Source organism: Pseudomonas fluvialis, assembly GCF_014207935.1.
Taxonomy (GTDB): Bacteria; Pseudomonadota; Gammaproteobacteria; order Pseudomonadales; family Pseudomonadaceae; genus Aquipseudomonas; species Aquipseudomonas fluvialis_A.
The window spans coordinates 183582-239158 of the sequence record NZ_JACHLL010000003.1 but is presented as its reverse complement, the minus strand read 5'-3'; the positions used below and the strand labels follow the sequence as shown (position 1 = coordinate 239158).

Genomic DNA, 55577 nt, shown 5'->3' with positions numbered 1-55577 from the left:
CGAGGGGGCACCGCTGTGCACCAGTGGTAGCATCCGCAACGCCAAGCGTGATCGTCTGGCTTACTTCGTGCCTTACCTGCTGGTCACGCCGATGCAGCTGATTGTCCGTGCCGGCGAGCAGGAGCGCTTTCCCCGACGCGATGGCAAGGTCCTGCTGCCGCAGCTGTTTGCCGACCCGCAGCTGCGGGGAGCCTTCGCCACCTCGCGTATCTATCCACAACCTCTGGCGGCAACGCTGGAGCAGGCGCATCGTGCCGGCCAGCTGCAGGCACTGGGCGTGTGGACCGATCAGCTGTTGCTGATGCTCAGCCACGGCCGCTTCGACTACAGCTTTGAATTCATGGCGCCGGTTCGGGCCATTGCGCGCAATCCGCAGCTTGGCAAAGCGCTGACGACCCTGCCATTGGCCGATTTCGACGAGATGGCCGAAAGTGGTCTGTATTGCTCGCGCAGCGCCTGGGGTCGAGCCATGGCCGAACGACTGGATGGCGCCGTACGCGCACTGGCCGCCGAGCAGCAGCCGTTGCTCGAGTTCTATCGACGTCATCTGACGGCCGACAGCTATCGTGATTACGCCCCGGCGATTGCCGCGCATTACCGCCAGCGGGCGCAGGGCCCGAGTCGTTTCGAGTAGCGATCTGTTGTGCCGACTTGCCTGACAACTGTCTCTGCCAGGTTGCTGGCGGCCGAGTTATATCTAGCGTCTTATATGAACAGGGCGGCTACTCGGCGCCGATCGGGGAGAGAATACTATGGGCACTGCCTGGCGAACCGCCGGCTGGATTCTGCTGGGCGCATCGCTGATCCTCGCGTTGTCGCTGGGGATCCGGCATGGCTTCGGCCTGTTCCTGGCACCGATGAGCAACGACTACGGCTGGGGCCGCGAGGTGTTCGCCTTTGCCATCGCCCTGCAGAACCTGATCTGGGGCCTGGCCCAGCCGATCACCGGAGCGGTTGCCGACCGTTTCGGCGCCCGCCGGGTGATTGTGCTTGGCGGCCTGCTGTATGCCGCCGGCCTGGCGCTGATGGCCCTGAGCGATACGCCCTGGTCGCTGTCGCTGAGCGCCGGGGTGCTGATCGGTATCGGCCTGTCCGGTACTTCCTTTTCGGTGCTGCTGGGCGTGGTCGGGCGTGCCCTGCCGCCGGAGCAGCGCAGCCTGGGCATGGGCATCGCCGCGGCGGCCGGCTCGTTCGGCCAGTTCATCATGCTGCCCGGCTCGCTCGGGCTGATCAGCCTGCTTGGCTGGTCGGCGGCCCTGCTGGCGCTGGGGCTGCTGGTGGCGCTGATCGCGCCGCTGGCGTTGCTGGTGCGCGACCGGCCGCAGCCGGCGCCCAGTGGCAGTGAGCAGAGCCTGGGCGAGGCGCTGCGCGAGGCGGCCGGGCACTCGGGGTTCTGGCTGTTGGCACTAGGCTTTTTCGTCTGCGGCTTCCAGGTGGTGTTCATCGGCGTGCACCTGCCGTCTTATCTGGTCGATCAGGGTCTGCCGGCCGGAGTGGGCACCACGGTGCTGGCGCTTGTGGGGCTGTTCAACGTGTTCGGTACCTATGCTGCCGGCTGGCTGGGTGGACGCTTGTCCAAGCCACGCCTGCTGACCGCGCTCTATCTGGCCCGCACGGTGGTGATCGTGCTGTTCATCAGCTTGCCGCTGAGCAGCGCCAGTGCCTATGCCTTCGGTATCGCCATGGGCCTGTTGTGGCTGTCCACGGTGCCTTTGACCAACGGCACGGTGGCGACCCTGTTCGGTGTGCGCAATCTGTCTATGCTCGGTGGCATCGTTTTCCTGTTCCACCAGATCGGCTCCTTCCTCGGTGGCTGGCTGGGCGGCTATCTGTACGACCATACCGGCAGCTACGACCTGGTCTGGCAGCTGTCGATCTTTTTCGGTCTGATGGCGGCGGCGCTCAATTGGCCTGTGCGTGAACAGCCGGTGGCGCGCCTGCGCCAGGCGCGCGCGGCATGAGGGCTTCTTCCTGGCTGGCCTGGCTGGTTGGCGTCTTGCTGCTCGGCTTGCTGGCGCTGGGATGGTGGGGGTGGCGTATGGGGGGCTTGCCGCTGTTGCAGCTGGGGATGCCGCTTTGCTGACGAGGGCGCTTCGAGCTATTGGGGGACGTCGTTGATTGATCTTGGCTCGGTGTTCGGCTGTTTTCTGTGCTGGCTGAAAGCCTAGGTTTCGCCCCTCCCGGGCGAGTTACTTTCTCTTGTCTGGCCAAGAGAAAGTAACCAAAGAGAAGGCCACCCCGACATCCGGCCCCGCCTGCGGCGGGGTTCCCTCCCTCCGGTGCCGCTCCGGGGGCCGGCATACACGGGACTTCCCTGTCCCGTTATGCCTCTCGCGGCCATCCGGGCCGCTCGTCCTCCTGCGCAACACCTCCACTCGGCCTCCTGACGGGGACCCGACTCCGAGTTGCCTGAAGATTTACTCCTTGGCTCTTCGGCTCCTAGATTTTTGCTTCTTTTGCACGGCCTTGCAGGCGACACCGAATGCCCCTTGAGGAGGGCGAACGGAATCGTTGCGGAGAGGGGCAAGCGGCCTGGATGGCCGCTTGAGGGGGAAAGGTCCAGGGATGGACCTTGTACGCCGACCCTCGGAGCGGCGATGGAGTGAGCGGACCCCGGCACAGCCGGGGCCGGATGAAGGGGGGGTGTTTCTTTGCTTACTTTCTTTGCACAAGCAAAGAAAGTGAGTCGCCCAAGAAGGGCGAAAACAGCTCCGTCAGCCAACGCGGAAATAGGCCAGGCACTGGCTACGAGCCGCCTTCCTGACCATCACTCGAACGCGAAGTGCGCCTGGTCCAGCTGCATGGTCGACTTGACCGGTTTGAGCATGGCGCTGGCATGGCCCTTGGCCCGCGGCAGCAGGCGCTGGAAGTAGAAGTCGCTGGTGGCCAGCTTGGCCTTGTAGAAGTCGGCCGACTCGCTGCCGCCCTCGCGCAGCTTGCGCCGCGCCACCGCCTCCTGCTGCGCCCAGGCCCAGGCCAGAGTGGCGTAGCCGGAGTACATCAGGAAGTCGTGGCAGGCAGTGCTGACGATGTCGCGCTGGCGGCTGGCGGCGAAGGCGAGGCGCAGGGTCAGGTAGTTCCACTGGGCGACGATCTTCAGCAGGGTCAGAGCGCGCAGGCGCATGGCCGGCTCGTTCTTGAGCAGCTCCAGGGCGAAGCGGGCGATCGGCTTGGTGAACTCGAACACCGCCTTGCCCTTGCTCATCATCAGCACCTTGCGCCCGAGCAGGTCGAGCGCCTGGATGCCGGTGGTGCCTTCGTACAGGGTGGAGATGCGCGCGTCGCGCACGATCTGCTCCATGCCGTGCTCCTGGATATAGCCGTGGCCGCCGAACACCTGCATGCCCAGGTTGGCCGCCTCCAGGCCCAGCTCGGTCAGGCAGCCCTTGAGGATGGGGGTGAGGAAGCCCAGCTGGTCGTCCCAGTGCTGGTACTGGCGATCATCGTTCTTCAATAGGCCTTCGATCATCTTGTCGGCGTGCTGGCTGGCCAGGTAGATCAGCGCGCGGCCGCCCTCGGCGATGGCCTTCTGGGTCAGCAGCATGCGGCGCACGTCGCCATGGTGAATCAGCGCGTCGGCGATCTGGGTCGGCTCCTTTGTGCCGGACAGCGCGCGCATCGAGCGGCGTTCCAGGGCATAGGCCAGCGCGCCCTGATAGGACAGCTCGGCATGGGCCAGCCCCTGCAGGGCGGTGCCAATGCGCGCAGTGTTCATGAAGGTGAACATGCATTCCAGGCCCTTGTTGGCCGGGCCGATGAGGAAACCGGTGGCGCCGTCGAAGTTCATCACGCAGGTGGCGTTGCCGTGAATGCCCATCTTATGTTCCAGCGAGCCGCAGGACACGCCGTTGCGCGCGCCAAGGCTGCCGTCCGGGTTGGCGAGGAACTTGGGCACGATGAACAGGCTGATGCCGCGGGTTCCCTTGGGCGCGTCCGGCAGGCGGGCCAGGACGATGTGCACAATGTTCTCGGCCAGGTCGTGCTCGCCGGAGGAGATGAATATCTTGGTGCCGGTCAGCGCGTAGCTGCCGTCGGCGTTGGCCTCGGCGCGGGTCTTGACCTGGCCCAGATCCGTGCCGCACTGCGGTTCGGTCAGGCACATGGTGCCGGTCCAGCGGCCCTCGGTCAGCGGGGTCAGGTAGGCCTGCTTCTGCGCCTCGCTGCCGTGCTGCATGAGGGTGTTCATGGCGCCCAGCGACAGGCCCGGGTACATGGTGAATGACCAGTTGGCGGTGGCCATCATCTCCGACTTGAGCAGGCCCAGGCTCATCGGCAGGCCCTGACCGCCGTACTCCACCGGATGTGACAGGCCCTGCCAGCCGCCGGCCACGTAGGCGGCATAGGCCTCCTTGAAGCCCTTGGGCGTGCGCACTTCGCCCTGGTCCCAGGTGCAGCCCTGTTCGTCGCCTTGCTGGTTGAGCGGGCTCAGCACTTCCTCGCTGAATTTGGCGCACTCGCCGAGGATGGCGTCGACCATGTCCGGGGTGGCGTCACTGCCGTTGACCAGACGCTGGTAGTGGGCGGGGAAGTCCAGCACCTCGTTGAGCAGGAAGCGGGTGTCGCGCAGGGGGGCTTTGTAGGCGGGCATGCAGGTAACCTCGTGAAAACGGCAGAAGCGCCAAATGACGCGGCGATTTATACGGGGCTCCCCGGGTGGCGGCCTTGGCAGCGGCAACAGCCTGTTCTGTCAGTTGGGACAATCCCCGGACGCGCAGCGATTGCCTGAGCTGGTTGCTCGGGTTAGCGTGGCGCACTGTCTGCCCAAGGATGCCGATCATGAAAAAATCACTGCTGCTGGTGTTGCTGTCTTCTCTGGCACTGCCGGTCTTTGCCGCCGATTGCCCGGCGCTGCTGCAGGGCGAGCTGCCCAAGCTGCGCTCCAAGGAGGTGATCAACCTCTGCGAGCAGTACGCCGGCAAACCGCTGCTGGTGATCAACACCGCCAGCCACTGCGGTTTTACCAAGCAGTTCAAGGGGCTCGAAGCCCTGCACCAGAAGTACAAGGCGCAGGGGCTTGAGGTACTAGGTGTGCCCTCGGACGACTTCAAGCAGGAGGCCGATAACGCCGAGGAAACCGCGACCATCTGCTACGGCAATTACGGCGTGACCTTCGCCATGACCGCCACCCAGGTAGTGACCGGTGACAGCGCCATTCCGCTGTTCCGCGAGCTGGCCGCGCAAAGCAGTGCGCCGCGCTGGAACTTCTACAAGTATGTGGTCGATCGCCAGGGCAAGGTGGTCGAGAGTTTTTCCAGCCTGACCGAGCCGGATGACGAAGACCTGGCGGCGGCCATCGACAAGGCCATCGCGTCCAAGCCTTGAACCGCGCCAGCGACAGGCAGCGTCGCCGTCTGGCGGCGGACTTTGCCAGCCCTGAGGCCTTCGAGGCGGCGCTGCTGGCCCAGCAGCGCCGTGGCTATCGGCGCCTGCGTTTCGCCGAGCCGCTGGAGGCGGCTTACCAGGACCATGCGGCGGCGGTGATGCGCCGGCGCCTGCCGCTGATCATCAGCGCCGGCGTATTGATGCAGAGTGCCTATGCGCTGCTCGACCTGTGGCTGATGCCGGCGGCGCTGGCCAAGGAGATGCTTGCCTTGCGCGGCGTTGCGCTGCTGGTCACGTTGCTCTGTTACCTCTACTGCCGGCGGCCCGAGGCGCCGGCGTCGCGTGCGCTGGCCTGCTATGGGCTGGCCTACGCGGTGAATGGCTTGTGCGTTGCGCTGTTGATCGTGCCGGGGGCGCGGCATGGCGTGGACATGCCCTATGAAGGGCTGTTCCTCCTGTTGCTGTTTGGCTATGGCGTGCTCGGTCTCTCGCTGCGCGTGGCCAGTGCTGCCAGCTGGCTGTTCAGTGCCGTGCTGGTGGCGCTGGGCTATTGGCTACGCCAGCCGTTCGGTGAGCTGCTCAACCAGCTGCTGTTCCTCGGCTGCGCCAACCTGATCGGTGGCGTCGGCAGCTATATCCAGGAGCGTGGCCAGCGCAGCGCCTGGCTCAATGCCCGTCTGCTGGAGCAGGCGCGGCAACGGGCCGAGGCGCAGACCCTGAGCCGCGGTCGCCTGCTGGCGGCGGTCAGCCATGACCTGCGCCAGCCGCTGCATGCCATGGCGCTGTATGCCGAGCAACTCGGCGAAGGCCGGGTTGTCGAGCCTTCGCGGGTTCAGGATATCGGCCAGCGCTTGTCCCTGTCGGTCGGCCAACTGGGCGGCATGTTGCAGACCCTGCTCGACTACAGCCGTCTCAGCGTGCCCGGTGGGCTCAGCGTGCGCCGCAGTCACTTCGATCTGCTGCCCCTGCTGCAGCGCTTGCTGGATGAGGCGGCCGTTCAGGCCAGGAGCCAGGATTGCCTGCTGGAACTGCAGGCGTCGGCCTGCTGGGTCTACAGCGATGCCTTGTTGGTCGAGCGCATTGTGCGCAACCTGCTGAGCAATGCCCTGCAGCATGCGGGGGCGCGGCATGTCCGCCTCCAGTGTCGGCAGCAGGGCGAGCAGTGCTGGCTGAGTGTCAGCGATGACGGCCGGGGCCTCAGCGAAGATGAACAGCAGCGGGTGTTCGAGGAATTCCAGCAGCTGCACAATCCGGGGCGCCAGAGTGAGCAGGGTCTGGGGCTGGGTCTGGCCATCGTGCGTCAGCTCAGTCGCCTGCTGGAGATGCCGTTGACCCTGCAGGCCAGTCCCGGCCTGGGCTGTACGTTCAGTCTGCAGATACCGTTGGGCGAGGCGCAGGCGCCGCTTGCGACCGAGCAACTGGTGGCCGCCGCGGGACAGGTGCTGCTGGTCGAGGATGACGCCGCTAGTCGTCAGGCGCTTCGCGAGTTGCTGCAGGGCTGGGGCTGGCAGGTGAGCGAAGCCGACGGCCCGCAGCAGGCGCAGGAACAGTTGCGGCTGATGTGCCCGGATGTGCTGCTCAGCGATTATCGCCTGGCGGCCGAGATCGACGGTCTGCGTTTGCTGGAGCATCTGCGCGAGCAGGCCGGCAGCATGTTGCCGGCGATTCTGCTGACCGCCGACCTGGGGCCGGAGCTGGCCGAGCGTTGTGCCCGCCAGCATGTGCGTCTGCTCGGCAAGCCGCTGCTGCCGCTGCGCCTGCGGCAGGCGCTTACAGCCAGCCGCGCTGTCGTGCGACCGTGACGCAGGCGGTTCGCGTGTGCACCTGGAGCGTCTGAAACAGACTGCGCAGGTGCGTCTTGACGGTTTCCTCTGAGAGTTTCAGGCGGCGTCCGATGGCCTTGTTCGGCAGGCCTTCGGCGAGCAGCAGGAGGATTTCCTGTTGCCGCGGTGTCAGGGCCGTGGCCGGCTCGCTGGCCGGCAGTGGCAGGTTTTCGCCGAGCAGCAGGCGGCCGACGGCTTCGCGCAACTGGGCCCCGCTGGCACTTTTCGAGATGAACCCTAGGGCGCCTGCCTGCCGAGCGGCGTGCGCATCCTGAGCCGATTCGCTGGCGCTGAGAATGGCGACCGGCGTGCTTCGCCCCTCGCGTTGCCAGCGCTGCAACACGCTCAAGCCGGACTCGTCGGGCAGTTTCAGGTCAAGCAGCACCAGGTCGTAGTCGTGGCTGGCCAGACACTGTTCGGCGGCCTGCACCGAGGCGGCGCTGTCCACGCGCAGGTCCCTGGCCAGTGGCGCCAGGGCCAGGCTCAGGCCATCGAGGAAAATCAGGTGATCATCGACCAACAGCAGTGACACACCGTCAGGCACGGTTGTCGGGACCAGGTTCATGCACGGCAACCTTGTAGGCGTTTTTGTTCGAATGGTTGTGCCGGCAGTGTACTGCCCGCGCGAGTTCCTGGCATCACCGGAACGGGGGAACGGGGGAACGGGGGAACGGGGGAACGGGGGAACGGGAGAACGGGAGAACGAGCCTTGGGCCGCAGTGGGGCTTACGCCGCCGTGGCCTGCGGAGCCAGACGACTGGCGTGCAGGTAGAAGCTGCGCAGGCGGCCGCGCGGGGCCAGGCACTGGCGCCACAGCCTGGCCAGGCTCGGCAGGTCGGCGTTGGCCGGTGGCACGCCGGCCTGGGCGATCACGCTCATCCAGGCGATGGCGCAGGCATAGCGCAGGTTGACGCACAGCTCAAGTTCAGGATCGGCGAGGAAGGCGTGCTGGCTGGCCAGGCCGCGGACCCGGCTGGCGAGGTCCGCATCACGGGCGAGAAAGTCGTCCCACAGCTGGCGGTGCTGTTCGCGGCTGCAACCCCAGGGCCCCAGTTGCTGACCGTCAGCGAGGCTGCCGGCATGGCTGCCGCGACACTGCGCGGCGACCAGCAGCAGGGTTTCGCTGGCGGGGTTCAAGGCATCGAGTTGCTGCAGGGTTGGGCGGATCACATGCTGGCACAGCTCACTGGCACTGATTCCCATAACGACCTCGGAACAAGGTGACCGGCGGGGTCGGGGCGTGTGGCAGCTTCTTGTGATTATGCTGGGACCCCGCCGGAAGCCCTTGAGGGGCTCAAGTTGAAGTCTAGTTTGAGAATTGTGCTGTAAAGGGCTGTTTTTAAATTGTTTTCGGATTTTGGTTATTGGCGATATAACGACAAGCGATTAAAAAATGACCAGATTGGGCGCCCGTGGCGGGCGTCCCCTGCGGCTCAGCTTTCCTGAGCGTCGCCGTCTTCATCTTCTTCGTCGAGCTCTTCCAGGGCCGTGGCGGCGCCTTCGTGGTCCTGCTCGGCGGCCTTGCTGTACCACTGGCGGGCCTGCTTGAGGTCGCTGGCCAGGCCCTTGCCGACCCGGTAGAAATTGCCCAGTTCGAACTGGGCATCGGCATCGCCCTGGGCAGCCGACTTGCGGTACCAGTACAGCGCCTGGCTGTAGTCCTGCTCGACACCGCTGCCTTCCTCGTAGCACACGGCGAGGTTGTACTGGGCATCGCTGTCGCCCTGCTTGGCGGCCTGTTGATACCAGTAGGCGGCCTGGCCGAGGTCGACATCCAGGCCCAGGCCACGTTCGTAGCCCACGGCGAGGTTGTACTGGGCGCAGGCATGACCCTGTTCGGCAGCCTTGGCGTACCACTCGGCGGCCTTGGCGGCATCCTGCTCGAAACCATCATTGCCTTCGTCGTAGCTCAGGCCGAGGTTGTACTGCGCCGAGACATGGCCATCCTCGGCCGCTTCGACCATTTCCTGGCCTTCCAGGTTGGAGTAGGCGTCCTGCAGGTCGCAGGGGTTGGCTTCGAACTCGGCGGCGGCCAGGTTCAGGCTGGTACCCAGCAGCAGGGCGAACAGGGCAGGGAACGCGTGACGCATGGTTAACACTCCTTGTTGAACAGTCGCTTGAGTCTGCGCAGTCGGGCCTGCGTGAGCAAGCCCGGCTCGCGCGGTCAGTCGCCGCAGGCCAGCGGACGCTGCGGGTCGGTGATCCATTCGCTCCAGGAGCCGGCATACAGCGGCAGCAGCGGGTAACCGGCCAGGCACAGGGCGAAAAGATTGTGGCAGGCGGTCACTCCCGAGCCGCAATAGGCCACCAGTTGCTCGGCGGGACGCTGGCCGAGCAGCGCGCTGAAACGCTCGCGCAGCTGCTCCGGGGTCTTGAAGCGGCCATTGCCGTCCAGGTTGTCGGTGAACACCGCGCACTGGGCGCCGGGGATATGCCCGGCCACCGGGTCGATGGCTTCCATCTCGCCGCGAAAGCGTGGCAGGGCTCGGGCATCGAGCAGGGTCAGCTGCGGTGTGCCGAGGCGCTTGAGCAGGGTGTCGGCGCTGACCAGCAGACTGGCATCCGGCGTGCCCTGCAGATCGCCCGGGTTGACTGCCGGGGTGGCGCTGTCCAGCGGCAGGTTGGCGGCGCGCCAGGCATTCAGGCCACCATCGAGCAGGAATACCCCCTCGCGCTTGCCCAGCCAGGCCAGCAGCCACCACGCGCGTGCGGCAAAGGCGCCCGGGCCGTCGTCGTACAGCACGATTTCGCTGTGCTGGCTGATGCCCAGCGCGCGCAGGCGCTCCAGCAACTGCTGCGGATCGGGTAGCGGGTGGCGTCCGGTGATGCCGCGCTGCACCGGCGCAGACAGGTCGCGCTCCAGATCGATGAAGCGGGCGCCGGGAATATGCCCTTCGGCGTAGACGCGGGCGCCGTAGGCGGGATCTTCCAGGGCGAAGCGGCAATCGACCACGATCGGTTCGGCAGTCGCCAGGCGGGTGGCCAGTTCGGTCGGGCTGAGCAGTTGGGCGAGGGGCATGGCGGGTTCCTGTGTCCGGTCAGGGGCTGCTGCATATTACCTGCGCGCAAGCGGTTTTGCCGTGCGTTGGGCCGCGCCTGCAGTCGGCAGTCCGCGCTGGAGACCGTATCATGCCGGCTTCGACAAGGAGCAAGCGTGATGTCCGACAAACCTGAGGTGGTGATCACCTACTGCACCCAGTGTCAGTGGCTGCTGCGTGCGGCCTGGCTGGCCCAGGAGCTGCTGAGTACCTTCAGCGACGAACTCGGCAGGGTGGCGCTGGAGCCGGCGACCGGCGGGACCTTCCGCATCACCTGTGACGGCGTGCAGCTGTGGGAACGCAAGGCCGATGGCGGCTTTCCCGAGGCCAAGGTGCTCAAGCAGCGCCTGCGCGACCTGATCGACCCGGCCCGAGATCTCGGCCACAACGACCGCTGAGCCTGACCTCAGCTCTGCTCGTCGGGGCGCGGCGCATGCCGTGACAGGCGGGCCGACAGTACGGTAGCCAGAAGGATCAGAGCCGCGCCGGCAAACATTCGCGGCCCTGGCTGTTCGGCAAACAGCCACCAAGCAAAGGCAATGCCGTAAACCGGCTCCAGGGCAAACACCACCGAGGCGCTGCGGGCATTAAGCACGCGCAGGCTGCTGACGAACAGGCTGTGCGCCAGGGCGGTACAGAGCAGGCCGAGAAGAGCAATCCACAACCAGGCGCCGGCACTGATCGTCAGCAGCACCGAGGCGCTTGGCGGCAGGCAGCAGGCGAGGATCGCCAGGTTCTGCCAGAGCGCCGCCTGGGCCGGCTTCACCCCGCGGGTGGTGGCGCGGTTGCTGACCGAGACCAGGGCGAACAGCAGGCCGGAGAGTACCGCCCAGACCAGCCCCCGAGTGGCATCGCTGCCGAGGTCGAAGTCGGGCGTGACCAGCACCAGCCCGACACTGACCAGGGCCACCACGCCCCATTCGCTTGGGCGCACCCGTTCGCGGAACAGCAGGCCTTCCAGCAGCACGGTAAAGGCCGGAAAGCTGGCAAAACCGAGGGTGGCCACGGCGACGCCGGAGACTTTCACGGCGATGAAGAAACTCCACCAGTGCCCGCCCAGCAGCAGTCCGGTGCCGGCCAGGGCCAGGCGCTGGCGGTTGGTCAGCGCCGCAGCCGCTTCACCAAAACGACTCAGTGGCCACAGGGCCAGCACGGCAAACAGCGCACGCCCGGCGACGATCACCAGGGGCGCGGCCACGGCCAGCTTGGCGAAGATGCCGGACAGGCCGAACAGCAGGGCGCCCAGGTGCAGGGCAAACAGGGCGTGACGACGTTGCATGGAGTTTCCAGACCAGCAGAACAAGAGGGTGGGGAACAGGCCCCGGGTGTATCGGAGTATCGACGCCCGCCCGGCCTTATGTGGCACAGCCCAGTCATATGCTGTTTCCGACGGGGCGGCAGTTTCCGCCTTGAGTGGTCATGCAGCGGTCGCGCCGCTGTCATCGACTGGTCATCTGTGCCGTCCAGGCTGGGCAAAACAGCTGGAGAGCGCGTATGAGCAGCGAAGAACGCATCGAAACGCCCGTCAGGACCACCCCGCGCAAGCAGCGCGTCCGTACCCTGTGGATTTCCGACGTGCACCTGGGTACGCGCGATTGCCAGGCCGAGCGCCTGGCGACCTTTCTCAAACAGTACCACGCCGATCGCATCTACCTGGTCGGCGACATCATCGATGGCTGGAAGCTCAGAGGCGGCATCTACTGGCCGCAGGCGCACACCAACGTGATCCGCCGCCTGCTGACGCTGAGCAAGCGCGGCTGCGAGGTGATCTATGTCACCGGCAATCACGACGAGTTCCTGCGTCGCTACTCGAAGCTGATCCTCGGCAACATCCAGCTGGTCGACGAGGCCGTGCACCGTACCGCCGATGGCCGCCAGCTCCTGGTGATCCACGGCGACCAGTTCGACGTGATCACCCGCTACCACCGCTGGCTGGCCTTCCTGGGCGACTCGGCCTACGAGTTCACCCTGACCCTCAACCGCTGGCTCAATCACTGGCGGGAGCGCTATGGCTACGGCTACTGGTCGCTGTCGGCCTACCTCAAGCACAAGGTCAAGAGTGCGGTGAACTTCATCAGCGACTTCGAGGAAGCCATCGCCCATGAGTGCAGCCGGCGCGGCCTGGATGGCGTGGTCTGCGGGCATATCCACCATGCGGAGATCCGCCGGGTCGGCGCGGTGGAATACCTCAATTGCGGTGACTGGGTGGAGTCCTGCAGTGCGCTGATCGAGCACTGGGACGGGCAGATCGAGCTGTATCGTCTGGCCGACGCGCAGGCCCGGCAGGCGACGCCGCTGGTGGAGGTGCTGCCATGAGGCTGCTGATTGTCAGCGATGCCTGGCTGCCCCAGGTCAACGGTGTGGTCACCTGCATCCAGGCGCTGGTGCGCGAGCTGCATGCACTGGGGCATCAGGTGAAGGTGCTCGGCCCGCAGGATTTCAGGCATGTGCCGTGTCCGAGCTACGGCGAGATCGCCCTGGCCTGGGACTTGTGGCGGGTGGCGCCGATGCTGCGCGAGTTCCGCCCGGATGCCGTGCACATTGCCACCGAGGGCCCGCTGGGCTGGGCGGCGCAGCACTATCTCAAGCGCCGCGGCCTGGCTTTTTCCACGGCCATCCACACGCGTTTTCCGGAGTACGTGACCACCCGCTGGCCCTGGCTGCCGCTGGACTGGGGCTATGGCTACCTGCGCCGCTTCCATGCCGCCAGTCAGGCCGTGATGGTGAGCACGCCCAGCCTGCGCGACGAACTGGCCAGCCAGGGCATTGGTCGCCTGGCACTGTGGCACAAGGGTGTCGATAACCAGCTGTTCCGTGCGGAATCGAAACATGCGGCAGATAAACCGGTGTTTCTCTATGTGGGGCGTCTGGCGGCGGAGAAGAACCTGCCGGCCTTTCTCGACCTGCAACTGCCGGGCGAAAAGTGGGTGGTCGGCGATGGCCCGCAACGGGAGAGCCTGCAGCAGGCCTATCCGCAGGTGCGCTTTCTCGGCTATCAGCGCGGCGCCGAACTGGCCCGCTGCTATGCGTCAGCCAACGTACTGGTGTTCCCGTCGCGCACCGACACTCTCGGCCTCGTGATGCTCGAAGCGCTGGCCTGCGGCACGCCGGTGGCAGCTTTCCCGGTGCGTGGTCCACTGGATGTGCTGCAGCAGGGCATTACCGGCTGGATGAGCGAGAGTCTGCAGGAGGCCTGTTTGCAGGCGCTGCAGCTGGATCGCGCAGCCTGTGCTGCGGCGGCGCAGGAATTCTCCTGGCGTCACTCGGCGCAGGCGTTTCTGCGCCAGCAGCCGCTGCTGGATGGCGAGCTGGTCGATGACACCAGTTGGCAGGCAGTGGACGCCTGAGAGCCGGCAGAGGGTTTTAGAAAATCACCTTGTCGCGCAGCTTCTCGGCGGCCTGTTGCAGCGCCTTGATCACCCGTTCCTTGTCCACGCCCTGGATGTTGTTGGTGTCCAGATACATGGAGAAACCGGGCAGCTCATGCTCGAGGAAGCTTGAGGTGGCGCCGAGGTCGCGGCGGAAGTCGACCACCTGATAGACCTGCACCGGACGACTCATGCCCTTGACCGTGAGCTGGCCCTTGTCGCGGCACATGATCACGTCCTTGATCAGCGAGTAGGTCTCGTGGGAGACCAGAATCTCGCCGGCTTCGGCATTGCTTTCCAGGCGGCTGGCGAGGTTCACGTCGCGGCCAATGATGGTGTAGTCCATGCGCGTGTCGGCGCCGAAGTTGCCCACGGTGCAGTAGCCGGTGTTGATGCCCATGCGGATTTCCAGTGGCTTGTCGATGCCCTGGGCGCGCCACTGCTGGCGCAATACCTTCATGTGCTTGCGCATGGCAATGGCCATGGACACTGCAGCCACGGCGTCCTTCTTGGCACCCTGGGTGGTCGGGTCACCGAAGAAGACCATCACCGCATCGCCGATGAACTTGTCGATGGTGCCGCCATGCTTGAGGGCGATCTTCGACATCTCGTTGAGGTAGTTGTTGAGCATGTCGGTGAGGGCTTCGGCTTCCAGCTCCTCGGACAGCTCGGTGAAGCCCTTGATGTCGGAGAAGAACACGGTGAGCTTCTTGCGTTGGGTTTCCAGGCGCACGCTCTTCTTGCCGCTGAAAATCGATTCCCACACCTGTGGCGACAGGTACTTGGACAGATTGCGGGCCAGGCGCGCGGCCTTTTCCTGTTCGCGCTTGATCTCGCCGCGGGCGAGGCTCAGGCGCAGGCCCTGCAGGTGCACGAAATAGGCGGTGATGCAGATGTACAGGGTGGTGAACAGGATGCTGACGAAGGCGACCAGCGCCGGGGTGGCCGGGTGCAGCTTGATCTCGCTGACGGCGGCGCAGAGCAGGGTGCCGCTGAACATCACCAGGCCCGACAGCCCCAGGTAGCGCAGACCGCCGATGATCAGGGCGCTGAAGCTCAGGGTCAGCACGATCATCAGGCTGGGCACCACGCTGAAGTCGAGCAGGCTGATGCCGGCTCCGGCGTGCAGGGCGTCGATGAACAGCAGGGCCAGGTGCGTCTGCCGTGGGTGCTCGTGTTTGAAACGCTGGCTGAGCTGATGAGCCAGGTGCGGATAGAGCAGGGCGTAGGGCACCATCCACAGGATGTCGTAGCTGAAGTACTGCGAGTAGGTACCGGCGGCGATGCTGGCGGCGGTCGCTATGTAGGCCAGGACGCGTGAATAGTATTCGCGCAGCGGCGGCGTGGGCAGAACAATGCTGGCCGGCTTGACAATAGGCTTCATGAAGTACGGCGTTCCCTGGATGCTGGGACATCTCTGTGGATGTCTTTCTTGTTGTCCCGCTTCTGCGGGAGCTTTTAGGGCGACAAACGTACTAAAGCTGGGCGGGAATTGCGACCCCTGGCAGATTGCCGGCATGTCGCAGGCAGTGCCGGCCGTGGCGTGGCCGGCACTGGCGGATCAGAAGCGGATACGCCCGGTGAAGGCATCCTTGAGCATCACCCAGTCGCCTATGAAGGAATACAGCGGGTACTTGAAGGTGGCTGGCTTGTTCTTCTCGAAGACAAAATGACCGACCCAGGCAAAGCCATAACCGGCGATCGGCAGCGTCCACAGCAGGGCCCACTGCTGGGTACCGATGGCATAGGCGAGGATGCCCAGCACCAGCAGGCTGCCGACATAGTGCAGACGGCGGCAGGTGTCGTTGCTGTGTTCCTGCAGGTAGTAGGGATAGAACTCGGCAAAGCTGTTGAAGGTCTTCACGCTTTCAGTGCTCACGGCGCACCTCCTTTCTTGTTCTAGGTGCTGGGTTGTTATGGGGCTTGTTGTTGGGGCAGTGTAAGGCGCTACCGGCGAGCAACCACTGACATTGGCTGCCAGTTTAGTATCCTTGCGAACACCCTGACGGTAACTGACTTTTCGAGCCAGACCTTTTCCGGCAGGATTCAGCCTTGCCTGCGGACATTACAACGACAATATGCCGACTCCCTTGAGAACCACTTCTTCCAGCTGGGCGCTGGCCATCGTGCATGCCCTGGAGGCCGAAGGCATCGACTGCCAGGCGCTGTTCGCCGAGCTGGGCCTGAGCTATGCGGCGCTGCATGATCCTGATGCGCGCTTTCCCCAGGATGGCATGACGCGCCTGTGGCAACGGGCGGTGGAGTTGTCCGGGAACCCGGCGATCGGCCTGAACATGGTCAAGGTGGTGCGGCCGGCCTCGTTCAACGTGGTCGGCTATGCCCTGATGTCCAGTCGCACGCTCAAGGATGGCTTTGCCCGGCTGGTGCGCTACCAGCGCATCATCGCCGAAGGCGCCGACCTGAGTTTTCGCGTGTTGCCGGATCGCTACGTGCTGACCCTGGCCATTCACGGCGACAGCCTGCCGCCGACCCATCAGGCCGCCGAAGCGTCGCTGGCCTATACCCTGACGTTCGTGCGCTGGATCACCGGGCGGCCGATCCGGCCGTTGCGCGTACAGTTGCAGGGAGACGCGCCCGCGGACCAGCAGCCCTATCAGGTGGTGTTCGACGCGCCGCTGCGCTTCAATGCCGAAGGTTATGCCCTGGAGTTCGCCCGCGCCGATCTGGAGGCGCCGTTACCCTCGGCCAACGAGGCCCTGGCGCAGCTGCATGATCGTTTCGCCGGCGATTACCTGGCGCGTTTTGCCGGTAGCCGGGTGACTCATCAGGTGCGGCAAATCCTCTGCCGCCTGTTGCCGCAAGGCGAGCCCAAGCGCGAGGTGGTGGCGCAGGAGCTGCTCCTGTCCGAACGCACCCTGCAGCGGCGTCTGCAGGAGGAAGGGGCGAGTTTCCAGCAATTGCTCGACGATACCCGTCGCGAACTGGCCGGACAGTACATGGCACAACCCAGCCTGACCCTGCTGGAAATCGCCTATCTGCTGGGTTTTGCCGACCCGAGCAATTTCTTCCGTGCCTTCCGGCGCTGGTTCGACTGCACACCGGGTGAGTTTCGCGCTAGAGGCTAGTGCTTCCAGAACGTGCGGGTGAAGGGCACCAGTACGGTGAGGATTTCCAGGCGGCCGAGCAGCATGCCGATGGTCAGCAGCCACTTGGCGCTGTCCGGCAGCGTGGAGAAGTTGCCGACCGGTCCGATGATCGGGCCCAGGCCCGGGCCAACGTTGCACACGGCGGTGGCGGCGCCGGTCAGCGAAGTCACCCAGTCCAGGCCGGTGAGGGTCAGGCCGAGGGCGATGACGCCGATGGTGATGGTGAAGAAGAAGGAGAAGGTGATCAGCGAGCGGACGATGTCCTCGTCCAGGTTGTGACCGTTGTACTGCTGCTTGATCACCGCGCGCGGGTGGATCAGTTGCTGCAGGTTGGCCTTGAGCAGCACATAGGCGACCTGGAAGCGGAATATCTTCAGACCCCCGGCGGTGGAGCCGGAACAGCCGCCGATGAAGGTCAGGTAGAAGAACAGCAGCACCGCGAAGCTGCCCCACAGGGTGTAATCGCCAAGGGCAACGCCGGTGGTGGTGACCACCGAGGTGACATTGACCGCAACGATGCGGAAGGCATCCAGCCAGGCATGCTCGGAGTTGGCCCACAGCCAGGTGCCGAAGACCAGCCAGGTGAGTAACAGGAAACCGAGGAAACCGCGAACCTGATGATCCTTCAGCAGCGCCTTGCGCCGGCCGCGCATGGTCGCCACGTAGAGGGTGAAGGGCAGGCTGCCGAGTATCATGAACAGCACGGCCACCCAGTGCACCGCCGGTTGCTGCCAGTTGGCCATGGAGTTGTCCGAGGTCGAGAAACCGCCGGTAGAAATCATCGACATCGAGTGGTTGATCGCCTCGAACGGCGTCATGCCGGCGGCCCAGAAGGCAAAAAAGCCCAGCAGGGTCAGCAGTGAATAGACGCCCAGGATGTATTGCGCGGCCATGTGCGAGCGCGGCATGACTTTCTCGCCCCAGTCCGAGGACTCGCTCTGGAACAGGCGCATGCCGCCGACCCGCAGCAGTGGCAGGATGGCCACGGCCATGCCGATAAAGCCGATACCGCCTAGCCAGTGAAGCATCGAACGCCAGATCAGCAGGCCGGGGGAGGCGCTGTCCAGGCCGACCAGTACGGTGGAGCCGGTGGTGGTGATGCCGGACATGGTCTCGAAGAACGAGTCGGTGTAGCTGATGTGCTGGATGATCACCATCGGCAGGGCGGCGAAGGTGCACACCACCACCCAGCTGAGAGTTGTCAGCAGGTACATGTCGCGCGGGCGCATGTGTGCGTCTTTCGGCTTGCCTGGAGCCACCAGCAGCAGACCGGCGACAAAGGTGATCAGGCTCGACCAGAGGAAGGCGTCCAGATCGTCCTGACGCTGGAACAGCAGCAGGGTCAGCATCGGAATGACCATGCTCACCGCCAGGGTGATGAGGAACAGGCCGATGATGAAGCCGATCATGCGCAGGGTAGAGAGGGCCATCAAGCAAGTCTCGGGAGCTGAGGGGCGCCATTCTACGGATGAAGTAGGCGCTGTAAACCGGCCTGTGTCATCTTCACAACGCTTTGGCGCTGCTTACAATAGGCCGCCATCTTCCTTATCCGCCGACGTCCAGTATTTCTTTATGTCTGCCAGCAATCCCTGTCTGAGCTGCGGCGCCTGCTGCGCTCACTTCCGCGTGTCCTTCTACTGGGGCGAATGTCAGTCTGGTGGCGGTCTTGTGCCGGACGAGTTGGTGGTGCAGATCAGCCCGCAGCGGGTGGCGATGCTCGGTACCGAGACCCGTCCGGTACGCTGCACGGCGCTGCAGGGTACAGTCGGTGAGCAAGTGGCTTGCAGCAACTATGCCTGTCGCAGCAGCACCTGCCGTGAGTTCACGGCGTCGTGGGAGGATGGTCAGGCCAATCCGCACTGCGACAAGGCCCGTGCAGCCTATGGCTTGCCGCCGCTTGGCCCGGAGCACTGGCCGGATCGGTTAGACTGCCAGCACATCATTGTGGAGTGAGCATCATGGATGCCCTTGTTGCCCTGACCCAACGCGTTTCCGTGTCCCGTCTGGTGGAGCCGGCGCCTTCGGCCGAACAGCGTGAGCTGCTGTTCAAGGCGGCCTTGCGCGCACCGGACCATGCCCAGCTGCGCCCCTGGCGTTTTCTCAGTATCGAGGGCAATGCACGCCAGCAGCTTGGCGAGCTGTTCGTCAAAGCTCTGCAGGAAAACCCGGAAGCCGCGCCGGCGGCGCTGGACAAGGCACTGGCTGCGCCGCTGCGCGCGCCGCTATTGCTGGTGGTGATCGCCAGTCCCAAGGAGCACCCCAAGGTACCGCGCAGCGAACAGGTGCTGTCGGCCGGATGCGCCGCCCATGCCTTGCTGCAGGCTGCCCATGCCCAGGGGCTGGGCGCCATCTGGCGGACCGGCGAGCTGGCCTATCACCCGACGGTGGCCCGCGGGCTGGGGCTGGCGGCGGGCGAGCAGGTGATTGCCTTCATCTACCTCGGTACGCCGGAGGGTGCGCTGCGCCAGCCGGCGCTGCTCGCGCCGGCCGATTTCGTCCAGCCCTGGCAGGGCTGATCAGCGCGGCAGGGTCAGGCGCGCGACAAAGCCGCCGTCGACATGGTTGACCAGTTCCAGATGGCCGCCGTGGCGTTCGGCGCTGCGGCGTACGATGGCCAGTCCCAGGCCATGTCCGCTGCCGCTCTGCTGCGGCGCGCGGAAGAAGGGTTCGCCAAGGCGGGGCAGGTGCTCGTTGGCAACGCCAGGGCCATGGTCGCGGATCTCCACCTGCCAGGTGTCGGCCTGTGCCACTACCCGTATTTCCACTGACTGCTCGGCAGGATTGAAGCGCAGGGCATTGCGCAGCAGGTTGTCCAGGGCCCGTTCGAGCATGTCCGGCCAGCCGGAAATGCTGGCGGAGTCCGGGCAGTCCAGGTTGATCTGCTGCTCCGGGTAGAGCAACTGCGCATCCTCGATCAGTTTTTCCAGCAGTGGCCGCAAAGGCACGACCTGACGCGCACCAGGCTCGCTGTCGAGACGGGCGAGGGTGAGAATTTCCTGAATCAGTGCTTCCAGGCGATCGCACTCCTGGCCTAAACGTGGCCACAGTTGCTCGCGCTCCTCGGCGGGGGCGCGCTCGGCCAGGGCCAGCGCGATCTTCAGGCGCGCCAGGGGCGAGCGCAGCTCGTGGGACACATCGCGCAGCAGCTGGCGCTGACTGCCGATCAGCCCCTGCAGGCGTTCACCCATGTGGTTGAAGTCCTTGGCCAGTAGGCCCAGTTCATCCGGGCGCCGCGCCAGCTCGTCGAGGCTGTGCTGCTGGTAGGCGGTGCGGCCGAGGTCGTGCACGGCACTGCGTAGGCGCTCCAGCGGACGGGTGATCGACAGGGTTAGGCGCAGGCTGAGAATGGTCAGCACCAGCAGGGCGATCGCCAGCGCGCCCAGGGGCAGCAGCACGCTGTCGCGCTGCCAGCCATGCAGCTCCGGGTGGGGAATACGGTAGATGAACAGGTAGGTGGCGCCGCTGGGACTGTCGATGCTTTCGGTCAGGCGCCGCCAGGGCAGGCGGTTTTCCCGGACCCTTGCTTCGAGCGCGGCGGCGCGGGGCGGAAAGGTGCCGCGCACCAGCGGCTCGCCATCATCGCCCAGCACCTGGACATCCAGGCGATAGCGCCGTTTGGGTTTCTCCAGCAGACGCTGCGCCGCCTCGGCGCCCTGGGTTTCATAGCGCTCTACCCACTGCTCGGCCAGGCCGCGCAGGGCCGGGTGGGTGGCGAGGATCAGCGCATCCTGATTGAACACCCGCCCCAGCAGCAGGGATAGGCCGGCGACCAGCACGATGGCCAGCCAGAAACTGGCAAAGACGCGCCAGAACAGGGTGCGCATGGGCATTCCTCAAACAGTGCCGCCAGCACGAGGCTGGCGGCGGGTCGCAGATTTATTCGGCCTTCTCTTTCTCGGCCTTCCAGGCTTCGAACTCGGCGCGTTCGGCGCGGCGTTCTTCCATCTTCTTCACCAGCGCGTCAAAGTCCTTTTGCTGCTCGGGCTTGAGCAGGGCGCGGATGCTGTCGTGCTGTTGCTTCTTGGCCGCTTCCAGTTCCTGTTGCATGGCTTTGCGCTCGGCTTCCGGAAGCTTGTCCAGATAGCGCTGGGTGATGTCGTGCTGGGACTTCATCTGCTCGCGCATCAGCTTGCTGATCGACTCGCGCTGTTCGCGGCTGAGGTCGAGTTCCTTGAACATCATGCCGTGCGGTTCGCCACGCATGCCTCCGTGGCGCGGGCCTTCGTCGGGCATTGCCAGGGCAACGGCGGGCAGGGTGGCGGCGAACAGCAGGGCGGTTAGGGTCTTGCGCATGATGGATCTCCTGGTCTGGATTCCGGTCGTTTGCCGGATGTGCCCAGTCTAGGGCGGGCAAGGTCAAGCGCCGTCAGGCCAGGGTAAAGGCTAGGTAAAGAGGTCCGTTACGGCTGATACAGGTAGCCACGGCCGCGCAGGGCCTGGATACGTGGCCGGCCATCGGCGTGTGGGCCGAGTTTCTTGCGCAGGTTGCTGACGTGCATGTCCAGGCTGCGGTCATACAGGCTGAGTTTGCGACCCAGGGCCAGCTGCGTCAGTGCCTGTTTGTCCACGGGCTCGCCGGGGGTTTGCAACAGCGCTTCGAGAATGCGCCCCTCGGACAGGGTCAGGCTGACCTCATGCTCGCCGATGCTGGCGGTGCCGCGCGCGGCGCTGTAGCTGAGGTCGCCGAGGTCCTGCAGCTGCGGCTTGCCGGTGGCCTGGCTGCGGCGCAGCACAGCCCGCAGGCGGGCAGTCAGCTCGCGAGGATCGCAGGGCTTGGCCAGGTAGTCGTCGGCGCCCAGCTCAAGGCCGAGGATGCGGTCCAGTGGCTCGCCGCGGGCGGAAAGCATCAGTACCGGCAGGTCCGGGTGTTCCTGGCGCAGTTGCTTGAGCAGTTCCAGGCCGCTGCCATCGGGCAGCATGACGTCGAGGATCACCGCATCCGGACTCTGGGCCTGCAGCTGCTGGCGGGCCTGCTGGCCGTCGTGGCTGGCGGCCACGACAAAGCCTTCCTGGCTCAGCCAGCGGCTGAGGAGGTCGCAGAGTTCCAGATCATCGTCGATCAGCAGCAGATGGCTCATGGTGGTCCTTCAGTTCAGCCAGTGCTTGCGCGATTTGCCGAGGCCGGCGCTGAGTCGGCCGATGATCAGGGCGATCAGTGCCAGGGCGCTGCCCAGGGCGAACCAGGTCTGCTGCTCGCTCAGCCAGCGTGGCCCCTGTCCGGCTTGGGCCGCCTTGAGCTGCAGTTTGAGGCGCTGGTTCTCCTGGCGCAGGCGGCTGACCTGGGCGCTTTCCTGCAGCTGATTCTGCTCCTGCAGTTGCGCCTGCAACTGGTCACGTTCAGCCTGCATGAGCTGCAGCTGTTGCTGCAGCTCACTGGCGGGCGCCGCGCTGGTTTGACTGGTACCGGCACTGCTGGGTTGCAGTAGCGGCAGGTTGACGGATTCCTCTGCCTGCACGGCAAGACAGGGCAACAACACGGCAAACAGCGGGGCCAGCAGACGCATCGGAACTCCTGTAGGACGGCGCTGCCGCCCGTGCGGGTTTACGGAAGAACGAGCTTGAATGGCTTTACGGTGACGCTGGCGTAAACGCCGGCGGCGCGGTACGGGTCGGCATCGGCCCAGCTTTGTGCGGCCTGCAGCGAGTCGAATTCGGCGACTACCAGGCTGCCGCTGAAGCCGGCCGGCCCCGGGTCATTGCTGTCCACTGCCGGGTGCGGGCCGGCGAGGATCAGGCGGCCTTCGGCCTTGAGCTGCAGCAGACGATCGAGGTGGGCGGGGCGAGCGGCCAGGCGCGCTTCGAGGGTACCGGGATGGTCGGTGGCGATGATGGCGTAGAGCATGTTCAGTCCTTGGTCTCGGAGGCGGGCTCGTCGTGGATGTGACGCGACAGATAAACGCCCTGGGCCACCAGGAACAGCACGGTCAGGCCGAGGCTGCCGAAGACTTTGAAGTCGACCCAGAACTCATGGAAGGTGAAGGCGACGAACAGGTTGGCGAAGCCGCAGAACAGGAAAAAACCGATCCAGGCCAGGTTCAGGCGCTTCCAGACTTCGGCGGGCAGGCTCATGGCATGGCCAAGCATGCGCTGGATCAGCAGCTTGTCGCCAATGAAGTGGCTGGCCGTGAAGGCCAGGGCAAACAGCCAGTTCACCACCGGAGCTTTCCACTTGAGGAAGGTTTCGCTGTGGAACGCGAGGGTCATGCCGCCGAACAGCAGGCAGGCCGCCAGGGTCAGCCATTGGCCCTTTTCCAGCTTGCGCTGGTGGATCAGCAGAGCGCCATAGACCACCACTGAGGCCAGGATCAGCACGGCGGTGGCACTGAAGATGCCGCCCAGGCTGACGCTGTGGCCGGCCAGTTCGATGACGCGCGGTTCGAGCTTGTAGACGATGAAGAACAGGATCAGCGGAATAAAGTCGATGAATTGTTTCACGTAGCGCAGCCAGAAATGGGTTGTGGCGGCATAATAACAGGAAGAATCTGGCGCAGAAGTCCCTGCTTTCCAGCCCGTGAACCCCGTTCAGTGAGACCCCATGGAGATTGATCTGCATTGCCACAGCACCGCCTCGGACGGCGCCCTGAGCCCGGCGACGGTGGTAGAGCGTGCCCACGAGCGTGGCGTGCGGGTGCTGGCGCTGACCGATCACGACACCATCGAGGGCCTGCCCGAAGCGCGGCAGCGTGCCGCCGAGCTGGGGCTGCAGCTGGTCAACGGCATCGAGCTGTCCTGTACCTGGGGCGGTGCGACCATTCATGTGCTCGGTTATGGCTTTGCCCTGGACGCACCGGCTATCGAGGCGGCGGTGAAGAGCCTGCACACCGGGCGCTGGGCCCGCGCCGAGGAAATCGACCGGCGTCTGGCCCGGGTCGGCTTTGTCGGTTGTCTGCAGGGGGCTCGTGCCGTGCAGCAGGAACTGGGCGACAGCGGCAACGCGCCGGCCCGCCCGCATTTCGCCGAGTACCTGGTGCGTGCCGGCTTCGTCGCCGACCGCGCCGAGGCCTTCCGCAAGTGGCTGGGTGCCGGCAAGCTGGGCGACGTGAAGCAGCACTGGCCGAGCCTGGCCGAAGTGTTGGCCACGCTGCGCGCGGCCGATGCCTGGATCAGCCTGGCTCATCCGGCCCAGTACGATTTCACCCGCAGCAAGCGCCGGCGTCTGGTCGGCGAGTTTGTCAGCGGTGGCGGGCACGCCATCGAGGTAGTCAATGGTCTGCAACCGGCCGAGCAGGTCGGCACCCTGGCCATTCTGGCCCGCGAGTTCGGCATGCTGGTCAGCGCCGGCAGTGACTTCCACGCACCGGGCGACTGGTCGGAGCTGGGTATGTACCGCCCCGTCCCGGATGATCTGCCGCCGCTCTGGGCGCGCTTCGATCATGTCCGCGCTGCATCTTGAACAGGGAGCGTCTATGAGTCAGTTCTTCCAGGTCCACCCGGAAAATCCCCAGGCGCGCCTGATCAAACAGGCCGTTGAGATCATTCGCCAGGGTGGCGTGGTGGTGTTTCCCACCGATTCGTCCTACGCCGTGGCCTGCCATATCGGCGACAAGACGGCGGTGGAGCGCATCCGCCGCCTGCGTCGGCTGGACGACAAGCACAATTTCACCCTGATCTGCAGCGACCTGTCGCAGCTGGGGCTGTTCGCCAAGGTCGACACCGCCGCGTTTCGCCTGCTCAAGGCTCATACGCCAGGGCCCTACACCTTCATTCTCACCGCCACCCGTGAAGTGCCACGCATGCTCCTGCACGAGAAGCGGCGCACCATCGGCCTGCGCGTGCCGGCCCATCCAATCGCCCTGGCCCTGGCTAGTGAGCTGGGTGAGCCGCTGATGAGCGTCAGCCTGATCCTGCCGGGTGAAACGCTGCCGATGTCCGATCCTTATGAAATGCGCCAGATCCTCGAACATCAGGTGGACCTGATCATCGATGGCGGTTTCGGTGGGCTGGAAGCCTCGACGGTGGTCAGCCTGCTGGATGATTCGCCGCAGGTGCTGCGCATTGGTGCCGGCGATCCGACGCCGTTCGAGAACGACTGATGAGTGAAGTTCCCGAGGCCGCTGCGCCCCTGCAAGGGGAGCTGCCACTGGCGCTGGTCTACGGCCAGGCGGTCACCGAGCTGCCGCTGGACCTGTATATCCCGCCGGATGCCCTGGAAGTTTTCCTCGAAGCCTTCGAGGGGCCGCTGGACCTGCTGCTCTATCTGATCCGCAAGCAGAACATCGACATCCTCGATATCCCGGTGGCCGAGATCACCAAGCAGTACATGGGCTATGTCGAGCTGATGAAATCGGTGCGCCTGGAGCTGGCCGCCGAGTACCTGGTGATGGCGGCCATGCTGGCCGAGATCAAGTCGCGCATGCTCCTGCCACGCTCGGCCGAGGCCGAAGAAGAAGAGGACGATCCGCGCGCCGAGCTGATCCGGCGCCTGCAGGAGTACGAACGCTTCAAGGCCGCGGCCGAGGATATCGATGGCCTGCCGCGGGTTGGCCGAGAGCTGCAGGTGCCGCGCCTGGATGCGCCCGAGGCGCGGGCGCGCAAGCTGTTGCCGCAGGTCAGTCTGGAAGAAGTGCTGCTGTCGATGGCCGAGGTGCTCCGGCGTGCCGATATGTTCGAAAGCCATCAGGTCACCCGCGAAGCCCTGTCCACCCGCGAGCGCATGAGCGAAGTGCTGGAGCGTCTCAGGGGTGGAGCCTTTCTGCCCTTCGTCAGCCTGTTCAGCGCCGAAGAGGGGCGACTGGGCGTGGTGGTGACCTTCATGGCGGTACTCGAACTGGTCAAGGAATCGCTGGTCGAGCTGGTACAAAATGAGCCCTTTGCCCCGATCCATGTGCGAGCCCGTGCGGAATAGCCTGTGATGAACCTGTCTGAGCCCAAAGAACTAGCCCTGGTCCTCGAAGCCTTTCTGCTCGCCTCGGGCAAGCCGCAGTCGCTGGAACGGCTGATGGAACTGTTCGAGGAGGGTGAGCGTCCCGAACCCGCCGTCTTCAAGAAAGCCCTGGCCGTCCTCGGCAAGAGCTGTGAGGGGCGGGCGCTTGAGTTGAAAGAGGTGGCCTCCGGTTATCGCTTGCAGGTGCGCGAACGCTTTGCGCCCTGGGTAGGCCGGCTGTGGGAAGAGCGCCCGCAGCGCTATTCGCGTGCGCTGCTGGAAACCCTGGCGCTGGTGGCTTACCGGCAGCCGATCACCCGGGGCGAAATCGAGGATATCCGTGGCGTGGCGGTCAACAGTCAGATCGTCAAGACGCTGCTGGAGCGCGAGTGGATTCGCGTGGTCGGCCACCGCGATGTGCCGGGGCGCCCGTCGATGTTCGCCACCACCAAGGCCTTTCTCGATCATTTCAACCTGAAGAGCCTCGACGAGTTGCCGCCACTGGCGGCGCTGCGTGAACTGCAGCCTGATCCCGTGTTGCCTCTGGAAGACGAAGATGGCGTGCCGGCCGGGCTGCAGGCACGGGCCGATCTGGCGCTGGCCGATGACGATGCTGGCGCTGAGCAGGTCGAGCCGCGGGAAGAAACCAGCTTCCGCAGCCTGCTGGCCGAGCTCGATACCATGGAGCAGGGCCTGAAGACCGATTTCAGCGATCTGCCGGCGGCGGAGAGCGATGATGACGCGGAAACATCGGCAGAGGACGTCGACGAGCTACCCTTGCTGCACTGATTCTGCCGGCTGCAGGCATCCGCTGAGCGGCCGTGCGCGACGGCCACTAAAGGCGTATGATGCGCGACCTTTTTGGCCGATAGTGCCATTCGCCCACATCACTACACCGGGAGGTGCCCAGATGGACGAGCAACACCACAGCCCCGCAGGGGAAAAACTGCAGAAAGTCCTGGCCCGCATGGGGCTGGCTTCGCGTCGCGACATCGAAACCTGGATCAGCAGCGGCCGCGTACAGGTCAATGGCGTGGCTGCCACCCTGGGACAGCGCGTCGATCTGCATGACGCCATCAGCGTCGATGGTCGCGTGCTGCGCCGCGAGGAAGAGCAGGAAGAAGTTCGCCGCGTGCTGATCTACAACAAGCCCGATGGCGAGGTCTGCACCCGCAACGACCCGGAAGGTCGTCCCACCGTATTTGACCGTCTGCCTCGGCCACGCAATGGCCGCTGGATCAACGTCGGCCGCCTCGATATCAACACCACCGGGCTGTTGTTGTTCACCACCGACGGTGAGCTGGCCAACCGTCTGATGCACCCTTCCTACGAGATGGACCGTGAGTACGCGGTGCGTGTGCGTGGTGAAGTGACCGACGAGATGATCGAGCAGCTGAAAGCCGGCGTGATGCTGGAAGACGGCCCGGCCAAGTTCACCGACATCAAGCAGGCACCCGGTGGCGAAGGCTACAACCACTGGTATCACTGTGTGGTGATGGAAGGTCGCAACCGTGAGGTGCGCCGCCTGTGGGAATCCCAGGGCGTGGTGGTCAGTCGCCTCAAGCGCGTGCGCTTCGGTCCGGTGTTCATCACCTCGGACCTGACCATGGGCCGCTGGCGTGAAATGAGCCAGCGCGAGATCGACATCCTGGCGGCGGAAGTGGGCCTCAAACCGGTCGAGCTGCCGGGGGTCAAGAGTAAGTTTCGCGACAAGATGGAGCGTCTGCAGCGCAAGTCGCCCAAGCCGGTCGGCGCGCGCAAGCCGCGTCCGGTCGAGGGGGATCGTGGTCCGCGCGGCCAGGCGGTGATCGCCGAGCGTCCGGATGCGGCGAAGAAGCGTCCGCAGCGCGGCCGCGATGAGCCGAGCCTGGGCGAGCGTCCGGCACGCAAGCCGGCAGCGCCGGCTCAGCGTCGTCCGCAGCCGGCCGGTGAGGGGCAGCGTCCCGGTTTCGGGCGCAAGCCGCGGTAAACCGCAGGCAAAAGAAAAAGGGACCCTCGGGTCCCTTTTTTCATGCGCGTTTCAATCAGCCAGTCAGTCGATCAGCCGGCCAGGGCCAGACGGTTGCGGCCTTCGCGCTTGGCAACATAAAGGGCGTTGTCGGCGCGGCGCAGCAGGCTGTCGGACGACTCGCCTGCCAGCAGGGTGGCGCAGCCAAGGCTGATCGACACATCCAGGGCGCGGCCCTGTACAAGGTACTGCAGCTCCATGACCGCCATGCGCAGGCGTTCGCCAACCATGGCTGCCGCTTCGCGCTGGGTGTTGGACAGCAGCACGAGGAACTCCTCGCCACCGAAGCGGAACACCATGTCGACGTTGCGCAGGGTGTTCTTCAGGGTGCTGGCTACCGCACGCAGGACTTCGTCGCCGGTGTGATGGCCGTGTTCATCGTTGATCTTCTTGAAGAAGTCGATATCCAGCATCAGTACCGACAGCGGCTGCAGGTGGCGCCGGGCCATCTCCACTTCGCGCTCCAGGCTTTGCTCCATGGCTACGCGGTTGCCGGTGCCGGTCAGTCCGTCACGCAGGGCGTTCTGCACGGCGGCGCGGTACATCAGGGCATTGCGCAGAGGAAACAGCAGGCTGGCCAGCAGTGATTCCAGCTGTGCCAGTTCGTCATCACTGAAGCGCTGATTGCGGCGGAACAACAGCTCGCCGAGGTATTCGCCTTCGTGGCTCAGGCGATAGCCGGCCGAGTGATTACCGCGGCCGCCCAGTTCCAGGCGCAGGTCGCTGCTGGCCTGCTGGTAGCTGAGAGCATCCAGCGGCACCAGGCGCTGGACTTGGCGGTAGAACAGCTCGAGGATGCGCTCGATATCGAGGGTGGTCTGCAGCTGCAGGGCCAGCTCGCGGCGCAGTTCGATCAGGGTGACCGGTTTCAGCGACGGCTGACGTTGGCCAGGAAAGCCCAGACGCTGCAGCTTGGCTGCATCGAAATTGATGGTGTTGGACTGACTGGGCGTGCTCATGATCAACCTCTGGCGCTTGAAGGCGGCGACACTATGCCTACAGCGATTTTCGTGCCAGCTGTCGATAGTTATTAAAAATGCTTTTAAATCAATGCCTTGGTTTGTTTGCGTGAAGGGTGGTCAGGCCGGTGAGACGTTTTTCTGGCGAGTCAGGCGGCAATGGCTTGCCGCTGTGATCAAGCTGGCGTCGGAAAAACGACGCGCGCCGTGACGGCGCGCGTGGGCATTACTGGGCGTCAAACGCCTGGCTGTTGACGCCTTTGCTGTCGGGGCCCATGAGGTAGAGGTAGACCGGCATGATGGCTTCGGGCAGGGGGTTATTGGCCGGGTTTTCGCCTGGGTAGGCCTGAGCGCGCATGCCGGTGCGGGTGGCGCCGGGGTTGACGCTGTTGGCGCGCACCTGAGTGCCGTCGACTTCGTCGGCCAGAACCTGCATCAGGCCTTCGGTGGCGAACTTGGAGGTGGCATAGGCTCCCCAGTAGGCCCGGCCCTGACGACCGACACTGCTGGAGGTGAAGATCACCGAGGCATCTTCGGACAGCTTGAGCAGCGGCAGCAGTGTGCTGGTCAGCATGAACATGGCGTTGACGTTGATCTGCATGACACGCATGAAATTGTCGCCGGAAAGCTGTTCCAGCGGGGTGCGCGGGCCGAGGATGGCGGCGTTGTGCAGCAGGCCGTCGAGGCGGCCGAACTCGGCCTCGATGGTGGCGGCCAGCTCGTCGTATTGATGCGGCAGGGCGGTTTCCAGGTTGAAGGGGATCACCACCGGCTGCGGATGGCCGGCCGCTTCGATCTGGTCGTAGACCGCATTGAGGTTGTCTTCATTCTTGCCCAGCAGCAGCACGGTGGCGCCGTGTGCGGCATAGGCCATGGCGGCAGCCTCGCCGATCCCGCGACCGGCGCCAGTCACCAGAATCACGCGGTCTTTGAGCAGGTCGGGGCGGGCGCTGTATTCGAACATGCGGTCGGTCTCTAAACGGAAAGAAAAGGAAATGGCTCAGCAGCTGCACAGGGCGCGGTCGAGTACGGCGCGCAGTTCGCTGGGGTGGTTGACGATCACATCGGCGCCCCAGTGGCCAGGGCTGTCATCGGGGTGGATGTAGCCCCAGGTGACGCCGGCGGTACGGCAGCCAGCGGCGCGGCCGGCGGCGATGTCGCGTTCGTCATCGCCGACGAACAGGACTTCGGCCGGCTGCAGGCCGAGTTGCTGGCAGGCCAGCAGCAGCATGTCGGGGGCCGGCTTGCTCTGGGCTACATGGTCCGGGCAGAGCAGAACGGCGCTGCGCTGATCCAGTTGCAGGTGCTGCATGATCGGCGCGGCAAAGCGCAGTGGCTTGTTGGTGGCCACGCCCCAGCGCAGCTTGGCATGCTCGATATCGTCGAGCAGTTCGCGGATGCCGGGATAGGGGCAGGTCAGTACGGCGCAATGTGCCTGGTAGCGCTCGAGGAATTCCAGACGCAGGGTTTCAAATTCAGCAGAGCCTTCCTCGGCATCGAATGCCGCGGCGACCATGGCGCGGGCGCCGCCAGAAACGACATCACGCACGGCCTGTGCATTCACGTCAGGCAGCTCGCGGGCTGCGCGCATGGCCTGAACCACGGCGACGAAGTCCGGCGCGCTGTCGAGCAGCGTACCGTCCATGTCGAAAAGTACCGCTCTCAGACGCATCAGGCCTCCTTCAGCGTCTGGATCATGTAGTTGACGTCCACATCCGCTTCCAGCTTGTAGTGCTTGGTCAGCGGGTTGTAGGTCAGGCCGATGATGTCTTTGACTTCAAAGCCGGTCTGCCGGCACCAGGCGCCGAGCTCGGAGGGGCGGATGAACTTCTTGAAGTCGTGGGTGCCGCGCGGCAGCAGGCGCAGCACGTATTCGGCGCCGACGATGGCGAACAGGTAGGCCTTGGGATTGCGGTTGATGGTGGAGAAGAACACCTGACCGCCCGGTTTGACCATTTTGTAGCAGGCGCGGATCACCGACGCCGGGTCTGGCACGTGTTCGAGCATTTCCAGGCAGGTGACCACATCGAACTGCCCGGGCATTTCCTCGGCCAGAGCTTCGGCGGTGATCTGCCGGTATTCGACCTCCACGCCTGATTCCAGCTGGTGCAGCTGAGCCACGGCCAGCGGGGCTTCACCCATGTCGATACCCATCACCGTGGCGCCACGCTGGGCCATGGATTCGCTGAGGATGCCGCCACCGCAGCCGACATCCAGCACTTTCTTGTCGGCCAGGCCGACGCGCTCGTCGATCCAGTTGACGCGCAGCGGATTGATTTCGTGCAGCGGCTTGAACTCGCTTTCGCGGTCCCACCAGCGGTGGGCGAGGGCCTCGAATTTGGCGATTTCGGCGTGATCGACGTTGCTCATGGGCGTTCCAGTGGCATGGGCCAGGTCGCAGCAGGCTGCTGGTGGCCGGGCAAAATGGGATAGCTGCGTATATTGCCAGTTTCCGGGCGCTGGCGGCAGCTTTGCCGCGCAGGCCAGTTTGTCGCAGCGTGCTTCAGCGCTGGGCGATGCGTTCGCCCCAGGCGCGGGCGCGCTCGTTCAGCTCGTGCTCGTCGAGACGGGTCAGTCGGCCGTCCTCGACCAGTGCCTTGCCGTCCACCCAGACATGCCTGACCTCATGCCGGGAGCAGGCATAGAGCAGTTGCGAGACCGGGTCGTAGACCGGTTGCTGGGCGAGGCCGGACAGGTCGAAGGCTACCAGGTCGGCCTGCTTGCCGATTTCCAGCGAGCCGATCTGCTGCTCCAGGCCCAGGGCGCGCGCGCCATTGAGCGTGGCCATGCGCAGGGCGCTGTGGGCATCCAGGGCGCTCGGGTTGCCGGCGATGGCCTTGGCCAGCAATGCGGCGGTGCGGGTTTCGCCCAGCAGGTCGAGGTCGTTGTTGCTGGCCGCGCCATCGGTGCCGATGGCCACGTTGACGCCGGCCTGCCAGAGCTTGTCCACCGGGCAGAAGCCGCTGGCCAGCTTGAGGTTGGACTCGGGGCAGTGGATCACGCTGCTGTTGCTGGCGACCAGCAGCTCGATGTCCTGTTCGTTTATCTGGGTCATGTGCACGGCCTGGAAACGTGGTCCGAGCAGGCCCAGGCGCTGCAGGCGTGCCAGCGGGCGTTCACCCTGCTGCTGGATGGCTTGATCGACCTCTCCGGCAGTTTCGTGCACGTGCATATGAATGGGGGTGTCGACTTCTTCGGCCAGCATGCGGATGGTTTCCAGCTTGTCATCGCTGACGCTGTAGGGGGCGTGCGGGCCGAAGGCGATGCGGATGCGCGGGTGATGCTTCAGATCATCGAGCAGTTGCAGGCCTTGGCGGATTGCTTCACCTGCGTCGTGGGCGCCGGGAATCGGGAAGTCGAGGATTGGTATGCTGATCTGGGCGCGAACGCCGGCCTCATGCACGGCAGTGCTGGCTTCGGCCGGGTAGAAATACATGTCGGCATGGCAGGTGATGCCGCCCTTGAGCTGTTCGGCGATGGCGATCAGGGTGCCGTCACGGACAAAATCCTCATTGACCCACTTCGCCTCGGCCGGCCAGATGCGCTCGTGCAGCCACTCCTGCAGGGGCAGGTCGTCGGCATAACCGCGCAGCAGAGTCATGGCGGCATGACCGTGAGCATTGATCAGACCGGGGCAGAGCAGCATGTCCGGCAGCTCACGCACCACCTGAGCACCGATGCGCAGCGCCTGTTCGCGAGGTGCCAGCAGGGCAATGCGGCCATCGCGAATGCCCAATGCATGCTCGCGCAGCACCACGCCGGCTGGCTCCACCGGCACTATCCAGGTGGGTAGCAGGAGCAGGTCGAAGGGGGCTTGCGGTGTCGGCATGGTCGGCAGTCCGTGGTGCTGGAGAGGCGCCAGTATAACCAGGCTCCTGGGGTATAATCGGCCGCTTTGCATGAAGATCGGAAGGTGAACTGTGCGCATGCGCGAGCAACTGCTGGCCGCGGAAAAGGTCAAGGCCATTGAATGGCAGGGGGATGCCCTGTTACTGCTCGATCAGCGTCTGTTGCCGCAGCAGCAGGTCTGGCTGCGTTACACCGAGGCGTCTGCGGTGGCGGAAGCGATCACCCTGATGGTGGTGCGCGGTGCGCCGGCCATCGGGATTGTTGCGGCCTATGGCGTGGCGCTGGCCGTGCGTCAGCGGCTGGCCGAGGGCGGCGACTGGCGGGCTGCGGTCGAGGGCGACATGCGCCTGTTGGCCGAGTCGCGGCCCACTGCGGTCAATCTGTTCTGGGCGCTCAATCGCATGCGTGACTGTTTGCAGCAGGTTCAGGTCGATGCCGATGCGCTGGCGGTTGTGACGGCTGAGGCTGAAGCCATTCATGCCAGCGATCGCGAAGCCAATCTGGTCATGGCTCAGCTGGGCGCCGAGCTGATCCGCAAGCACGGCGACAAGCCGCAGCGCCTGCTCACCCATTGCAATGCCGGAGCCCTGGCTACCGGCGGCTTCGGTACGGCCCTGGGGGTGATTCGTGCGGCGCATGCCGAAGGCCTGGTCGAGCGAGTCTATGCCGACGAAACCCGTCCCTGGCTACAGGGCTCGCGCCTGACAGCCTGGGAACTGGCGACCGATGGCGTGCCGGTTACGCTCAATGTGGATGCGGCGGCCGCGCACTTGATGAAGACGCAGGACATCAGCTGGGTGATAGTCGGGGCCGACCGCATCGCCGCCAATGGTGATGTGGCCAACAAGATCGGCACCTACCAGCTGGCGGTCAATGCGATGCACCACGGCGTGCGCTTCATGGTGGTGGCGCCCAGCTCGACCATCGACATGGCGCTGGAACATGGCGACGACATTCCCATAGAGGAGCGTGCCGGCAGCGAGTTGCTGGAGTTGGCTGGCCAGCGTGTCGCTGCTGAGGTAACCGCCTGCAATCCGGTATTCGATGTCACGCCGGCGGATCTGGTGGATGTGATTGTCACCGAGAAAGGCGTGGTAGAGCGTCCTGATGTCGAGAAAATGGCCCAGCTGATGTGCCGCAAACGGTTGCACTGAGATGGGCTGGCCGCTGGGGCGTGGGGTAGGTCCACGGCAATCCCCTGTGGTAAGCTCCGCGGGTTATCAAGGGGCCGGATGAGCCCTCCAATGCGTAGGCTCCCGTCAGGGGGCGACATAAAAAGGAACCAGGCTTCTTATGGGCGAGCTGGCCAAAGAAATTCTTCCGGTCAATATCGAAGACGAGCTGAAACAGTCCTACCTCGACTACGCGATGAGCGTGATCGTCGGGCGTGCCTTGCCGGACGCACGGGATGGTTTGAAGCCCGTGCATCGGCGCGTGCTGTTCGCCATGAGCGAACTGGGCAACGACTGGAACAAGCCCTACAAGAAATCGGCCCGTGTGGTCGGTGACGTGATCGGTAAATACCACCCGCACGGTGACACGGCTGTCTATGACACCATTGTGCGTATGGCTCAGCCCTTCTCCCTGCGTTACATGCTGGTTGATGGTCAGGGCAACTTCGGTTCGGTGGACGGCGACAACGCGGCCGCCATGCGTTACACCGAAGTGCGCATGGCCCGTCTGGCCCATGAGCTGCTGGCCGACCTGGACAAGGAAACCGTCGACTGGGTGCCCAACTACGACGGCACCGAGCAGATTCCGGCGGTCATGCCGACCAAGGTGCCGAACCTGCTGGTCAACGGCTCCAGCGGTATCGCCGTGGGCATGGCGACCAACATTCCGCCGCACAACCTGGGCGAAGTGATCGACGGCTGTCTGGCCCTGATGAGCAATCCGGAGCTGACCGTTGATGAATTGATGCACTACATCCCGGGGCCGGACTTCCCGACTGCGGGCATCATCAACGGCCGTGCCGGCATCATCGAGGCCTACCGTACCGGTCGTGGCCGCATTTACATGCGTGCCCGTGCCGAAGTCGAAGAGATCGAAGGCAAGAGCAGCGGCCGCCAGCAGATTGTCATTACCGAACTTCCGTACCAGCTGAACAAAGCGCGTCTGATCGAGAAGATCGCCGAGCTGGTCAAGGAGAAGAAGCTCGAAGGCATTACCGAACTGCGCGACGAGTCCGACAAGGACGGCATGCGCGTGGTTATCGAGCTGCGTCGTGGCGAGGTGCCTGAGGTCATCCTCAACAACCTCTACGCCCAGACCCAGTTGCAGAGCGTGTTCGGCATCAACGTGGTGGCGCTGGTCGATGGTCAGCCCAAGACCATGAACCTCAAGGACATGCTTGAGGTCTTCATCCGTCACCGCCGTGAAGTGGTGACCCGCCGTACCGTGTTCGAGCTGCGCAAGGCGCGCGAGCGTGGGCATATCCTGGAAGGCCAGGCGGTTGCCCTGTCCAACATCGATCCGGTGATCGAGCTGATCAAACAGTCGCCGACACCTGCCGAGGCCAAGGAGCGCCTGATCGCTACCGCCTGGGAGTCCAGTGCCGTGGAGGCCATGGTCGAGCGCGCGGGCGCCGATTCCTGCCGTCCGCAGGATCTGGATGAGCAGTACGGTCTGCGCGAAGGCAAGTACTACCTGTCGCCGGAGCAGGCCCAGGCCATTCTGGAGCTGCGCCTGCATCGCCTGACCGGTCTGGAGCACGAGAAGCTGCTGGCCGAGTATCAGGAGATCCTCACCCTGATCGGCGAGCTGATCCGCATCCTGAACAATCCCGAGCGCCTGATGGAAGTCATCCGCGAGGAACTGGAGAAGGTCAAGGCCGAATTCGGCGATGCCCGTCGTACCGAGATCATGGCTTCGCAGATGGACCTGACCATCGCCGACCTGATCACCGAGGAAGAGCGCGTCGTCACCATTTCCCACGGCGGCTATGCCAAGTCGCAGCCCCTGCATGCCTACCAGGCTCAGCGCCGTGGCGGCAAGGGCAAGTCGGCTACCGGGGTGAAGGACGAGGACTACATCGAGCACCTGCTGGTTGCCAACAGCCATGCCACCCTGTTGCTGTTCTCCAGCAAGGGCAAGGTCTATTGGCTGCGCACCTTCGAGATACCGGAAGCCTCCCGCGCCGCGCGTGGTCGTCCGCTGGTCAACCTGCTGCCGCTTGATGAGGGTGAGCGCATCACCGCCATGCTGCAGATCGACCTGGAAGCCCTGCGTCAGCAGGCTGCCGAAGAAGGCGAGGATCTGGACGAAAACGAAGGCGCAGTGATCGAGGGCGAAGTGGTCGAAGCCGAAGTGGCCGAAGACAGTGACGCCGAAGTGGTCGACGATGAGCAGGACGAGCCGACCGGTGCCTACATCTTTATGGCTACCGCCTTCGGTACCGTCAAGAAGACGCCGCTGGTGCAGTTCAGCAAGCCGCGCTCCAGCGGTCTGATCGCGCTGAAGCTGGAAGAGGGTGACACCCTGATTGCCGCGGCCATCACCGATGGTGCCAAGGAAGTCATGCTGTTCTCCGACGCCGGCAAGGTCATCCGCTTCAAGGAAAAACACGTTCGCACCATGAGCCGTATCGCTCGCGGTGTGCGCGGCATGCGTCTGGCCGACGGCCAGTGCCTGATTTCCATGCTGATTCCGGAAAGTGGTGCGCAGATTCTCTCGGCTTCCGAGCGCGGCTACGGCAAGCGCACGCCGCTGGAGGACTACCCGCGTCGTGGTCGTGGTGGTCAGGGCGTGATCGCCATGGTCATCAACGAACGTAACGGCAAGCTGGTCGGTGCGGTGCAGGTGCAGGATGGCGAAGAGATCATGCTGATCTCCGACCAAGGCACCCTGGTGCGTACCCGTGTCGATGAAGTCTCGTCCTCTTCGCGCAACACCCAGGGCGTTACCCTGATCAAGCTGGCCAAGGATGAAACCCTGGTCGGTCTGGAGCGGGTGCAGGAGCCCTCGGGTGGCGATGAAGATGAAGAGGCGTTGGACGGTGAGTTCGTCGAGACCGTGACCGACGGCGGCGAGGCTGCAGAGGCTGGCGATGAGCTGGTGGGCGACGAGTCTGCCGATAACGAGCCAACCGGTAACGAGTAAGTGCAATCGCCGCTCCGTCAGTCGGAGCGGCGCAGGCTGAACCCAGGCGGGCAGATCGTGTAAGCGATGCTGTCCGCCATGCATTTAAGTGAGAGCAAACGTGAGCAAGCGAGCCTTTAACTTCTGCGCCGGCCCGGCCGCGCTTCCCACCGCCGTACTGGAACGTGCCCAGGCCGAGATGCTCGACTGGCAGGGCAAGGGCCTCTCCGTGATGGAGATGAGTCACCGCAGCGACGAATACGTGGCCATCGCCGAGAGGGCCGAGCAGGACCTGCGCGACCTGCTGGCCATTCCGTCGAACTACAAGGTGCTGTTCCTGCAGGGTGGCGCCAGCCAGCAGTTCGCCGAGATTCCGCTGAACCTGCTGCCGGAAGACGGTGTGGCCGATTACATCGATACCGGCATCTGGTCGAAGAAAGCCATCGAGGAGGCCCAGCGTTTCGGTAACGTCAATGTGGCCGCCAGCGCCAAGGCCTATGACTATTTCGCCATCCCGGGGCAGAACGACTGGCAGCTGTCGAAGAAGGCGGCCTACCTGCATTACGCCAGCAACGAGACCATCGGCGGTCTGCAGTTCGACTGGGTGCCGGATGTCGGTGAAACCCCGCTGGTGGTGGACATGTCCTCGGACATCCTCTCGCGCCCGATTGATGTGTCGCAGTACGGCCTGATCTACGCCGGCGCGCAGAAGAACATCGGCCCGTCCGGTCTGGTCGTCGCCATTGTTCGCGAAGACCTGCTCGGTCGTGCCCGCTCCAGCTGCCCGACCATGCTCAATTACAAGGTCGCTGCCGACAACGGCTCGATGTACAACACCCCGGCGACCTATTCCTGGTACCTGTCGGGTCTGGTGTTCGAGTGGCTAAAGGAGCAGGGCGGCGTCGAGGCGATCGCCAAGGTCAACCGTACCAAGAAGGACCTGCTGTACAAGGCCATCGATGCCAGCGACTTCTACAGCAACCCGATCACGCACAATGCCCGCTCGTGGATGAACGTGCCGTTCCGTCTGGCCGACGACAAGCTCGACAAGCCGTTCCTGGCGGGTGCCGAGGCGCGCGGCCTGCTCAATCTCAAGGGGCATCGCTCGGTCGGTGGCATGCGGGCTTCCATCTATAACGCCGTAGGCCTGGATGCCGTTGAGGCGCTGGTCGCCTACATGGCTGAGTTCGAGAAGGAGCACGCCTGATGAGCGACGCTGATCAGCTCAAGGCCCTGCGGGTGCGCATCGACAGTCTCGATGAGAAGATTCTCGAGCTGATCAGTGATCGCGCGCGCTGTGCTCAGGATGTGGCGCGGGTGAAGATGGCCTCGCTGCCGGCCGGCGAAACCCCGGTGTTTTACCGTCCTGAGCGCGAGGCCTGGGTACTCAAGCACATCATGGAGCTGAACAAGGGGCCCCTGGACAACGAGGAAGTGGCGCGTCTGTTCCGCGAAATCATGTCCTCCTGCCTGGCGCTGGAGCAGCCGCTGAAGATTGCCTACCTCGGCCCCGAGGGGACTTTCTCCCAGGCTGCCGCGCTCAAGCACTTCGGGCATGCGGTTATCAGTCAGCCGATGGCGGCGATCGACGAGGTATTCCGCGAAGTGGCTGCCGGGGCGGTGAACTTCGGCGTGGTGCCGGTGGAGAACTCCACCGAGGGCGCGGTCAATCACACCCTCGACAGTTTCCTTGAACACGATATGGTCATTTGTGGCGAGGTGGAGCTGCGTATCCACCATCACCTGCTGGTGGGTGAGACCACCAAGACCGACCGTATCACCCGCATCTACTCCCATGCCCAGTCCCTGGCCCAGTGCCGCAAGTGGCTGGATGCGCATTACCCCAACGTCGAGCGTGTGGCGGTGTCGAGCAATGCCGATGCGGCCAAGCGGGTGAAGAGCGAATGGAACAGTGCGGCGATTGCCGGTGATATGGCGGCGCAGCTGTATGGCTTGAGCAAGCTGGCCGAGAAGATCGAGGATCGTCCGGACAACTCCACGCGCTTTCTCATCATCGGTAATCAGGAAGTGCCGCCGACTGGCGATGACAAGACCTCGATCATCGTTTCCATGCGCAACAAGCCGGGGGCGCTGCATGAGCTGCTGGTGCCGTTCCATACCAACGGTATCGACCTCACCCGCATCGAGACCCGGCCGTCGCGCAGCGGCAAGTGGACCTATGTGTTCTTCATCGACTTCGTCGGTCACCACCAGGATCCGCTGATCAAGGATGTGCTGGAGAAGATCGGCAACGAAGCCGTGGCGCTCAAGGTGCTGGGTTCCTACCCGAAAGCCGTACTCTGAGTCTGTAAGTCTGCCTGCGCCCGACCGCCTGACCGCGGCCGGGCGTTTGCTTTTTCTGGAGTGAGCATGAGTCTGGAGACGTTGCCGGCCCCCGAGCAGCACAGCTGGCTGGAAGATGTGCAGGCGCTGCTCAGCGCCACGCTGCTGATTGCCCTGGCGATCAACCTGTACAAGGGTGCCGGTCTGTTGACCGGCGGCACGGCCGGTCTGGGCTTTCTGCTCAGTTACCTGACGCCGCTGTCCTTTGGTGTAGGGTATTTTCTGATCAATCTGCCGTTCTATGTGCTGGCCTGGCGGCGCATGGGCTGGCGTTTTACCTTGCGCACCCTGTGTGCGGTCAGTCTGGTCGCGCTGTTTGCTGATCTGGGCAGCCGCTGGGTGCGTTTCGAGGCGCTGCAGCCGCTGTATGCGGCGGTGCTGGGGGGTATTCTGATGGGCATCGGCATGCTCATCCTCTTTCGTCATCGTGCCAGTCTGGGTGGGGTCAACCTGCTCGTGCTGTACCTGCAGGACCGTCATGGCTGGCGGGCCGGCAAGGTGCAGATGGCCATTGATTGCCTGATTCTGCTGGCTGCCCTGGCAGCGCTGAGCTGGCAGGCGATTGGCATTTCCGTGCTGGGTGCGGTGGTGCTCAATCTGGTGCTGGCCTTCAACCACAAGGCCGGCCGTTACACGGCGATCAGCTGAAAAAACGCCTTCCGGGGTCGCTGGCGACAGCGCCTTGGCTTAAGATGGCCGGCTTCATTGCCAGCCCTCCGTGAACAGGGATCAATCATGAGCTGTGATTTTCTCGCCTTGGCCCAGCCGGGCGTACAAAAGCTGTCGCCCTATGTGCCTGGCAAACCGGTGGATGAACTGGCGCGCGAGCTCAATCTCGATCCGGCCGGTATCGTCAAGTTGGCCAGTAACGAGAACCCGCTGGGCCCCAGCAGTCAGGTGCTATCGGCCATTCAGGGGGCCTTGCCGGAGCTGACCCGTTACCCCGACGGTAATGGCTTCGAGCTCAAGCAGGCGCTGGCGGTGCGCTATGACGTGACGGCCGCTCAGGTGACCCTAGGCAACGGCTCTAACGATATTCTCGATCTGGTGGCGCGGGCCTACCTGGCGCCGGGCCTGAATGCCGTGTTCAGTCAGTTCGCCTTTGCCGTCTATCCGATTGCGACTCAGGCGGTGGGTGCCGAAGGCCGTGCCGTTCCTGCCAAGGCCTATGGCCATGACCTGCCGGCCATGCTGGCCGCCATCGATGCCAACACCCGCGTGGTCTTTCTCGCCAACCCGAACAACCCAACCGGCACCTGGTTCGACAGTCAGGCGCTGGAAGCTTTCCTGAGCGCAGTGCCGGAGCAGGTGCTGGTGGTGCTGGATGAGGCTTATATCGAGTACGTAGAAGCCGGCGACAACCTGCCGGACGGCGTGCAGTTTCTCGCGCGTTTTCCCAATCTGCTGGTCTCGCGCACCTTCTCCAAGGCCTATGGCCTGGCGGCGTTGCGCGTAGGCTATGCGCTGTCCTCGGCGCAGATTGCCGATGTGCTCAATCGCGTGCGTCAGCCTTTCAACGTCAATAGCCTGGCCCTGACGGCGGCGGTGGCGGCGCTGGCCGATACCGACTATCTGGAGGCCGGGCGCGCCCTCAACAGCGCCGGCATGCGTCAGCTGGAGCAGGGCCTGGCGGCTCTGGGGCTGAGCTGGATTGCTAGCAAGGGCAACTTCATTGCGGTGGATTTCGCGCGCGACGCGGCACCGATCAACCAGGCGCTGCTGCAGGCGGGGGTGATCGTGCGGCCGGTGGCGGGCTACGGCATGCCGACCTTCCTGCGTGTATCGATCGGAACCGAAGCGGAAAATGCCCGCTTCCTCGCCGTGCTTGGGCAGGTGCTTGCCCGTGACTGAGCCGATGGCTGCGGTGATCAAGCCGCTGGAGCGGCTGGTGGTGATCGGTCTTGGCCTGATTGGCGGCTCGTTTGCCAAGGGCATGCGCGAGGCGGGTCTGTTTCGCGAAGTGGTCGGCGTTGATCTGGATGCCGAGTCCTGCCGTCTGGCGGTCGAGCTGGGTGTGGTCGACCGCTGTGAGTCCGATCTGGCAGCGGCCTGTGTCGGCGCCAGTGTCATTCAGCTGGCCGTGCCGATTCTCGCCATGGAGAAGCTGCTGGTCAGTCTGGGCCGCTTACCGCTGGGAGAAACGGTACTGACGGATGTGGGCAGCGCCAAGGGCAATATCCTGCGTGCCGCCCGTCGTGAGCTGGCGCAGCAGTTGCCACGCTTCGTGCCCGGCCATCCGATTGCCGGCTCCGAGCAGAGTGGTGTCGAGGCTGCCAAGGGCAATCTGTTCCGCCGTCACAAGGTGATTCTCACGCCTCACGAAACCTGCGAACCTGCTGCCGTGGAGCTCGTTGATCAGCTCTGGCGGGCGCTGGGTGCCGATGTGGAGCATATGCAGGTGGAACACCATGACGAGGTCCTTGCGGCCACCAGTCACCTGCCGCATCTGCTGGCTTTCGGGCTGGTCGACTCGCTGGCCAAACGCAGTGAAAATCTGGAAATTTTCCGTTATGCCGCCGGCGGCTTCCGTGATTTCACGCGGATTGCCGGCAGCGACCCGTTGATGTGGCATGACATCTTCCTCGCCAATCGCGAGGCTGTGCTGCACATCCTCGATGACTTCCGTGACGATCTCGATGCGCTGCGCAACGCGGTCGACACACAAGATGGGCATCATCTGCTGGGCGTGTTTACCCGCGCCCGCGTGGCCCGTGAACACTTCAGCAAAATCCTGGCCCGCCGGGCCTATGTGGACGCTATGCACAATACCGACCTGATTTATCTGGCCATGCCGGGTGGCAAAGTTTCCGGCCGTATCCGCGTACCGGGCGACAAGTCCATTTCCCACCGCTCGATCATGCTCGGCTCGCTGGCTGAGGGAACCACTGAGGTGGAAGGCTTTCTGGAGGGTGAAGACGCGCTGGCCACCCTGCAGGCTTTTCGCGACATGGGTGTGGTGATCGAGGGGCCGCATCACGGTCGTGTGACCATTCATGGTGTCGGCCTGCATGGTCTGCAGCCTCCGCCCGGTCCGCTCTATCTGGGTAACTCCGGTACGTCCATGCGCCTGCTCTCGGGTCTGCTGGCGGCGCAGCCGTTCGATACCACCCTGACCGGTGATGCCTCGCTGTCCAAGCGCCCGATGAACCGTGTGGCCAAGCCGCTGCGCGAGATGGGCGCGGTGATCGAGACTGGGCCGGAAGGGCGGCCGCCGCTGCAGATCAAGGGCGGTCAGCGCCTGACCGGCATGGATTACGAAATGCCAATGGCCAGTGCTCAGGTCAAGTCCTGTCTGCTGCTGGCTGGCCTGTACGCGGCGGGGCAGACCTCCGTGACCGAGCCGGCGCCGACCCGTGATCACACCGAGCGTATGCTGCAAGGCTTCGGCTATCCCGTGACGGTTGATGGCAATGTCGCCACCGTCGAATCTGGCCATAAGCTGAGCGCCTGCCATATCGAAGTGCCGGCGGATATTTCTTCAGCAGCCTTCTTCCTGGTGGCGGCGAGCATTGCCGAAGGCTCCGAGCTGGTGCTGGAGCATGTTGGTATCAACCCGACCCGTACCGGCGTGATCGACATCCTCAAGCTGATGGGGGCCGACATTGCTCTGGAAAATCAGCGCGAAGTCGGTGGCGAGCCGGTGGCGGACCTGCGCGTGCGCTCGGCCAAGCTTAAGGGCATCGATATTCCCGAGGATCTGGTGCCGCTGGCCATCGATGAGTTCCCGGTGCTGTTCGTGGCGGCGGCCTGTGCCGAAGGGCGTACCGTACTGCGTGGTGCTGAAGAACTGCGCGTCAAGGAGTCCGACCGTATCCAGGTGATGGCCGATGGTCTGCAGGCGCTGGGCGTGAAAGCCGAGCCGACGCCGGATGGCATCATCATCGACGGTGGTCCCATGGGTGGCGGTGAGGTGATCAGTCATGGCGATCACCGCATCGCCATGTCCTTCAGCGTGGCCTCCCTGCGTGCCAGTGCGCCGATCCGCATCCATGATTGCGCCAACGTCGCCACGTCGTTCCCCAATTTCCTCGGTCTGGCCGCGCAGGTCGGCATTCGTGTGGCCGAGGAGGGCAAGTGATGAGTCTGGCCACGGTCATCACCCTCGACGGCCCGAGCGGCTCGGGTAAGGGCACCATCGCCGGCCTGCTGGCCGCCAAGCTGGGCTGGAAGCTGCTGGACTCCGGTGCTCTGTACCGGCTGCTGGCCTTTGCCGCCGGCAATCACGGCATCGATCTGACCAATGAGGAAGCACTGAAGACCCTGGCCGCCCATCTGGACGTGCAGTTCGTCGACAAGCGGATCATTCTCGAGGGCGAGGAGGTTACTGACGCCATCCGCAACGAGCAGGTTGGTGCTGGCGCTTCCATGGTCGCCTCGCTGCCGGCCGTGCGCGAGGCGCTGCTGCAGCGTCAGCGGGCCTTCCGCGAGGCGCCGGGTCTGGTGGCCGACGGCCGCGACATGGGAACGGTGGTGTTTCCCGATGCGCCGCTGAAGGTCTTTCTGACCGCCAGTGCCGAGGAACGTGCCCGTCGCCGCTATCATCAGTTGAAAGGCAAGGGTGAAGATGTTAGCCTGCCGAGTCTGCTAGACGAGATTCGTGCGCGCGATGAGCGAGACATGCAACGTGCAGTGGCCCCGCTCAAGCCCGCCCTCGATGCCATCCAGCTGGATTCGACCGAAATGTCGATCGATCAGGTGCTGGAAAGAATCCTCGATGAGGTTGCGCGCCGCGACCTCATTGTGTGACCAAGAAGCCGTCAGGGGACCAGTCATAGTCCTGTCGGCCTCTTTTATATGAACGTACCCATATTGTCTGGAATATGGTTTGGGCAGATTTCCTGCCCTTGATCAACAGGAATCAACATGAGCGAAAGCTTTGCAGAACTTTTTGAAGAAAGCCTGAAATCCCTCGACATGCAGCCGGGTGCCATCATCACCGGCATCGTGGTCGACATCGACGGTGACTGGGTCACCGTGCATGCTGGCCTGAAATCCGAGGGCGTCATCCCGGTCGAGCAGTTCTACAACGAACAAGGCGAGCTGACCATCAAGGTTGGTGACGAGGTCCACGTTGCTCTGGACGCGGTTGAAGATGGCTTCGGTGAAACCAAGCTGTCCCGCGAGAAAGCCAAGCGCGCTGAATCCTGGATTGTTCTGGAAGCAGCTTTCACTGCTGAAGAAGTGGTCAAGGGCGTTATCAACGGTAAGGTCAAGGGTGGTTTCACCGTTGACGTTAACGGCATTCGCGCGTTCCTGCCGGGCTCCCTGGTTGACGTGCGTCCGGTGCGTGATACCACTCACCTGGAAGGCAAAGAGCTCGAGTTCAAGGTCATCAAGCTGGACCAGAAGCGCAACAACGTTGTCGTTTCCCGCCGCAGCGTGCTGGAAGCCGAGAACAGCGCCGAGCGCGAAGCTCTGCTGGAGTCCCTGCAGGAAGGCCAGCAGGTCAAAGGTATCGTCAAGAACCTCACCGACTACGGTGCGTTCGTTGACCTGGGTGGCGTCGATGGTCTGCTGCACATCACCGATATGGCCTGGAAGCGTATCAAGCATCCGTCGGAAATCGTCAACGTTGGCGACGAGATCGATGTCAAGGTTCTGAAGTTCGACCGCGAGCGCAACCGCGTCTCCCTGGGTCTGAAGCAACTGGGCGAAGACCCATGGGTTGCCATCAAGGCCCGTTACCCGGAAAACACCCGTGTTACCGCCAAAGTCACCAACCTGACCGACTACGGCTGCTTCGCCGAGCTGGAAGAGGGCGTGGAAGGTCTGGTGCACGTTTCCGAAATGGATTGGACCAATAAGAACATCCACCCGTCCAAAGTCGTTCAGGTTGGCGACGAAGTGGAAGTTATGGTTCTGGATATCGACGAAGAGCGTCGTCGTATCTCCCTGGGTATCAAGCAGTGCAAATCCAACCCGTGGGAAGATTTCTCCAGCCGCTTCAACAAGGGCGACAAGATCTCCGGTACCATCAAGTCGATCACTGACTTCGGTATCTTCATCGGTCTGGAAGGCGGCATCGACGGTCTGGTTCACCTGTCCGACATCTCCTGGAACGAAGTGGGCGAAGACGCCGTACGTCGTTTCAAGAAGGGCGATGACCTGGAAACCGTCATCCTCTCCGTTGATCCGGAGCGTGAGCGCATTTCCCTCGGCATCAAGCAGATGGAAGATGATCCGTTCTCCAACTACGTCAGCATCAATGACAAGGGCGCGATCATTCGCGGCATCGTCAAGGAAGTTGACGCCAAGGGTGCCATCATCACCCTGGTCGATGACGTAGAAGCTGTTCTGAAAGCCTCCGAAATCAGCCGTGACCGCGTTGAAGACGCTCGTAACGTGCTGAAGGAAGGCGACGAAGTCGAAGCCAAGATCATCAGCGTCGACCGTAAGTCGCGCGTTATCTCCCTGTCCGTGAAGTCGAAAGACGTGGACGACGAGAAAGACGCCATGAAAGAACTGCGCAAGCAGGAAGTTGAAAGCACCGGTCCGACCACCATTGGTGATCTGATCCGTGCTCAGATGGAGAATCAGGGCTAATCACCCCGATCTTGCATCAGAAAAAGGGCGACTTCGGTCGCCCTTTTTTGTGGGTAAAGCAAGCAGTCACTGGATGGGCTGTTCAAAGCGATTGGGTCATGCTAAAAACACTTGAAGCTGATCTAGCCGCTTGAATAAAAAGGGAAAACCATGACCAAGTCGGAGTTGATCGAGAGGATCGTAACCCACCAGGGGCAGCTTTCCTCCAAGGATGTCGAGCTTGCTATCAAGACCATGCTCGAGCAGATGTCGCAGGCGCTATCGACCGGCGATCGCATCGAGATCCGTGGTTTCGGCAGCTTCTCTCTGCACTTCCGTGCGCCGCGTGTCGGGCGCAATCCCAAGACGGGCCAGTCTGTGACCCTCGATGGCAAGTTCGTGCCGCATTTCAAGCCGGGGAAGGAGCTGCGGGATCGAGTTAACGAGTGATTGCTATGTAACTGGGCCAGGGTTGGCAAAATGATGGGAATCGGCCGCATGAGGGCTGCTCATGTGGCTTTTTGCTTTTTAGGGAGACTGCCTTGATAAATCTGGGAGTTCTTGGCTTTCGTCGCTTTTGTATCCTGCTCATCGTCTTCTTGTGTTCGAGTGCAGTCCTCTACTTCGCCTTGTCGCCGGAGGTGGCTAGGCGAGAATATGTTTCTGTTTTTTTGGTGGGGAAACGTTCTATCGATACTCCGATAGATAAGCCTGAACAGCTTGCTGAATATGCCCGGCTGAAATTGCTTCCAACTATTGGCGAGGAGATCATGGGGGAGCAGTGGGGTAATATTCAGGTTGTCTTTACTAATAAGCCTGGTAGTCGTTTCATTCGCATTATTACGCGTGCCGATGAGGGGTATGAAGATAAGATTGAAAAGATGCATCAAGATTTGCTGAAGGCTTTGTTGAGTCACCAAGAACAGCATTTGCTCGTGATTCGGAAAAATTTGGTGAATGTCGTAGGATTAGAGCAGAAGCGCCTAGATTTTGGTGGTGCGTCTTTGAGTGGTCAGCAGAGAGCTGATATCAAGGCGAATATATATTATGTTACGGCGCAGTTGAATAATCTGGAGCCTTCCGAGATTGTAGAGCGCTTCTCTAGCGAGGGTATTGATAAGCTTGGTGCTAGGCCGGTGCGTGTATTGTTTTCGCTGCTGCTGGCGTTTCTCTTTATTTTTCTTTTGGTATTTCTATATGTGCTCTTGAGCGCACGTATAGATACGGTTTCTGTGGAAGATTTCAGATGAGTGTGTTGGCTGATTATCTGGTTTCGGTTGTTGTTCCCACGCATAATCGTTCAATTTATGCGATTTCCTGTGTCAAGAGTCTTTTGGCGATTGAGTCAGACAGGCTGCAGGTGATTGTTCACGATACCAGTACAGACGATTGCCGTTTACGTACTTGGGTTGCAACTGTGAACGACAGTCGCTTGCTTTATCGGCACTGCGCCGAGCGGCTATCGATGACGGATAATCATGAGCGGGCACTTGAGTATGCCAGGGGTGAATATGTCTGCTTGATTGGCGACGATGATTCGGTTTCTTCGTTGATCTTGGACGTCGCTGAGTACGCCAGAGGTCGGACGGTTGACTGTATCACTCCGCAGGTCAAGGCAGCTTATTCCTGGCCAGACTTCCGCACGAACCTGTTGGGTGCTGCACACGCGGGACGTTTATATCTGGAGGCGTTCACCGGCAAATCTCGCTGGGTCGATTCCAGTCAGGCGCTTGAAGGCCTTCTTTTGCGAGCGGGGCAGGGCACTGATGGCTTGCCGAAGCTCTATCATGGCCTGGTGCGCCGGGAGTTGATTCAGCGGGTTGTGCTCGCCAATGGGCGGCTTTTCTGGGGGACAAGCCCCGATATGTCAGCCGCGGTTGCCTTGGCGCTGGCTACGGAAAAATTCCTCCTGCTGGATATTCCTTTCACCCTGCCTGGTGCCTCCGGGGGGAGCAATACTGGAAGAAGTGCGTTGAAGTCGCACAAGGGTGATCTGCGCACTGATGAACACATGCGGCCGTTCAAAAACCTGCGCTGGCCCGAACATATTCCGCATTTTTTCTCGGTTGAAACTGTCTGGTCTCATGCCGCCTGGGAGACTCTTGTAGCCTGCGGGCGTGAGGATTTGCTGGATCGTTTCAATTGGCCGCGCCTGTATGCATTGGCGCTGTTCAATCACAGGGAATATCGCAAGGCGATCATGCAGGCTGCCCAGGCTAACTCCGGCGGGGGCGTGATGAGGAGCATTGCATCCTTGCCTTTGATTTCCTGGGAGTGGCTCTGGGGGAAGCTCCAACGGCTTGCTCATCCCAGCGCTAGCAATGGGCGTGAGGTGCTAGGGGTTTTCTCTGGTGTGGATGAGGCAAGGTGTTGTCTCGATGCTCGTATTGGTGCGGTCGCTCGAGCTCATTTGAATGGCAAGTGATCTCCCTTGGTCTGCGGTTAGTCCTGAGTGGCTGGTCTCAGCGAGACGCGGCCTTTTTTACATTTTCCCGCTCTTGGTTGTGCTGGGGAATCTGGAGTTATGGCTGGCAGGCAGCTCCATAACGCTGCCTGTGGCGCTTTTGCCTGTGGCGCTTCTTTGCGCTTTTGATTTTTGTTCGCCGCGGCGGCTGTGTTTTTCCTGGCGAGCACTGATCTTCTTCTCTCTGTCCTGTGCAATCTTGCTCGCCGGGTTGATTTCTTCGCTGGCTGTCGAGTGGGTTTCCTTGAAAAGGAACCTAGTCAGCCTTTTGCCGATAGGAGGCATGCTTGCTGTCCAGTATGTCTTTCGCGATCTTTTTGCCCCTATAAGTGTAAGGAAGCCTCTGCTGATAGCCGCGATGATGCTTTCGTTAAGCATCATCGCTTGTTCATTGTGGAAGTTGCTGCCGATTCTCTTTGAGGCAGGGTGGGCCGAGATGACGGCCAGCAAAGGGGAAATCGCTACTGCCCTAGGGGGGTCGAATCTGCTTGCGGTATTTATTGTTTTCTTTGTGCCGTTTGCCTGGGTGCATGCACGTTGGGTATGGGGCGGGCTCTTGGTGGCGTTGCTGGTCACTCTGTCTAAGTTCGGTTTGTTTTTCTTCATGCTGGCGACGGTGATCACGGTCTTGTCGAGAAGGGTTAATTTCTATTTCCTGCTTAGTATTGTTGGTGTCGGCATGTTGTTCGCTTGGCTGCTGCTCATGTGTCTGCCAGGCGAATATCTTCAGAAAATGGAGTTCGTGCCGGGGCTTGGTAGCCTAGTTGCACGCATCAATCTCTGGCGGCTCGGCTGGGATTTGCTCAGTACTAATTTACTGTATGGCTGGGGGCCTGGAGGTTTTACCAGTTATCAGGAATTGATGCTCTGGACCCGAGCGGAGTGGGGAGTTCATAACTTTATTCTGGCGCGCTGGATTGAGTTTGGGCTGTTGGGGTTATTTTTTTATATTTTGATGATCCTGCTTTCATTTCGTTGGACTTCTCCGCTTCTGCCGGCAGAGGATCGACTGCTGAAAGTTTCAATCTTTGTAACGCTATTGTATGCACTGTTCGAGAATGTCATCGGTGTGGCTGCTTTCGAGCTGCTGTTTGCCTACGGGCTGTGCTTGTTGGCGGCAAGGCGCTCATCTGCACATGAAGAATAGTTTCAACTGGGGTTTTGCCCTCAGCTTTGTCGGGAAGCTGGTATATGCTCTGGCCAGTTTTGTGCAAATTCCTCTTTTTTCTCATCTGCTGGGGAGGGAAAGTGTAGGTCTCGTGGGTTTCTTCAGTTCGCTGCAGGTAGTCATCATGCTGCTCGAGGCAGGCATGAGCAGTGCATTGATTAGGCAGATAGCGTTCTACAAAGGCTCGTTCAGGAAGGGCTATACGCGCGGTGTTCGCTATCTGGATTCACTATTGATCTCCAATCTGATTGCGGCCTCGCTACTGGGGATGCTGATCGCCTTGATCCTGTATGGTCTGTCCCCCCTTTTGGCGAGCCAGTGGCTGACGAGTTCGCAGTTGCCAGTTTCGGATCTGTCTGGGGCTATTGCTCTAATGGGGGCGTTTATTGGGCTGAACTTCCCGGTATTCCTTCTACAGGCTGCGTTACAAGGGCATGAGCGGCATCTGGCGTTGAATGCCTTGTATATTGTTTATTCGTTGGTGAGGGTATTCGGGGTCGCTTTTTACATATGGTTGAGCGACGGAGGGATTGTCGATCTTTTTCTCGGCTTTCTGATCGTGCAACTGGCCTACCTCGCCCTGTTACTGTGGGGTTATTTCTTGCGTCCGCAACCCTTTTTCGGCTTCAGGCCTGGAACGGCGTATCTGCAGAGAAGTCTTGCCTTCTCGGTAAAAGTGCTGGCCCTCTCGGCTTCGTCTGCCGTGATATTGCAGTACGACAAGCTTTATTTGAGTGCGGCTCTGCCACTTGCCGAGTTCTCCGACTATGCGGTTGCTTCGGCTCTTGCCGGCGGGGCCTACATTTTCTCGTCTGCACTGCAGGCCGTCCTCTTTCCCCGCTTTTCCATGCTGATGGCGCAGGGCGATAGGCGCGAGATTTCCCGCATCTTTGTCTTCAGTGTCTGGGGTGGCGCGCTGCTGGTGACAGGGTTGGCTAGCTGGTCAGCTTTTCATGTGGCAATTCCCTTGCGTATGATCTTGCCCGACGATCTGGCGGCGCCCGTGGGGGGGCTGCTTCCTGTGTTGTTCCTTGGGTCTCTGCTCCAGTCGATTCAGTGCATTCCATTTGCCATGCTCTTGGCCAGTGGGCGGCTTCGTTTCGTCTCGGTTATGAATTGGGTCGCAGTGCCTCTGCTATTGCTGGCGGTGCCGCTGCTCTATGGGTGGCAGGGAGTGCCGGGAGTCGCTTGGGTGTGGCTTGTCTACAACCTTTGTACTCTGGTTCTGCTCTACCGCTATGTTTTGAGCAGCGATTTGATAATTTGGCGATGCCGTATTCAAGGGGCTGTCTGCTTGCTGCTGTATGCACTGTGTTGTCTGCTATTCAGCGGGCTGTTCTCGCTATATGATCCTGCCGCCCTCGGAGAGGTAAGGGCCCTGTTGATGGCTGCTCTGCCCTTGTCGCTCATGGGGGGGATGGCTGTGCTGATGACGGTGTTCGTGCATAAAAAGGGATATTTACAGTGAGTCGCAGCAACAAGTCATTGTTGGTTTCCTGCGTGCGCGATGCCAGTTGTGCCAGCGGAGGGGGGATTGCCAAGGTGGTTGTCCCCTTGCAGGCCCAGCTAGCTCAGATGGAAACGGAGTTTGAGCCGTGGGTGATCTCGCAGGTTGGCAGTCAGCAACTCTCGAGCCATGAGGTCGACTTTGACCATGCCGCTCAAATAAGTTACAGGGATTTCCCTCTCCGGCTGTTCCACATTCATGGCCTCTGGACGCCTTTCGAACTCCAATGTGCGCGTCTGGCCAGGCGGCATGGCGCCAAGTTAGTCTTCAGCCCCCACGGCATGCTGGAGCCTTGGGCCTTCCGTCACAAGGTCGTGAAGAAGTTGCTGGCCTGGCATCTTTATCAGCGGAGGCTGCTGGGCCAGGCCGACTTGCTGGTGGTCAACTCTCATCAGGAGTACCTGGGCGTTCGTGCGCGAGGTCTGGGAAATCCTGTGGCGGTCATTCCCAATGCGGTCGATCCTACAGGGCTAGAACTGGGACTGCCGCGCCAGGTAAATGAGCGGCGGCGTGTGCTTTTCCTGTCCCGGATCGCTCCGGTCAAAGGCCTCGACGATTTGCTCGAGGCCTGGTCCAGGCTGCCCGCAGGGCATTCGTTCGAACTCTGTATCGCCGGTGCACCTGACCCAGGTTCGAATTATCTGCAGATAATGCAGGAAAAAGCCGCGTCGTTAGGGCTTGGTGAGAGCGTCCGGTTTGTTGGGCCTTTGCACGGTCCTGCGAAGTGGGCGGCCTATCAACAGGCTGATCTTTTCGTTCTGCCGTCACGTGGGGAAAATTTCGGCATAGTGGTTGCGGAGGCCATGATGGCCGGACTGCCAGTCATCACGACCAGCGCAACGCCATGGTCCGTCCTACGTGAGCAGGGCATGGGCTGGATGGTGGACAACTCCGTGCAGTCATTGGCCGAGGCCTTGGGCGAGGCTTTGACACTGGCTCCGCAGGAATTGCTGGCTATGGGCAGCCTGGCCAGGGCCTACGCGCAGCGTTATTCGTGGCAAGAGGTGGCGGCTCTCTACCAGAGTACTTATCAATGGCTTTTGCAGCAGGCAGTTCCCAAGCCTGACTGGATCTACCTGGAGTAGTCGAGTTGCGCTATTTACTCGTTACCCAGTATTTCTGGCCGGAAAACTTCGTCATCAACGATTTGGCGCGCGAACTTCTTGCCCAGGGGCACGAAGTGACCGTGCTCACGGGAAAGCCAAACTACCCGAGCGGCAGTGTCGAACCTGGGTACAGGGCGATGGGCTGGCAACATGAGCAGCTTTTCGATGGGGTAGATGTATTCCGCGTCCCTATCGTGCCTCGGGGCGGGGGGGGCGCACTGCGCCTATTTGGTAACTACATGGGCTTCGCCATTTCGGCCGCGCTCTCCTTGCCGGTGCAACTGCGTGGCCGCCGCTTCGATGGCGTACTGGTCTTCGCTCCATCGCCGATCACCGCCGTCATCCCCGGGATTGTCGCGCGCTTGATCAAGCGTGCGCCGCTGGCGCTGTGGGTGCAGGATCTCTGGCCCGAAAGCCTGTCTGCCACGGGCTTCGTCTCCAATCGCTTGGCGCTCTGGCTGGTGGCGCGCATGGTGAGCGTGCTGTATGCGGCATGCGATGTGCTGTTGCTGCAGTCGCCGGCTTTCGAGTCGTCGGTTCGGCGGCATGCCCCGACAGCCAGGACGCTTGAGTATCCCAATCCGGTACCCAGCCATTACTGGAGCAAGGACGATAATGCGCAGCTTCCCGCCCATGTGGAGTCCGCGCTGGCTGCGGGGCCTTGCGTCCTGTTCGCCGGCAACCTGGGTGCCGCCCAGGCACTGGAGACGCTGCTGGATGCCGCAGATTGTCTGGCCAATGGCAGCGATGTCCGCTTGTTGATTGCTGGGAGTGGGAGTCGGCATGCCTGGCTGCAGGCTGAAGTCGAGCGGCGCCGCTTGAGCAATATCATTCTCCTGGGGCAGTTGCCGTCTGCATCGATGCCCGCACTCTATGCGCGTTGCCTGGCCTTGCTGGTGACCTTGCGTGATGAAGAGATTTTTGCCTACACGATCCCCAGCAAGGTACAGGTCTACCTGGCTGCGGGGCGGCCGGTGATAGCCTCGGTTCCGGGCGTGGCGGCGCGCCTGATCGAGGACATAGGCGCAGGCTTTTCCTGTGCGCCGGAGGATGGCGCCGCTCTGGCAAGGCGTATCGTCGAAATCGGCGAACTGCCTGATTCGGCTCGCGAAGCGATGGGGCAGGCTGGGCATGTCTATGCACGTGAGCATTTCGAGATCGGCCAGTTGGCCGAGCGATTGACAAACATTTTCAAACGGCTCAGGGGGTGATGTGTTGAGAGTTCTGGTACTGGGCGTGACCGGCATGCTTGGGCACATGCTGTTCAAGGTGTTGGGGGACGACTCTCGCTACGAGACAGTGGGGGCGATGCGCAGCGCTAGCGGTCGTCGATATTTTTCTGCACAGCAGCAGGAACTGTTGATCGAGGGCTTCGATGCCGAGGACTCCGACGCCCTGGTTAGGGTTCTGCAGTGGGCTAGGCCCGACGTAGTGGTTAACTGCGTGGGGATCATCAAGCAGCAAAGCAATGCTGAGGATCCCCTTCAGGTCCTGCCGATCAATGCCCTGTTTCCCCATCGTCTGGCTCGTCTTTGTGCGTTGAGCGGGACGCGGGTTATCCATGTCAGCACGGACTGCGTGTTTTCCGGGCGAGATGGCGGATATACGGAGGAAAGTGTCTCGGATGCGGAGGACCTGTACGGCAAGTCGAAGTACATTGGCGAACTGCATGACTTTGACAATGCGGTCACTCTGCGCACTTCGATCATCGGGCATGAGTTGAACTCGCAACGGTCCCTCATCGACTGGTTCCTGGCTCAGGAAGGACGGACCAAGGGCTATGCGCAAGCTATCTTCTCGGGCTTGCCCACCATCGAGCTGGCCAACGTCATCCGTGATCATGTCTTGACTCAGCCTGAGTTGAAGGGCCTTTACCATGTTGCTGCCGAACCCATCAGCAAGCTCGATCTGCTGTCTCTAGTCGCGTGTGAGTACGGCAAGAACATTGAGATCATCGAGGATCGTCAGGTGTGCATCGATCGCTCTCTGCAAGCCCTGCGTTTCGGCTCAGCCACCGGTTACATTGCACCATCTTGGCCAGAGTTGGTTGGCCGGATGCATGCAGGGCGTAAGTACCTGCAGTCTGTTTAAGGAATTTCATTATGTTTGAGAACAAGGTTTTGATGATCACCGGGGGAACTGGTTCCTTCGGTAATACGGTGCTGCGGAGGTTCCTCAATACCGCAGTCAAGGAAATTCGCATTTTTTCCCGTGACGAGAAAAAACAGGAGGACATGCGAATTGCACTTTCAAATGACAAAGTAAAATTTTATATAGGCGATGTACGCGATTACGACAGCCTGAAGCAGGCCATGGTTGGTGTTGACTATATCTTCCATGCTGCAGCGCTCAAGCAGGTGCCTTCCTGTGAGTTTTATCCCATGGAGGCCGTACGCACTAATATCAGTGGGACAGAGAATGTACTTAATGCCGCAATCGCCAATGGCGTGAAGCGGGTAGTCGTGTTGTCGACCGACAAAGCTGTTTACCCAATCAATGCCATGGGCATTTCCAAGGCGATGGCTGAGAAACTGATGGTTGCGAAGTCGCGCATGATTCCCGAGGGCGGGACCGTTATCTGTGCAACGCGATATGGCAATGTGATGGCCTCGCGTGGGTCGGTGATCCCACTGTTCGTCGAGCAAATGCGTGCTGGAGCGCCACTGACAGTCACCGATCCGCAGATGACGCGTTTTCTGATGTCTCTGGAAGATTCCGTGGATTTGGTACTGCATGCTTTCGAGCATGGACAGCAAGGCGATCTGTTCGTACAGAAGGCGCCATCTTCAACCGTTGGCGATTTGGCTCAGGCTCTCAAGGAGCTGTTTGGTCGAGAAAATTCTGTCCGCGTAATCGGTACCCGGCATGGTGAAAAGCTTTACGAATCCTTGGTTTCCAGGGAGGAGATGGCTAAGGCGGAGGATATGGGGCGTTACTACCGAATCCCTGCAGATAATCGAGATCTCAACTACAAAAAGTATTTTGTTGAGGGCGAGGAGAAGATCTCCGATTTCGATGATTACACGTCGCACAACACCGAACGCCTTGATGTACCGGCTATCAAGAAGTTGCTCCTCAAGCTCGACTATATCAAGGAGCAGCTTGATGCTTAAGGTCATGACCCTGGTCGGGACCCGTCCCGAGCTGATCAAGATGAGTCGGGTTATTGCGGAACTTGATCGCCAGGTGAATCATGTGCTGGTGCATTCTGGGCAGAATTATGATTACGAACTGAATCAGGTCTTCTTCGATGATCTTGAAATCCGAAAACCGGACCATTTTCTCGGAGCGATCGGCGAGACTGCCGCGCAGACCATAGCCGAGGTGATCGCCAAGGCTGATGCAGTGTTCGAGTTGGAGAGACCTGATGCGCTGTTGCTTTACGGCGATACCAATACTTGCCTTGCGGTAATAGCTGCCAAGCGTCGCAAAATTCCGGTATTTCATATGGAAGCGGGTAATCGCTGTTTCGATCAGCGTGTGCCTGAAGAGCTGAATAGAAAGGTGCTTGACCATCTATCTGATATCAACTTGGTACTCACCGAGCATGCTAGGCGTTATCTTATTGCCGAAGGTATACGTCCTGAAACAATTATCAAGACTGGCTCGCACATGCATGAAGTACTTGAGTATTACATGCCGAAGATCGAGCAGTCTGATGTATTAAGGCGTGAGGGGCTGGAAACTGGGAAGTTCTTCATCGTCAGTGCTCATCGAGAGGAGAATGTCGATACCCCGGAGAACTTGCGCGACCTGCTGAAGACACTGCGTTCGCTGGCGGACGAGTACGGTTATCCGGTAGTTGTTTCGACCCATCCTCGCACTCGCAAGCGCTTAGCTGAGCTCGGTGAGTCGTTGGAGCATCCACTGCTTCGTTTCGTCAAGCCTTTCGGTCTGCTGGATTACATCAAGTTGCAGATGGCAGCATTCTGCGTCTTGTCTGATAGCGGCACGATTACTGAGGAGGCCTCTCTACTCAATTTGCCAGCAGTGACGCTCCGCAATGCTCATGAGCGACCAGAGGGGATGGATGAAGGCACCTTGATCATGAGT

At 62.3% G+C, this 55577-nt stretch carries 56 protein-coding genes (2 of these 56 cut by a window edge); 36 read left to right on the top strand and 20 right to left on the bottom strand.

Translation table 11 applies throughout. From position 1 onward, the window contains the following. From HNP49_RS10120 to HNP49_RS18650, 3 genes are all read left to right on the top strand, one after another. Nucleotides 1-634, top strand: partial view of a hypothetical protein gene (locus tag HNP49_RS10120; RefSeq protein ID WP_184682905.1) — the 3' portion only. Its footprint begins 227 nt before the window's first position; only the last 634 of its 861 coding nucleotides appear in the window; its start codon lies beyond the left edge, outside the window; it ends in the stop codon at nucleotides 632-634. 118 nt (nucleotides 635-752) lie between these two features. Then, the gene (locus tag HNP49_RS10115; protein WP_184682903.1) at nucleotides 753-1961 is read left to right on the top strand and encodes an MFS transporter; all 1209 of its coding nucleotides are present in this window, start codon (nucleotides 753-755) and stop codon (nucleotides 1959-1961) included. Then, nucleotides 1958-2083, top strand: a complete 126-nt coding sequence (locus tag HNP49_RS18650) for a hypothetical protein (protein ID WP_260407132.1) — start codon at nucleotides 1958-1960, stop codon at nucleotides 2081-2083. Before HNP49_RS10115 ends, HNP49_RS18650 begins: the two co-directional genes overlap by 4 nt. Nucleotides 2084-2767: 684 nt before the next feature. Here the strand turns inward: HNP49_RS18650 and HNP49_RS10110 are convergent. Continuing rightward, on the bottom strand, nucleotides 2768-4588 hold the full coding sequence (locus HNP49_RS10110) for an acyl-CoA dehydrogenase C-terminal domain-containing protein (RefSeq protein ID WP_184682901.1): 1821 nt from the start codon (nucleotides 4586-4588) through the stop codon (nucleotides 2768-2770). Nucleotides 4589-4776: 188 nt separating this feature from the next. Between HNP49_RS10110 and HNP49_RS10105 the strand changes: the two genes are divergently transcribed. Continuing rightward, nucleotides 4777-5322 (top strand): glutathione peroxidase, encoded by a 546-nt coding sequence (locus HNP49_RS10105; RefSeq protein WP_184682899.1) that lies wholly within the window; start codon nucleotides 4777-4779, stop codon nucleotides 5320-5322. Beyond that, nucleotides 5319-7124, top strand: coding sequence for an ATP-binding protein (locus tag HNP49_RS10100; RefSeq protein ID WP_260407131.1), 1806 nt, complete (start codon nucleotides 5319-5321; stop codon nucleotides 7122-7124). Before HNP49_RS10105 ends, HNP49_RS10100 begins: the two co-directional genes overlap by 4 nt. On the opposite strand, the gene HNP49_RS10095 is transcribed toward HNP49_RS10100, so the two are convergent. The 4 genes from HNP49_RS10095 to HNP49_RS10080 form a co-directional block, all read right to left on the bottom strand. Then, complete coding sequence (locus HNP49_RS10095; protein ID WP_184682897.1) at nucleotides 7093-7710, bottom strand: response regulator; 618 nt, start codon at nucleotides 7708-7710, stop codon at nucleotides 7093-7095. The two genes, HNP49_RS10100 and HNP49_RS10095, sit on opposite strands and share 32 nt — an antisense overlap. 161 nt (nucleotides 7711-7871) lie before the next feature. After that, the gene (locus tag HNP49_RS10090) at nucleotides 7872-8348 is read right to left on the bottom strand and encodes a hypothetical protein (protein WP_184682895.1); all 477 of its coding nucleotides are present in this window, start codon (nucleotides 8346-8348) and stop codon (nucleotides 7872-7874) included. A gap of 230 nt (nucleotides 8349-8578) precedes the next feature. Next, the gene (locus HNP49_RS10085; RefSeq protein WP_184682893.1) at nucleotides 8579-9235 is read right to left on the bottom strand and encodes a tetratricopeptide repeat protein; all 657 of its coding nucleotides are present in this window, start codon (nucleotides 9233-9235) and stop codon (nucleotides 8579-8581) included. Between the two features lie 74 nt (nucleotides 9236-9309). Continuing rightward, complete coding sequence (locus HNP49_RS10080; protein ID WP_184682891.1) at nucleotides 9310-10164, bottom strand: sulfurtransferase; 855 nt, start codon at nucleotides 10162-10164, stop codon at nucleotides 9310-9312. A 135-nt stretch (nucleotides 10165-10299) separates the two neighbouring features. Here HNP49_RS10080 and HNP49_RS10075 point away from each other — a divergent pair, with 135 nt between their 5' ends. Further along, a complete protein-coding gene (locus HNP49_RS10075; protein WP_184682889.1) occupies nucleotides 10300-10581 on the top strand; it encodes a SelT/SelW/SelH family protein in 282 nt (93 codons plus the stop codon). An 8-nt stretch (nucleotides 10582-10589) separates the two neighbouring features. Here HNP49_RS10075 and HNP49_RS10070 read toward each other — a convergent pair whose 3' ends face one another. Beyond that, a complete protein-coding gene (locus tag HNP49_RS10070; protein ID WP_184682887.1) occupies nucleotides 10590-11462 on the bottom strand; it encodes a DMT family transporter in 873 nt (290 codons plus the stop codon). Nucleotides 11463-11677: 215 nt separating this feature from the next. Here HNP49_RS10070 and HNP49_RS10065 point away from each other — a divergent pair, with 215 nt between their 5' ends. Further along, nucleotides 11678-12499: a UDP-2,3-diacylglucosamine diphosphatase gene (locus HNP49_RS10065; RefSeq protein ID WP_184682885.1), complete on the top strand. Its 822-nt coding sequence runs from the start codon at nucleotides 11678-11680 to the stop codon at nucleotides 12497-12499. Then, complete coding sequence (locus HNP49_RS10060) at nucleotides 12496-13530, top strand: glycosyltransferase family 1 protein (RefSeq protein ID WP_184682884.1); 1035 nt, start codon at nucleotides 12496-12498, stop codon at nucleotides 13528-13530. Before HNP49_RS10065 ends, HNP49_RS10060 begins: the two co-directional genes overlap by 4 nt. Nucleotides 13531-13546: 16 nt before the next feature. On the opposite strand, the gene HNP49_RS10055 is transcribed toward HNP49_RS10060, so the two are convergent. Further along, a complete protein-coding gene (locus HNP49_RS10055; protein WP_184682882.1) occupies nucleotides 13547-14935 on the bottom strand; it encodes an adenylate/guanylate cyclase domain-containing protein in 1389 nt (462 codons plus the stop codon). Nucleotides 14936-15112: 177 nt separating this feature from the next. After that, nucleotides 15113-15430, bottom strand: coding sequence for an Mpo1-like protein (locus tag HNP49_RS10050; protein ID WP_184682880.1), 318 nt, complete (start codon nucleotides 15428-15430; stop codon nucleotides 15113-15115). 199 nt (nucleotides 15431-15629) lie between these two features. On the opposite strand from HNP49_RS10050, the gene HNP49_RS10045 reads away from it, so the two are divergent. Next, a complete protein-coding gene (locus HNP49_RS10045) occupies nucleotides 15630-16637 on the top strand; it encodes an AraC family transcriptional regulator (protein ID WP_184682878.1) in 1008 nt (335 codons plus the stop codon). Here the strand turns inward: HNP49_RS10045 and HNP49_RS10040 are convergent. Then, a complete protein-coding gene (locus tag HNP49_RS10040; protein ID WP_184682877.1) occupies nucleotides 16634-18088 on the bottom strand; it encodes a TrkH family potassium uptake protein in 1455 nt (484 codons plus the stop codon). The two genes, HNP49_RS10045 and HNP49_RS10040, sit on opposite strands and share 4 nt — an antisense overlap. Before the next feature lie 142 nt (nucleotides 18089-18230). On the opposite strand from HNP49_RS10040, the gene HNP49_RS10035 reads away from it, so the two are divergent. Then, nucleotides 18231-18611, top strand: coding sequence for a YkgJ family cysteine cluster protein (locus tag HNP49_RS10035; protein WP_184682875.1), 381 nt, complete (start codon nucleotides 18231-18233; stop codon nucleotides 18609-18611). A gap of 5 nt (nucleotides 18612-18616) precedes the next feature. Continuing rightward, nucleotides 18617-19174, top strand: coding sequence for a nitroreductase family protein (locus tag HNP49_RS10030; protein ID WP_184682868.1), 558 nt, complete (start codon nucleotides 18617-18619; stop codon nucleotides 19172-19174). Here the strand turns inward: HNP49_RS10030 and HNP49_RS10025 are convergent, their stop codons facing one another. The 6 genes from HNP49_RS10025 to HNP49_RS10000 form a co-directional block, all read right to left on the bottom strand. Continuing rightward, complete coding sequence (locus HNP49_RS10025; RefSeq protein WP_184682867.1) at nucleotides 19175-20482, bottom strand: HAMP domain-containing sensor histidine kinase; 1308 nt, start codon at nucleotides 20480-20482, stop codon at nucleotides 19175-19177. Nucleotides 20483-20534: 52 nt separating this feature from the next. Further along, complete coding sequence (locus tag HNP49_RS10020) at nucleotides 20535-20951, bottom strand: Spy/CpxP family protein refolding chaperone (RefSeq protein WP_184682866.1); 417 nt, start codon at nucleotides 20949-20951, stop codon at nucleotides 20535-20537. Nucleotides 20952-21058: 107 nt separating this feature from the next. Beyond that, nucleotides 21059-21736 carry a response regulator transcription factor gene (locus HNP49_RS10015; protein WP_184682864.1) on the bottom strand — a complete coding sequence of 226 codons (678 nt, stop codon included), beginning with the start codon at nucleotides 21734-21736 and terminating at the stop codon, nucleotides 21059-21061. Nucleotides 21737-21745: 9 nt separating this feature from the next. After that, nucleotides 21746-22162 carry a translation initiation factor 2 (IF-2, GTPase) gene (locus HNP49_RS10010; protein ID WP_184682863.1) on the bottom strand — a complete coding sequence of 139 codons (417 nt, stop codon included), beginning with the start codon at nucleotides 22160-22162 and terminating at the stop codon, nucleotides 21746-21748. Between the two features lie 38 nt (nucleotides 22163-22200). Beyond that, nucleotides 22201-22500 carry a YciI family protein gene (locus tag HNP49_RS10005; protein WP_184682862.1) on the bottom strand — a complete coding sequence of 100 codons (300 nt, stop codon included), beginning with the start codon at nucleotides 22498-22500 and terminating at the stop codon, nucleotides 22201-22203. A 2-nt stretch (nucleotides 22501-22502) separates the two neighbouring features. Beyond that, nucleotides 22503-23093, bottom strand: coding sequence for a septation protein A (locus tag HNP49_RS10000; protein WP_184682861.1), 591 nt, complete (start codon nucleotides 23091-23093; stop codon nucleotides 22503-22505). Between the two features lie 100 nt (nucleotides 23094-23193). Between HNP49_RS10000 and HNP49_RS09995 the strand changes: the two genes are divergently transcribed. From HNP49_RS09995 to rluB, 5 genes are all read left to right on the top strand, one after another. Further along, the gene (locus HNP49_RS09995; RefSeq protein ID WP_184682860.1) at nucleotides 23194-24051 is read left to right on the top strand and encodes a PHP domain-containing protein; all 858 of its coding nucleotides are present in this window, start codon (nucleotides 23194-23196) and stop codon (nucleotides 24049-24051) included. Nucleotides 24052-24064: 13 nt separating this feature from the next. Next, on the top strand, nucleotides 24065-24691 hold the full coding sequence (locus HNP49_RS09990) for an L-threonylcarbamoyladenylate synthase (protein WP_184682857.1): 627 nt from the start codon (nucleotides 24065-24067) through the stop codon (nucleotides 24689-24691). 113 nt (nucleotides 24692-24804) lie between these two features. Continuing rightward, nucleotides 24805-25503 carry a ScpA family protein gene (locus HNP49_RS09985; protein WP_184683438.1) on the top strand — a complete coding sequence of 233 codons (699 nt, stop codon included), beginning with the start codon at nucleotides 24805-24807 and terminating at the stop codon, nucleotides 25501-25503. A 6-nt stretch (nucleotides 25504-25509) separates the two neighbouring features. Then, nucleotides 25510-26310 carry an SMC-Scp complex subunit ScpB gene (gene scpB, locus HNP49_RS09980; protein WP_184682854.1) on the top strand — a complete coding sequence of 267 codons (801 nt, stop codon included), beginning with the start codon at nucleotides 25510-25512 and terminating at the stop codon, nucleotides 26308-26310. A gap of 121 nt (nucleotides 26311-26431) precedes the next feature. Beyond that, complete coding sequence (rluB, locus tag HNP49_RS09975; protein WP_184682851.1) at nucleotides 26432-27490, top strand: 23S rRNA pseudouridine(2605) synthase RluB; 1059 nt, start codon at nucleotides 26432-26434, stop codon at nucleotides 27488-27490. A 71-nt stretch (nucleotides 27491-27561) separates the two neighbouring features. Here rluB and HNP49_RS09970 read toward each other — a convergent pair whose 3' ends face one another. Further along, nucleotides 27562-28488: a GGDEF domain-containing protein gene (locus HNP49_RS09970; protein WP_184682849.1), complete on the bottom strand. Its 927-nt coding sequence runs from the start codon at nucleotides 28486-28488 to the stop codon at nucleotides 27562-27564. Here HNP49_RS09970 and HNP49_RS09965 point away from each other — a divergent pair. Continuing rightward, nucleotides 28487-28699 (top strand): hypothetical protein, encoded by a 213-nt coding sequence (locus HNP49_RS09965; protein WP_184682848.1) that lies wholly within the window; start codon nucleotides 28487-28489, stop codon nucleotides 28697-28699. The two genes, HNP49_RS09970 and HNP49_RS09965, sit on opposite strands and share 2 nt — an antisense overlap. A 15-nt stretch (nucleotides 28700-28714) precedes the next feature. On the opposite strand, the gene HNP49_RS09960 is transcribed toward HNP49_RS09965, so the two are convergent. The 4 genes from HNP49_RS09960 to HNP49_RS09945 all read right to left on the bottom strand — a co-directional run bounded on the left by HNP49_RS09960 (nucleotide 28715) and on the right by HNP49_RS09945 (nucleotide 32317). Next, entirely contained in the window at nucleotides 28715-29452 is a 738-nt protein-coding gene (locus tag HNP49_RS09960) for a YciK family oxidoreductase (RefSeq protein WP_184682846.1), read from the bottom strand. 36 nt (nucleotides 29453-29488) lie between these two features. Then, a complete protein-coding gene (gene mupP / locus HNP49_RS09955; RefSeq protein WP_184682844.1) occupies nucleotides 29489-30160 on the bottom strand; it encodes an N-acetylmuramic acid 6-phosphate phosphatase MupP in 672 nt (223 codons plus the stop codon). Next, nucleotides 30160-30858, bottom strand: a complete 699-nt coding sequence (gene ubiG, locus HNP49_RS09950; RefSeq protein WP_184682842.1) for a bifunctional 2-polyprenyl-6-hydroxyphenol methylase/3-demethylubiquinol 3-O-methyltransferase UbiG — start codon at nucleotides 30856-30858, stop codon at nucleotides 30160-30162. The genes mupP and ubiG overlap by 1 nt, the downstream gene beginning before the upstream one ends. A gap of 133 nt (nucleotides 30859-30991) precedes the next feature. Continuing rightward, nucleotides 30992-32317, bottom strand: a complete 1326-nt coding sequence (locus HNP49_RS09945) for a TRZ/ATZ family hydrolase (RefSeq protein WP_184682840.1) — start codon at nucleotides 32315-32317, stop codon at nucleotides 30992-30994. Nucleotides 32318-32414: 97 nt separating this feature from the next. On the opposite strand from HNP49_RS09945, the gene mtnA reads away from it, so the two are divergent. The 19 genes from mtnA to wecB form a co-directional block, all read left to right on the top strand. Further along, a complete protein-coding gene (gene mtnA, locus HNP49_RS09940) occupies nucleotides 32415-33491 on the top strand; it encodes an S-methyl-5-thioribose-1-phosphate isomerase (protein WP_184682839.1) in 1077 nt (358 codons plus the stop codon). 139 nt (nucleotides 33492-33630) lie between these two features. Next, nucleotides 33631-36435 (top strand): DNA gyrase subunit A, encoded by a 2805-nt coding sequence (gene gyrA / locus HNP49_RS09935; protein WP_184682837.1) that lies wholly within the window; start codon nucleotides 33631-33633, stop codon nucleotides 36433-36435. A gap of 100 nt (nucleotides 36436-36535) precedes the next feature. Beyond that, nucleotides 36536-37621 carry a 3-phosphoserine/phosphohydroxythreonine transaminase gene (gene serC, locus HNP49_RS09930; RefSeq protein ID WP_184682834.1) on the top strand — a complete coding sequence of 362 codons (1086 nt, stop codon included), beginning with the start codon at nucleotides 36536-36538 and terminating at the stop codon, nucleotides 37619-37621. Further along, on the top strand, nucleotides 37621-38718 hold the full coding sequence (pheA, locus tag HNP49_RS09925) for a prephenate dehydratase (RefSeq protein WP_184682832.1): 1098 nt from the start codon (nucleotides 37621-37623) through the stop codon (nucleotides 38716-38718). The genes serC and pheA overlap by 1 nt, the downstream gene beginning before the upstream one ends. A gap of 66 nt (nucleotides 38719-38784) precedes the next feature. Continuing rightward, nucleotides 38785-39405, top strand: a complete 621-nt coding sequence (locus HNP49_RS09920) for a YitT family protein (RefSeq protein WP_184682830.1) — start codon at nucleotides 38785-38787, stop codon at nucleotides 39403-39405. A gap of 87 nt (nucleotides 39406-39492) precedes the next feature. Continuing rightward, a complete protein-coding gene (gene hisC / locus HNP49_RS09915; protein ID WP_184682829.1) occupies nucleotides 39493-40608 on the top strand; it encodes a histidinol-phosphate transaminase in 1116 nt (371 codons plus the stop codon). A 4-nt stretch (nucleotides 40609-40612) separates the two neighbouring features. Continuing rightward, a complete protein-coding gene (locus HNP49_RS09910; protein ID WP_184683437.1) occupies nucleotides 40613-42835 on the top strand; it encodes a bifunctional prephenate dehydrogenase/3-phosphoshikimate 1-carboxyvinyltransferase in 2223 nt (740 codons plus the stop codon). Then, complete coding sequence (gene cmk, locus HNP49_RS09905) at nucleotides 42835-43503, top strand: (d)CMP kinase (RefSeq protein WP_184682827.1); 669 nt, start codon at nucleotides 42835-42837, stop codon at nucleotides 43501-43503. The genes HNP49_RS09910 and cmk overlap by 1 nt, the downstream gene beginning before the upstream one ends. A 117-nt stretch (nucleotides 43504-43620) precedes the next feature. After that, nucleotides 43621-45300 (top strand): 30S ribosomal protein S1, encoded by a 1680-nt coding sequence (gene rpsA / locus HNP49_RS09900; RefSeq protein WP_184682825.1) that lies wholly within the window; start codon nucleotides 43621-43623, stop codon nucleotides 45298-45300. A gap of 150 nt (nucleotides 45301-45450) precedes the next feature. Then, nucleotides 45451-45729 carry an integration host factor subunit beta gene (ihfB, locus tag HNP49_RS09895; RefSeq protein ID WP_184682823.1) on the top strand — a complete coding sequence of 93 codons (279 nt, stop codon included), beginning with the start codon at nucleotides 45451-45453 and terminating at the stop codon, nucleotides 45727-45729. A 92-nt stretch (nucleotides 45730-45821) separates the two neighbouring features. Then, on the top strand, nucleotides 45822-46529 hold the full coding sequence (locus HNP49_RS09890) for a hypothetical protein (RefSeq protein ID WP_184682822.1): 708 nt from the start codon (nucleotides 45822-45824) through the stop codon (nucleotides 46527-46529). After that, the gene (locus HNP49_RS09885; protein WP_184682820.1) at nucleotides 46526-47704 is read left to right on the top strand and encodes a glycosyltransferase; all 1179 of its coding nucleotides are present in this window, start codon (nucleotides 46526-46528) and stop codon (nucleotides 47702-47704) included. The genes HNP49_RS09890 and HNP49_RS09885 overlap by 4 nt, the downstream gene beginning before the upstream one ends. Continuing rightward, complete coding sequence (locus HNP49_RS09880; protein WP_184682818.1) at nucleotides 47694-48890, top strand: O-antigen ligase; 1197 nt, start codon at nucleotides 47694-47696, stop codon at nucleotides 48888-48890. The genes HNP49_RS09885 and HNP49_RS09880 overlap by 11 nt, the downstream gene beginning before the upstream one ends. After that, on the top strand, nucleotides 48880-50379 hold the full coding sequence (locus HNP49_RS09875) for a lipopolysaccharide biosynthesis protein (RefSeq protein ID WP_184682817.1): 1500 nt from the start codon (nucleotides 48880-48882) through the stop codon (nucleotides 50377-50379). Before HNP49_RS09880 ends, HNP49_RS09875 begins: the two co-directional genes overlap by 11 nt. Then, on the top strand, nucleotides 50376-51503 hold the full coding sequence (locus HNP49_RS09870) for a glycosyltransferase (protein WP_184682815.1): 1128 nt from the start codon (nucleotides 50376-50378) through the stop codon (nucleotides 51501-51503). Before HNP49_RS09875 ends, HNP49_RS09870 begins: the two co-directional genes overlap by 4 nt. 5 nt (nucleotides 51504-51508) lie before the next feature. Next, on the top strand, nucleotides 51509-52735 hold the full coding sequence (locus HNP49_RS09865; RefSeq protein WP_184682814.1) for a glycosyltransferase family 4 protein: 1227 nt from the start codon (nucleotides 51509-51511) through the stop codon (nucleotides 52733-52735). A gap of 4 nt (nucleotides 52736-52739) precedes the next feature. Continuing rightward, nucleotides 52740-53615 carry an SDR family oxidoreductase gene (locus tag HNP49_RS09860; RefSeq protein WP_184683435.1) on the top strand — a complete coding sequence of 292 codons (876 nt, stop codon included), beginning with the start codon at nucleotides 52740-52742 and terminating at the stop codon, nucleotides 53613-53615. Nucleotides 53616-53626: 11 nt separating this feature from the next. Further along, the gene (locus HNP49_RS09855; RefSeq protein ID WP_184682812.1) at nucleotides 53627-54637 is read left to right on the top strand and encodes a polysaccharide biosynthesis protein; all 1011 of its coding nucleotides are present in this window, start codon (nucleotides 53627-53629) and stop codon (nucleotides 54635-54637) included. After that, on the top strand, nucleotides 54630-55577 hold the 5' portion of the coding sequence (gene wecB / locus HNP49_RS09850; RefSeq protein ID WP_184682811.1) for a non-hydrolyzing UDP-N-acetylglucosamine 2-epimerase. Its footprint extends 177 nt past the window's final position; the window shows 948 of its 1125 coding nt (coding positions 1-948); it begins with the start codon at nucleotides 54630-54632; its stop codon lies off the right edge, out of view. Before HNP49_RS09855 ends, wecB begins: the two co-directional genes overlap by 8 nt.

Bases quoted from the DNA above. Each gene is read 5' to 3' on its own strand.
- HNP49_RS10115 (WP_184682903.1), top strand. From the start codon at position 753: ATGGGCACTGCCTGGCGAACCGCCGGCTGGATTCTGCTGGGCGCATCG.
- HNP49_RS18650 (WP_260407132.1), top strand. From the start codon at position 1,958: ATGAGGGCTTCTTCCTGGCTGGCCTGGCTGGTTGGCGTCTTGCTGCTC.
- HNP49_RS10110 (WP_184682901.1), bottom strand. From the start codon at position 4,588: ATGCCCGCCTACAAAGCCCCCCTGCGCGACACCCGCTTCCTGCTCAAC.
- HNP49_RS10105 (WP_184682899.1), top strand. From the start codon at position 4,777: ATGAAAAAATCACTGCTGCTGGTGTTGCTGTCTTCTCTGGCACTGCCG.
- HNP49_RS10095 (WP_184682897.1), bottom strand. From the start codon at position 7,710: ATGAACCTGGTCCCGACAACCGTGCCTGACGGTGTGTCACTGCTGTTG.
- HNP49_RS10090 (WP_184682895.1), bottom strand. From the start codon at position 8,348: ATGGGAATCAGTGCCAGTGAGCTGTGCCAGCATGTGATCCGCCCAACC.
- HNP49_RS10085 (WP_184682893.1), bottom strand. From the start codon at position 9,235: ATGCGTCACGCGTTCCCTGCCCTGTTCGCCCTGCTGCTGGGTACCAGC.
- HNP49_RS10080 (WP_184682891.1), bottom strand. From the start codon at position 10,164: ATGCCCCTCGCCCAACTGCTCAGCCCGACCGAACTGGCCACCCGCCTG.
- HNP49_RS10070 (WP_184682887.1), bottom strand. From the start codon at position 11,462: ATGCAACGTCGTCACGCCCTGTTTGCCCTGCACCTGGGCGCCCTGCTG.
- HNP49_RS10065 (WP_184682885.1), top strand. From the start codon at position 11,678: ATGAGCAGCGAAGAACGCATCGAAACGCCCGTCAGGACCACCCCGCGC.
- HNP49_RS10060 (WP_184682884.1), top strand. From the start codon at position 12,496: ATGAGGCTGCTGATTGTCAGCGATGCCTGGCTGCCCCAGGTCAACGGT.
- HNP49_RS10055 (WP_184682882.1), bottom strand. From the start codon at position 14,935: ATGAAGCCTATTGTCAAGCCGGCCAGCATTGTTCTGCCCACGCCGCCG.
- HNP49_RS10045 (WP_184682878.1), top strand. From the start codon at position 15,630: ATGCCGACTCCCTTGAGAACCACTTCTTCCAGCTGGGCGCTGGCCATC.
- HNP49_RS10040 (WP_184682877.1), bottom strand. From the start codon at position 18,088: ATGGCCCTCTCTACCCTGCGCATGATCGGCTTCATCATCGGCCTGTTC.
- HNP49_RS10035 (WP_184682875.1), top strand. From the start codon at position 18,231: ATGTCTGCCAGCAATCCCTGTCTGAGCTGCGGCGCCTGCTGCGCTCAC.
- HNP49_RS10030 (WP_184682868.1), top strand. From the start codon at position 18,617: ATGGATGCCCTTGTTGCCCTGACCCAACGCGTTTCCGTGTCCCGTCTG.
- HNP49_RS10025 (WP_184682867.1), bottom strand. From the start codon at position 20,482: ATGCGCACCCTGTTCTGGCGCGTCTTTGCCAGTTTCTGGCTGGCCATC.
- HNP49_RS10020 (WP_184682866.1), bottom strand. From the start codon at position 20,951: ATGCGCAAGACCCTAACCGCCCTGCTGTTCGCCGCCACCCTGCCCGCC.
- HNP49_RS10015 (WP_184682864.1), bottom strand. From the start codon at position 21,736: ATGAGCCATCTGCTGCTGATCGACGATGATCTGGAACTCTGCGACCTC.
- HNP49_RS10010 (WP_184682863.1), bottom strand. From the start codon at position 22,162: ATGCGTCTGCTGGCCCCGCTGTTTGCCGTGTTGTTGCCCTGTCTTGCC.
- HNP49_RS10005 (WP_184682862.1), bottom strand. From the start codon at position 22,500: ATGCTCTACGCCATCATCGCCACCGACCATCCCGGTACCCTCGAAGCG.
- HNP49_RS09995 (WP_184682860.1), top strand. From the start codon at position 23,194: ATGGAGATTGATCTGCATTGCCACAGCACCGCCTCGGACGGCGCCCTG.
- HNP49_RS09990 (WP_184682857.1), top strand. From the start codon at position 24,065: ATGAGTCAGTTCTTCCAGGTCCACCCGGAAAATCCCCAGGCGCGCCTG.
- scpB (WP_184682854.1), top strand. From the start codon at position 25,510: ATGAACCTGTCTGAGCCCAAAGAACTAGCCCTGGTCCTCGAAGCCTTT.
- rluB (WP_184682851.1), top strand. From the start codon at position 26,432: ATGGACGAGCAACACCACAGCCCCGCAGGGGAAAAACTGCAGAAAGTC.
- HNP49_RS09965 (WP_184682848.1), top strand. From the start codon at position 28,487: ATGATCAACCTCTGGCGCTTGAAGGCGGCGACACTATGCCTACAGCGA.
- HNP49_RS09970 (WP_184682849.1), bottom strand. From the start codon at position 28,488: ATGAGCACGCCCAGTCAGTCCAACACCATCAATTTCGATGCAGCCAAG.
- HNP49_RS09960 (WP_184682846.1), bottom strand. From the start codon at position 29,452: ATGTTCGAATACAGCGCCCGCCCCGACCTGCTCAAAGACCGCGTGATT.
- mupP (WP_184682844.1), bottom strand. From the start codon at position 30,160: ATGCGTCTGAGAGCGGTACTTTTCGACATGGACGGTACGCTGCTCGAC.
- ubiG (WP_184682842.1), bottom strand. From the start codon at position 30,858: ATGAGCAACGTCGATCACGCCGAAATCGCCAAATTCGAGGCCCTCGCC.
- HNP49_RS09945 (WP_184682840.1), bottom strand. From the start codon at position 32,317: ATGCCGACACCGCAAGCCCCCTTCGACCTGCTCCTGCTACCCACCTGG.
- mtnA (WP_184682839.1), top strand. From the start codon at position 32,415: ATGCGCGAGCAACTGCTGGCCGCGGAAAAGGTCAAGGCCATTGAATGG.
- gyrA (WP_184682837.1), top strand. From the start codon at position 33,631: ATGGGCGAGCTGGCCAAAGAAATTCTTCCGGTCAATATCGAAGACGAG.
- pheA (WP_184682832.1), top strand. From the start codon at position 37,621: ATGAGCGACGCTGATCAGCTCAAGGCCCTGCGGGTGCGCATCGACAGT.
- HNP49_RS09920 (WP_184682830.1), top strand. From the start codon at position 38,785: ATGAGTCTGGAGACGTTGCCGGCCCCCGAGCAGCACAGCTGGCTGGAA.
- hisC (WP_184682829.1), top strand. From the start codon at position 39,493: ATGAGCTGTGATTTTCTCGCCTTGGCCCAGCCGGGCGTACAAAAGCTG.
- HNP49_RS09910 (WP_184683437.1), top strand. From the start codon at position 40,613: ATGGCTGCGGTGATCAAGCCGCTGGAGCGGCTGGTGGTGATCGGTCTT.
- cmk (WP_184682827.1), top strand. From the start codon at position 42,835: ATGAGTCTGGCCACGGTCATCACCCTCGACGGCCCGAGCGGCTCGGGT.
- rpsA (WP_184682825.1), top strand. From the start codon at position 43,621: ATGAGCGAAAGCTTTGCAGAACTTTTTGAAGAAAGCCTGAAATCCCTC.
- ihfB (WP_184682823.1), top strand. From the start codon at position 45,451: ATGACCAAGTCGGAGTTGATCGAGAGGATCGTAACCCACCAGGGGCAG.
- HNP49_RS09885 (WP_184682820.1), top strand. From the start codon at position 46,526: ATGAGTGTGTTGGCTGATTATCTGGTTTCGGTTGTTGTTCCCACGCAT.
- HNP49_RS09880 (WP_184682818.1), top strand. From the start codon at position 47,694: ATGGCAAGTGATCTCCCTTGGTCTGCGGTTAGTCCTGAGTGGCTGGTC.
- HNP49_RS09875 (WP_184682817.1), top strand. From the start codon at position 48,880: ATGAAGAATAGTTTCAACTGGGGTTTTGCCCTCAGCTTTGTCGGGAAG.
- HNP49_RS09855 (WP_184682812.1), top strand. From the start codon at position 53,627: ATGTTTGAGAACAAGGTTTTGATGATCACCGGGGGAACTGGTTCCTTC.